General features: G+C 63.2%; 32 protein-coding genes and 3 tRNA genes. 18 read left to right on the top strand and 17 right to left on the bottom strand.

Annotation, left to right across the window (positions count from 1 at the left end):
• On the bottom strand, positions 1-3757 hold a 3757-nt coding region (locus ACHHTY_RS05425; RefSeq protein ID WP_395493086.1), incomplete at its 3' end, for a translocation/assembly module TamB domain-containing protein.
• Between the two features lie 221 nt (positions 3758-3978).
• Here ACHHTY_RS05425 and ACHHTY_RS05430 point away from each other — a divergent pair.
• The 3 genes from ACHHTY_RS05430 (at position 3979) to ACHHTY_RS05440 (ending at position 10122) form a co-directional block, all read left to right on the top strand.
• Positions 3979-6558, top strand: a complete 2580-nt coding sequence (locus tag ACHHTY_RS05430) for a heavy metal translocating P-type ATPase (protein ID WP_395493087.1) — start codon at positions 3979-3981, stop codon at positions 6556-6558.
• Between the two features lie 48 nt (positions 6559-6606).
• The gene (locus ACHHTY_RS05435) at positions 6607-9360 is read left to right on the top strand and encodes an AMP-binding protein (RefSeq protein WP_395493088.1); all 2754 of its coding nucleotides are present in this window, start codon (positions 6607-6609) and stop codon (positions 9358-9360) included.
• A 78-nt stretch (positions 9361-9438) separates the two neighbouring features.
• The gene (locus tag ACHHTY_RS05440; RefSeq protein ID WP_395493089.1) at positions 9439-10122 is read left to right on the top strand and encodes a TVP38/TMEM64 family protein; all 684 of its coding nucleotides are present in this window, start codon (positions 9439-9441) and stop codon (positions 10120-10122) included.
• A gap of 131 nt (positions 10123-10253) precedes the next feature.
• Here the strand turns inward: ACHHTY_RS05440 and ACHHTY_RS05445 are convergent, their stop codons facing one another.
• The 5 genes from ACHHTY_RS05445 to ACHHTY_RS05465 form a co-directional block, all read right to left on the bottom strand.
• Positions 10254-10763: a nucleoside deaminase gene (locus ACHHTY_RS05445; protein ID WP_395493090.1), complete on the bottom strand. Its 510-nt coding sequence runs from the start codon at positions 10761-10763 to the stop codon at positions 10254-10256.
• A gap of 165 nt (positions 10764-10928) precedes the next feature.
• Positions 10929-11465 (bottom strand): HPP family protein, encoded by a 537-nt coding sequence (locus tag ACHHTY_RS05450; protein WP_395493117.1) that lies wholly within the window; start codon positions 11463-11465, stop codon positions 10929-10931.
• Between the two features lie 135 nt (positions 11466-11600).
• The gene (locus tag ACHHTY_RS05455; RefSeq protein ID WP_395493091.1) at positions 11601-14681 is read right to left on the bottom strand and encodes an efflux RND transporter permease subunit; all 3081 of its coding nucleotides are present in this window, start codon (positions 14679-14681) and stop codon (positions 11601-11603) included.
• The gene (locus tag ACHHTY_RS05460; protein WP_395493092.1) at positions 14678-15904 is read right to left on the bottom strand and encodes an efflux RND transporter periplasmic adaptor subunit; all 1227 of its coding nucleotides are present in this window, start codon (positions 15902-15904) and stop codon (positions 14678-14680) included. The genes ACHHTY_RS05455 and ACHHTY_RS05460 overlap by 4 nt, the downstream gene beginning before the upstream one ends.
• On the bottom strand, positions 15901-16545 hold the full coding sequence (locus ACHHTY_RS05465; RefSeq protein ID WP_395493093.1) for a TetR/AcrR family transcriptional regulator: 645 nt from the start codon (positions 16543-16545) through the stop codon (positions 15901-15903). The genes ACHHTY_RS05460 and ACHHTY_RS05465 overlap by 4 nt, the downstream gene beginning before the upstream one ends.
• A gap of 279 nt (positions 16546-16824) precedes the next feature.
• On the opposite strand from ACHHTY_RS05465, the gene ACHHTY_RS05470 reads away from it, so the two are divergent.
• The 3 genes from ACHHTY_RS05470 (at position 16825) to ACHHTY_RS05480 (ending at position 23953) form a co-directional block, all read left to right on the top strand.
• Positions 16825-18006 carry an efflux RND transporter periplasmic adaptor subunit gene (locus tag ACHHTY_RS05470; protein ID WP_395493094.1) on the top strand — a complete coding sequence of 394 codons (1182 nt, stop codon included), beginning with the start codon at positions 16825-16827 and terminating at the stop codon, positions 18004-18006.
• A complete protein-coding gene (locus ACHHTY_RS05475) occupies positions 18003-22838 on the top strand; it encodes an efflux RND transporter permease subunit (RefSeq protein WP_395493095.1) in 4836 nt (1611 codons plus the stop codon). The genes ACHHTY_RS05470 and ACHHTY_RS05475 overlap by 4 nt, the downstream gene beginning before the upstream one ends.
• A gap of 455 nt (positions 22839-23293) precedes the next feature.
• On the top strand, positions 23294-23953 hold the full coding sequence (locus tag ACHHTY_RS05480; protein WP_395493096.1) for a 4Fe-4S binding protein: 660 nt from the start codon (positions 23294-23296) through the stop codon (positions 23951-23953).
• Between the two features lie 87 nt (positions 23954-24040).
• Here ACHHTY_RS05480 and ACHHTY_RS05485 read toward each other — a convergent pair.
• Positions 24041-24116, bottom strand: a tRNA-Asn gene (locus tag ACHHTY_RS05485).
• 276 nt (positions 24117-24392) lie between these two features.
• Between ACHHTY_RS05485 and ACHHTY_RS05490 the strand changes: the two genes are divergently transcribed.
• Positions 24393-24469, top strand: a tRNA-Pro gene (locus ACHHTY_RS05490).
• A 367-nt stretch (positions 24470-24836) separates the two neighbouring features.
• On the top strand, positions 24837-25451 hold the full coding sequence (locus ACHHTY_RS05495; RefSeq protein WP_395493097.1) for a LysE family translocator: 615 nt from the start codon (positions 24837-24839) through the stop codon (positions 25449-25451).
• A gap of 65 nt (positions 25452-25516) precedes the next feature.
• Here ACHHTY_RS05495 and ACHHTY_RS05500 read toward each other — a convergent pair whose 3' ends face one another.
• Both ACHHTY_RS05500 and mtnP read right to left on the bottom strand, forming a co-directional pair.
• Entirely contained in the window at positions 25517-27085 is a 1569-nt protein-coding gene (locus tag ACHHTY_RS05500; RefSeq protein WP_395493098.1) for a TIGR04283 family arsenosugar biosynthesis glycosyltransferase, read from the bottom strand.
• Between the two features lie 78 nt (positions 27086-27163).
• Positions 27164-27928 carry an S-methyl-5'-thioadenosine phosphorylase gene (mtnP, locus tag ACHHTY_RS05505; RefSeq protein WP_395493099.1) on the bottom strand — a complete coding sequence of 255 codons (765 nt, stop codon included), beginning with the start codon at positions 27926-27928 and terminating at the stop codon, positions 27164-27166.
• Between the two features lie 154 nt (positions 27929-28082).
• Between mtnP and ACHHTY_RS05510 the strand changes: the two genes are divergently transcribed.
• From ACHHTY_RS05510 to ACHHTY_RS05530, 5 genes are all read left to right on the top strand, one after another.
• On the top strand, positions 28083-28418 hold the full coding sequence (locus ACHHTY_RS05510; protein ID WP_395493100.1) for an arsenosugar biosynthesis-associated peroxidase-like protein: 336 nt from the start codon (positions 28083-28085) through the stop codon (positions 28416-28418).
• 4 nt (positions 28419-28422) lie between these two features.
• Positions 28423-29424, top strand: coding sequence for an arsenosugar biosynthesis radical SAM (seleno)protein ArsS (arsS, locus tag ACHHTY_RS05515; RefSeq protein ID WP_395493101.1), 1002 nt, complete (start codon positions 28423-28425; stop codon positions 29422-29424).
• 244 nt (positions 29425-29668) lie between these two features.
• Positions 29669-30382, top strand: a complete 714-nt coding sequence (locus ACHHTY_RS05520) for a TVP38/TMEM64 family protein (protein ID WP_395493102.1) — start codon at positions 29669-29671, stop codon at positions 30380-30382.
• Positions 30369-31841 carry a dihydrolipoyl dehydrogenase family protein gene (locus tag ACHHTY_RS05525; protein WP_395493103.1) on the top strand — a complete coding sequence of 491 codons (1473 nt, stop codon included), beginning with the start codon at positions 30369-30371 and terminating at the stop codon, positions 31839-31841. Before ACHHTY_RS05520 ends, ACHHTY_RS05525 begins: the two co-directional genes overlap by 14 nt.
• Before the next feature lie 38 nt (positions 31842-31879).
• Positions 31880-34561, top strand: a complete 2682-nt coding sequence (locus tag ACHHTY_RS05530; protein WP_395493104.1) for an MGH1-like glycoside hydrolase domain-containing protein — start codon at positions 31880-31882, stop codon at positions 34559-34561.
• On the opposite strand, the gene ACHHTY_RS05535 is transcribed toward ACHHTY_RS05530, so the two are convergent.
• On the bottom strand, positions 34548-35630 hold the full coding sequence (locus tag ACHHTY_RS05535; RefSeq protein ID WP_395493105.1) for an AI-2E family transporter: 1083 nt from the start codon (positions 35628-35630) through the stop codon (positions 34548-34550). The two genes, ACHHTY_RS05530 and ACHHTY_RS05535, sit on opposite strands and share 14 nt — an antisense overlap.
• 312 nt (positions 35631-35942) lie before the next feature.
• Here ACHHTY_RS05535 and ACHHTY_RS05540 point away from each other — a divergent pair, with 312 nt between their 5' ends.
• The 4 genes from ACHHTY_RS05540 to ACHHTY_RS05555 all read left to right on the top strand — a co-directional run bounded on the left by ACHHTY_RS05540 (position 35943) and on the right by ACHHTY_RS05555 (position 39855).
• Positions 35943-37010, top strand: a complete 1068-nt coding sequence (locus ACHHTY_RS05540; RefSeq protein WP_395493106.1) for a branched-chain amino acid aminotransferase — start codon at positions 35943-35945, stop codon at positions 37008-37010.
• A 384-nt stretch (positions 37011-37394) separates the two neighbouring features.
• Positions 37395-37685: a co-chaperone GroES gene (gene groES, locus ACHHTY_RS05545; protein WP_395493107.1), complete on the top strand. Its 291-nt coding sequence runs from the start codon at positions 37395-37397 to the stop codon at positions 37683-37685.
• A gap of 46 nt (positions 37686-37731) precedes the next feature.
• Positions 37732-39378 (top strand): chaperonin GroEL, encoded by a 1647-nt coding sequence (gene groL, locus ACHHTY_RS05550; protein WP_395493108.1) that lies wholly within the window; start codon positions 37732-37734, stop codon positions 39376-39378.
• 400 nt (positions 39379-39778) lie between these two features.
• Positions 39779-39855, top strand: a tRNA-Arg gene (locus tag ACHHTY_RS05555).
• A 1124-nt stretch (positions 39856-40979) separates the two neighbouring features.
• Here ACHHTY_RS05555 and ACHHTY_RS05560 read toward each other — a convergent pair.
• The 5 genes from ACHHTY_RS05560 to ACHHTY_RS05580 all read right to left on the bottom strand — a co-directional run bounded on the left by ACHHTY_RS05560 (position 40980) and on the right by ACHHTY_RS05580 (position 43178).
• On the bottom strand, positions 40980-41246 hold the full coding sequence (locus ACHHTY_RS05560; protein ID WP_395493109.1) for a hypothetical protein: 267 nt from the start codon (positions 41244-41246) through the stop codon (positions 40980-40982).
• Positions 41247-41372: 126 nt separating this feature from the next.
• A complete protein-coding gene (locus ACHHTY_RS05565) occupies positions 41373-41843 on the bottom strand; it encodes a hypothetical protein (protein WP_395493110.1) in 471 nt (156 codons plus the stop codon).
• 47 nt (positions 41844-41890) lie between these two features.
• Positions 41891-42193 carry a hypothetical protein gene (locus tag ACHHTY_RS05570; RefSeq protein WP_395493111.1) on the bottom strand — a complete coding sequence of 101 codons (303 nt, stop codon included), beginning with the start codon at positions 42191-42193 and terminating at the stop codon, positions 41891-41893.
• A 27-nt stretch (positions 42194-42220) separates the two neighbouring features.
• Positions 42221-42652, bottom strand: a complete 432-nt coding sequence (locus ACHHTY_RS05575) for a hypothetical protein (RefSeq protein WP_395493112.1) — start codon at positions 42650-42652, stop codon at positions 42221-42223.
• A 250-nt stretch (positions 42653-42902) separates the two neighbouring features.
• Positions 42903-43178, bottom strand: a complete 276-nt coding sequence (locus ACHHTY_RS05580) for a DUF5334 family protein (RefSeq protein WP_395493113.1) — start codon at positions 43176-43178, stop codon at positions 42903-42905.
• Positions 43179-43353: 175 nt separating this feature from the next.
• On the opposite strand from ACHHTY_RS05580, the gene ACHHTY_RS05585 reads away from it, so the two are divergent.
• Positions 43354-43968: a hypothetical protein gene (locus ACHHTY_RS05585; RefSeq protein WP_395493114.1), complete on the top strand. Its 615-nt coding sequence runs from the start codon at positions 43354-43356 to the stop codon at positions 43966-43968.
• A 254-nt stretch (positions 43969-44222) separates the two neighbouring features.
• Here the strand turns inward: ACHHTY_RS05585 and ACHHTY_RS05590 are convergent, their stop codons facing one another.
• Both ACHHTY_RS05590 and ACHHTY_RS05595 read right to left on the bottom strand, forming a co-directional pair.
• Complete coding sequence (locus ACHHTY_RS05590; RefSeq protein WP_395493115.1) at positions 44223-45068, bottom strand: hypothetical protein; 846 nt, start codon at positions 45066-45068, stop codon at positions 44223-44225.
• Between the two features lie 569 nt (positions 45069-45637).
• A partial coding sequence (locus ACHHTY_RS05595; RefSeq protein WP_395493116.1) for a DUF927 domain-containing protein occupies positions 45638-48234 on the bottom strand: 2597 nt, incomplete at its 5' end.

Genomic DNA, 48234 nt, shown 5'->3' on the forward strand with positions numbered 1-48234 from the left:
CGTCACCCAGGGGAGGGGTAGAGCTCAGGGTGATAATCGGTTCGTCGGCGGTCCCCTGGAGGACCAGACTGATATCATAGCCGGCCAGGCGGGCGGTGGCCAGCAGATCGAATTCGGGCCGGTCGGGATCATGGGCGGGAAACCGGATCAGGCCCGATTCGATGTTGAAGCGGCCCGAGGGCAGGGAAATCCGGGTCGGATCGAGATAGATTTCACCGGTGAGCACCGGCAGCTCGCCGCTGCCGCTTAACAGCAGTTCCGGCCGCAGGCTGCCCCGGGCCATGTTGTTGGTCACCAGAAAGGGCTGGAGAGCGGTGAGCCGGATATTGAAGGTGATATCCCGCCAAGGCGCCGAGGTCAGAGAAAAAAGGCCGAGCCCGCTTTGGGGCCGCGGTCCCCCGGGCGCCCGAAAGGCCTGGAGAAAGTCGACGTTGCGGGTGTAGCGGCCGTCGCTGATCGCGACCTCGCCTTCGACCCGCAGGCGCTCCAGCGGGCCGCTGATTTTAAGTTCGGTCCGGCCCCGGACCCGGATGCCTTCGGCCCGGTAAAAAAGAATATCCTCCCCGCGCAGCTCGAGGTTGATCATCAATTCCCGGCTCAAATCGGCGGGAAAGGCCGGGGGCAGGTCGATCCTGCCTTGCATATTGAAGGGGGCCCCGCCCCAGAGTCCTTGCAGGGCGATGAGTTCGAGGCCCCGCTGATCGAATTGAGCCTCGGCCCGGATAGCGCTCAGGGCCGGAGCGTCGCCGCTGAGGCGCAGCTCGCCCTGATCCAGGCGCAGGAAGCCGCTGAGTTCGGGGTCGGCGAGGCTGCCCCTTAACTGAAAATCGGCGGCCAGGCGGCCCTCCAGGCGGCGCAGCCCGGGGATGAAGGGGGCCAGCCATTCCAGGTTGTCGCTGTGCAGGCCGCCTTGCAGGGCCAGTTGACCGGCGGCGGCCGGGTCCTGGCCGCCCTGGAGGGAAATGGTAGTGTCATGGCCGGCCAACTCGAGATCGACCAGGTTGAGGCGGCCGGCGGTGATGAGCAGGCGAGCCGGTCGGGCCAGGGCGAGCTGGAAAGCCTCGTTGCTCCAGGTCAGCTCGGGGAGGCGCAGATCAAGGCCGGGGGCAAAGAGGTCGGCGATTTCAGCGGCCAGGCGCAGGTGGCCATAATCGGTTGCCAGTTCTCCCCGGCTTAGCTGGAGCCGCCCGCCGGCCAGGGCCAGTTGGCCGTTGAATTGAGAGATCAGCAAGTCTCCCCGGCGCAGGTTAATGCCGGCAAAATCAGCCTCTCCGGCGAGGGCGTCCGCCGCGCCCTGCGGCCAGCGCCAGTGCAGGCGGCCGTTGAGGGCGGCCAGGCTGATATCTCCCCAACGCCCCTGGTCAAGCTCGATGGCGGTCTGGAAATCATGTTCCGCCAGGGTGCCGCCGCCCTCCAGTTCCAGGACCAGCGCTCCGGCCAGGCGATCAGCCCCGTTCAGGGCGTCGGCAGCTTGGCTCATGTCCGTTCCGTTCTGGGCGTTCAGCCAGGCGGCCGGCAGCAGGTCGGCATAAGCGCCCAAATCAGCCAGAGCCAAGCGGGCTTGCAGGTTTTCCAGGGCCAGTTCAGCCGGATCGCTGAAGCCCGTGACGGCCGGCAGCAGGATAACAGCGGTTGCGTTGAAGCGGTCCTCGCGGTGGTGGACGGCCAGGTGATGGACGGCGAGTTCGCTGTCCCGCAGGATTAATTCAGCCGATATATCGAGGGGCTGGATCAGTTGCCAGGGTTGCTCGGGATTTTGCCAGCGCAGGTCCCGGAGCTGCAGGGTGGTCTGGACTTGGGGTAGCCGGGGAGTTCCCGCGCTGTTGATTTCCCCATCCAGGCGGCCGTGGAAGCGCCAGGCCAGGGGCAATAATTCGGCGTAGGCGGCGGCATCGGCCAACTGGAATTCGGCCCGGAAATTTTCCCAGCGCAGCCCTTCGAGCAGCAGGCGGACCGGAACCGGCAGCCCGGTCAGCAGGTCAACGGCCGGGGGGCCGACGGGTTGGGAGCCCTCCGAATCCCGCAGGACCTGGAGGGCGGGCAGTCCCCGGAGGTCGAACTCTCCGGTGGCCTTCAGCCGATCGGAGTTATGCTGTAAATCGAGATGATCGATCCGGATCCGCTCCCGGTCGCCGCTGAGCCGGGCCTCCAGACGGTCGAGCGCGAAATTTTGCCATTGGAGGCCGGCTGCTTCCAGCCGCAGGTCTCCGCCGGGAGCGGCGGGAGTCCCTTCCATTTCCAGCTCCGCCCCGATCCGGCCGGCCACCGGCGGCAAGCCCCAAAGGGAGTCGAAACCGGCCAGATTGTTGATCGCCAGTTTCAGCCGGACCTGCAGGGGCAGGTCTAAAAAACTCTCCGAGTCCGGCCAGGGCCCGATCAAGGCCCGGGGCAGCTCCAGCTCGCCCGCCCCGCTTGCCAGGCGGGTATCGGAGAGGGCGAGGACCCCGTCTTTAAGGGAGGCCTGCAGGCGGAGGAGGTGGTCGGGGATCAGGGCCTCCGTCTCCGGGGCCAGGGGCCGGCCGGCGGCGGCGAACAGGAGGGGAATATCGCCCAAATCACCGTGCAATGCCGCCATCTGGCTCTGGTTCAACAGTTGCCGCCAGTCGCCGCTCAACAGGGCAACCAGGGGCAGTTGCAACCGCTCCAGCTCCAGGTGATTTTCTCCCAGGCTGGCGGTCAGCCGGGCCAGGTTGAGTTGGCCCTGGTCGATAGCGGCCAGAAGATCAAGATCGTCAAGGTTCCGGCCGGCGACGGCGCCCCCGCGGATTTGCAGGGCCAGCTCGCCGCCCAGGTCGGTCCAGGGGGCGGCGGGATCAAGGCGGATTTCGGTTCGGCCGCTGATTGCTCCGCTTAAAGGCGGCGGGTTCGCCAGCAGGGCGTCGAGCCGGGCCAGCTCCAAGCTCGGGATAACCAGCTCCCCGTGCCATTCGGCCGGGGCCAGTTCCGCCGCCAGGCTCAGTTCCGCCGCCAGAAGCGGGGCGTCCAGCTCCAGGGCGATTTGCGAGCGGTTCAAATTCCAGGTCAGTTCGCCCGTCCGCAGGGTGAGCAAATCGCCCCATGCCACTCTGGCGCTGATACCATCCTGGTCGTGGAGGGCCAGGGTCGCTTGCAGAGGGTCTTGCAGAGGTAGCAGGCTGGGGTGATCAAGGCTGACCAGGGAACTTGCCAGTTCCAGCTGGCCGGCGGCCAGCAGCAGCTCCAGCGCGGCCGCGGTCAGACGGAAATCGCCCCTTTGCAGCTGAAAATCGAGTTCTTGGAGGGAGATGGGCGGCAGCAGGGCGATGATCCCGGCGGCATCTTCCAGGGCGGCATTGATGGCCGCGATGTCGAGGGTTCCCGGCCCGGGATCCGGCGACGGGGCTGCCAGGGCATCCAGGTCCAGATCGAGGCGGCCGCCGGCCAGGTTGACCTGGAGGGTGGCGAGAAAGGCCTCCAGGCCGTGGCGCAGGACGGGCAGGGAGTAGTCCAGGTCAAGCCGGCGGGCGTCGAGTTCCAGCCAGGGGTTGTTGGCGGCCGCCGCTGTTTCGGCGCCGGCATCCGGCGCCACCGCTATGACTTGCAGGTCGTGCAGCTGCAGTCGGTTAAAATAATTGCCGCCGATCCGGGCCACCCGGACTTCCAGGCCCAGGGCGGGCGGCAGCCGGGTATTGAGGGCCGCCACCAGCCGGGGCCCGATCAGGATTTCCCGGGCCCCGTAAAGCACGGCGGCCAGGGTCAGCAGCACCGCCAGGGTCAGGAGCAGGCGCTTGATCATCATAGGGTACGCGCGTATATGTTGGTGGAAGGTTTCAAAATAGGGCGGAATCCTGTATCGTGAGCGGTGGCGGCTCGCCGGCTGGTCGAGGTTGATCTTCCCGGTGTTCAGTCAGCTTATTGTAGAAGATTTCCGCCCTGATTGCCACAAATCAGCGTCATGGCGTCAGTCCTGGTGACCGGATTTCCCGCGGCCAAAAGCTTTGCAGAACAGGGAGCAGTTCCATGTCGTCTTCAGCCTCGAAAGCGCCCAACGCGGCCCCCGCCCGCCTGGACTTTAAAATTTCCGGGATGACTTGCGCTTCCTGCGTGGCGCGGATCGAGAAGGTCGTATCCCGCCTGGAGGGAGTCAGCGCGGCCCGGGTCAACCTGGCCGCCGAAAAAGGGGTGGTCGAGTATGATCCGGCCCTGGTTACGCCGGCGGAATTGATGGCGGCGGTGGATTCCCTGGGCTTCAAGGCCGCTTTGACCGACCAGGACCCGGCCCTGGTCGACCGGGAACGGCAGGATCGGGCCCGGGCCCTGCGCCACCTGCAGCTGGATTTCGCTCTGGCCGCGGTGCTCACTTCGGTGGTGCTCTTCGGCAGCCTGCCGGAAATGGTGCCCATGCGCTACCATGACTGGGCCCTGGCCGTGGTGCCCGCCTGGCTGAGCAACCCTTTTACCCTGCTGCTGCTGACCACCCCGGTCCAGTTCGTTTCCGGCTGGCGCTTCTACCGGGGAGCCTGGGGGGCTCTCAGCCACGGGACCAGCGACATGAACGTCCTGGTGGCGATGGGAACCACCTCGGCCTGGGCCTACAGCGCCGCCATGACCCTGGCGCCCGGTTTTCTCACCGGTCTCGGTTTCCCTTACCAGTTGTACTATGACGTGGCCACGGTGATTACCACCCTGATTCTGTTGGGCCGGCTGCTGGAAGCCCGGGCCCGGGGCAAGACCTCGGAGGCCATGCGCAAACTCATGGGCCTCAAGGCCAAGACCGCCCGGGTGGTGCGGAGCAACACGGCCATGGCCGGGGAGGGAGGTGCGAGCTGCGGCCCCGAGGCCGGCGCCGCCTGTACCCTGTCGCCGATCCCCTTTCCCGGGCCGCAGAAAGGGGCTGAATCCGGCCCAACTGCGCTGGCGGGTCCGGTTCCCGCTGCCGTCAATGGGCCGGACCTTGTCGGCGAACCCCCGGAAACCGGAGCCAACGGGGAAACCCTTCTCGATATCCCCATCGAGGAGGTGGGGGTCGGGGAAATAATCCTGGTCCGGCCGGGGGAAAAAATCCCGGTGGACGGGGAGGTGGTCGCCGGCCGCTCCAGTGTGGACGAGTCGATGCTCACCGGGGAAAGTTTGCCGGTGAGCAAGAAGGTGGGCGATCCGGTGATCGGGGCCACCATCAACAAGAGCGGCAGCTTCCGCATGCGGGCCACCAAGGTAGGCCGGGACACCATGCTGGCCCAGATCATCCGCCTGGTGGAGGAAGCCCAGGGCTCCAAGGCCCCGGTCCAGAAGCTGGTGGACCAGATCGCCGCCTGGTTCGTGCCGGCAGTGGTGATCACCGCCACGGTCAGCGCCGTCTTCTGGTGGGCCTTCGGCCCCGAGCCCTCGCTGATTTTTGCCCTGACCGTCTTTATCGCGGTACTGATCATCGCCTGTCCCTGCGCCCTGGGCCTGGCCACCCCCACCGCGATCATGGTCGGCACCGGCAAGGGGGCGGAAAACGGCATTCTCATCAAGGGGGCCGAGGCCCTGGAAATGGCCCACAAGCTCAACGCCGTGGTTCTGGACAAAACCGGGACCATCACCGTGGGGCAACCGGCGCTGACCGATATCCTGGTGGCCCCCGCTTTTGCCTTTCCCGGGGAAAGCAAGGGCGATCGCAGGGCTGGCCGCAAGGAAAACTCGGCGGAAAAATCCGCATCGGAGGATGAGTTGGCGGAAGAGCGGTTGCTGACCCTGGTGGCGGCGGTGGAGCGGGCCTCCGAGCATCCGCTGGGCGAGGCCATCGTCCGGGCCGCCACCGATCGGGGCCTGGAATCGCTCGAGGTCGCCGGTTTTGAGGCCATTCCCGGTTTTGGCCTGCGGGCCGAGGTGGGGGGCCGGCCATTGCTGATCGGCAACCGGGCCCTGCTGGAACGGGAAAAAATCGCGGTGGGGCAGGACTGGCAGGAGCAGGCCGCCCGCCTGGCCGACGAAGGCAAGACCCCGATTATGGTCGCGGTGGCCGGCCGGCTCGCCGGCCTGCTGGCGGTGGCCGACACCGTCAAGAGCTCTTCCGCCGCCGCCGTGCGCGAAATGCGCCAATTGGGTTTGGAAGTGGTGATGCTGACCGGCGATGATCGCCGCACCGCCGAGGCCATCGCCGCCAAGGTGGGGATCACCCGGGTGCTGGCCGAGGTGTTGCCCGAAGACAAGGCGGCGGCGGTCCAGGCCCTGCAGGCCGAGGGCAAGCGGGTGGCCATGGTGGGCGACGGCATCAATGACGCCCCGGCCCTGGCCCAGGCCGATGTCGGCATCGCCATCGGCACCGGCACCGATGTGGCCATGGAAGCCGCCGATATCACTCTGGTTTCCGGCGACCTCCACGGGGTGCCCACCGCCATCCGGCTTTCCCGGGCGACGATGAGCATGATCCGCCAGAATCTCTTCTGGGCCTTTTTTTACAATATCGTCCTGATTCCGGTGGCCGCCGGCGCCCTTTATCCCTTTTTCGGCCTGATCCTGAATCCGATGCTGGCCGCCGCGGCCATGGCCTTCAGCTCGATTACGGTGGTGATGAACACTTTGCGCCTGCGCTGGTTCAAACCTCTCCCGGGGTAAACACCGGGGGCGTGAAATGAAGAGTAAAAATTGTATTAAAGGGGACTTATGAGCGGGGAAATTGCCACTTTGCAGGACCTGCTGGCCGGGCTGGCGGAACATGGGGAACAGGAGGCCCTGCTGCTGGTGGAGGCCGAGCAAACGCGGCCGTGGTCCTACCGCCGGCTGGCCACCGAAGTGGAAAGGGTGGCCGCGGCTCTAATCGAGATGGGAGTCCGGCCGGGGGATTATGTCGGGCTGCTGGGGGAAAACCGGCCGGAATGGATAATCGCCGCCCTGGCCGGCTGGCGGGCGGGGGCGGTGATCATGCCCCTGGATGCCCAGATCAGCGAGGCCGGCCTGGGCCATGTCCTGGCCGACAGCGGCGCCCGCTTTTTCTTCGTCGGCCACGGCCAGGAAGAACGCCTGGCCCGCCTCGATTCCGCCGCCGATTTGCGCCTGATTCCCCTGGCCGAACTGCCGGGGGAAGCCGCCAATCCCGACCTGGCCGTCGGAACCCGGCGCCCCGAAGATCCGGCCGCCCTCTTCTACACCTCCGGGACCACCGGGCCGGCCAAGGGCGTACCCCTGAGTCATGCCAACCTGGTCTTTCAGGTCAACGCCATCGGCGCCACCGGCTTGGTGACCGGCGCCGACCGCGTGTTGTTGCCCCTGCCCTTTCACCATGTCTATCCCCTGGTAATCGGCCTGCTGGTTCCCCTGGGGCTGGGTCTGCCGCTGATTCTGCCCGATGCTCTGACCGGTTCCCGGATTCTCCGGGCCATCAAGGAAGGCCGGGCCACCACCATGATCGGGGTTCCCCGGCTCTACCAGGCGATGTATGAGGGAATCGTGGCCAAGGCGACGGCCGGGGGTCTGCCGGCCCGGCTCTACTTTCAGGCCGCCGCCGGCCTGGCGGCTTTCTGCCGGCGCCGCTTCGGCCTGGGGATCGGCCGCCGCCTGCTGGCTCCCCTGCATCGCAAGCTGGGACCTTCGTTGCGGCTGCTGGCCTCCGGCGGTTCGGCCCTGGACCCCGAACTGGCCCTGAAGCTGGAGGCCCTGGGCTGGCAGGTGGCCATCGGCTACGGCCTGACCGAAACCGCCCCCCTGCTCACCATCAATCCCCCTGAGGGCGGCCGGGCCGGCAGTGTCGGCCGGGCCGTGCCGGGAGTGGAACTGCGGATAGAGCCGGTCAAGGAGGATAAGGCCGGCCCGGCGGGAGAGGAGCCGGACGCTGACCGGGCAACTGGAGCCCGGCCGCAAATTATCGGAGAAGTTTTGGCCCGGGGCCCCAGCGTTTTTGCCGGTTACCTGAACCTGCCCGAGAAGAGCGCCGAGGCCTTTGCCGAGGGCTGGTTCAGGACCGGCGATCTGGGCTATTTGGATCCCGACGGCTTTCTGTTCCTGGCCGGCCGGGCCTCCACCCTGATCGTCACCGCCGGGGGCAAGAATATCCAGCCCGAAGCCCTGGAGGATGCCATTGCCGGTCATCCTTTGATCCGGGAGGCCGGGGTTCTGTTCTACCGGGACAAACTGGCGGCCCTGCTGGTTCCCGACCTGGCCGCCCTGCGCCGGGCCGGCGAACATGAGGTGGAGGAAGCCCTGCGCCGGGCCCTGCTGGAGCTTTCCCGCGACCTGCCCTCCTACCAGCGGCCGGATGAATACGCTGTCGATCGCGAGGCCTTGCCCCGGACCCGCCTGGGCAAAATCCGCCGCCATCTCCTGGTCCGGCGCTATGAACAGGCCCGGGCCGAACGGCAGCCGGAGGCCGCCGCCGAACCGATTCCCCTGCACGATATGTCCGACCACGACCGGGCCCTGCTCGATGTGCCGGCGGCCCGGGCGGTCTGGGAATGGCTGGCCCGCCGCTATCCCCAGGTCCGCCTCAGTCCCGATTCCAGTCCCCACCTGGATCTGGGCATTGATTCGCTGGGCTGGCTCAACCTGGCCATGGAGCTCGGCCGCCATGCCGATGTGGAGTTGCATGAGGAAGCCATCGGCCGGATTGAGACGGTGCGGGATCTGCTCGAAGAGGTGGTCCGGCTGAGCGAAGAAGGGCGGGGCTTCAATGTTGCCGATCCCCTGGCCGATCCCGCCGCGGTGCTGGACGCTGAAAGGCGGCGCTGGCTGGCCCCCCTCAACCGCTTCCAGGTCGGCCTGGCCTGGTGCCTCTACCAGCTCAACCGGTTGCTGATCCGGGGAATTTTTCGCCTCCGTTTTGCCGGCCGGGAAAATCTGCCCGCCGGCCCCTTTGTCCTGGCCCCCAACCACGTCAGTTTCCTCGACCCCTTCGCCCTGGCCGCGGCCCTGCCTTTTGCCGTTGTGCGCCGAACTTACTTTGCCGGGCTCAGCGAGATTGCCTTCAGAAATATCTTTTTCCGCCTGGTCTGCCGCCTGGGTCAGGTGGTGCCCATCGATCCGCGCCGGGCCACGGCTTCCAGCCTGGCTTTCGGAGCCCTGATTCTGGACCGGGGTTATAACCTGGTCTGGTTTCCGGAAGGGGAACGTTCCCTGAGCGGCCGCCTGCTGGATTTTCGGCCCGGACTCGGGATGCTCCTTGACCGCTACCGGGTTTTTGTGGTACCCGCATACATTCGTGGGGCCTATGAGGCCTGGCCCCGGGGCCGGAGCTGGCCCCGGCCGCATCCGATCAGGATCCAGTTCGGTCCCGCCGTGCATGCCGATCAACTGGCCGCGGCCGGGACCACCACCCCGGCTGAACCATCGTCACAGGGCGCGGCAGAATCGCGGGAGGCGGCGGCCACCCGAATCACCAAGGAATTACAACAAAAAGTAGCCGCCCTGGCTGACGAGCAAGATTAATCCCGGTTGCCCCCTCGCGCAAAGAGTAATGCCGACGGGCGGCCGGAGAAGCAGGGAAGCAGGCTGTTGTCCGATTTTATGGAAAAAAAGAAAACCCCAAAACGCCGGCCGCCGCTCAAATTGCTGCTCCTGCTGGCCTTGCTGCTCTTGGGAGTTCTGGCCCAGCGGCTGGAACTGGTGGACTGGTTCGAAGTGCTGGAATTGAGCCGGCAATACGCCCATCGCTGGTGGTTTGCCCCCCTTATGGTCAGCCTGATGGCGATTTTTTACGCCCTGGCCCTGCCCGGCTCCTTTTTCATGTGGCTTTGCGGGGCACTTTTTGTCCCGCTGGCGGCGACGGTGATCATCATCATCGGCGGGGTTGGCGGGGCTCTGCTGGCCTATTTTTTTTCCGGCCGGCTGTCCCGGGGAGAGAGTGAGCGAATCCGCCACTCTCCCCTGTTCGGCTTTATTCGCCGCCATGGGGATTTCATCGCCCTGACCGCGGTTCGTCTTTTCCCCAGCTTTCCCCATTCGGTGATCAATTACGGGGCGGGGATTCTCGCCCTGCCCCTGCGCTATTTCGTGCCCTCCACTATCATCGGCTTCAGCGTCAAAGGCTATCTCTATTCCAGCGCCATTTACCAGTTGACCAGCCTGGAAGAAGGGGGGGATTTCTTCTCCTGGCAGTTGATCGCCCCACTCCTGATCCTCTCAGCCCTCTTTGTGGCCGCCAAGCTTTTTTTGAGTCGCCATAAAGGTCTGGCCGGCAATTCCAGCTAGGGCCCGGGGCCGGGCGAGGGGATTCCCGGACTCTGGCGGGCCGCCGGGCACCACCTGCGCCGGGGCCGGCTGGATTACGGCCGGGAGAGCAGCGCAGCCGAACGGGCCAGGATGGACTGGTTGGTGAGGGTTTACTGCTTGAGGGTATATTCGGCCAGCAGGCTGCCTTGCCAGTAGAGATTGTCGGGCTGGCGGAAAAAATGGCGGAAAAGTTCCAGACTTTCCCGGCGGCGAACATGGGGGGTGACCAGCACTTTCAGGGCCATTTGCCGGTAGAGCGGGGCCAGCTGGATCAGGGGCAGGGAAGTGGCGCCGCCCATGGCGTCTTCGTACGCGTAAACAATCCGGCGCACGCCGTTGAGCAGCAGGGCGGCGTAACACATCAGGCAGGGCTCCATGGTGGCGTAAACCGTCAGTTCGCCCCGCTCGATTTCCGGTCGGCGGCCCAACAGCCGGCGGATGGCGACGATTTCGGCATGGTCCAGTTCGGTGGGATTGGCCCCGCCGCTGTTCTGCCGGCGGCCCTCGGCCACCACCGCGCCCTCGGCCACGATTACCACCCCCACCGGAAACTCCCCGGCCGCCAGGGCTGCCTTGGCCTGCTCCAGGGCCAGGCCCATGAAATGCTCGTCTGGGTTCATCAAGCACCGCTCCTCTTTAAGCATGCTGGAGGATCTTAATCCCTCCCGCAGGATGCCAGCTTTGCCCCCGCCCGTCAACGATGACAACCTTGTTCCAACCCCCTGCCGTGTTGGTCGGTCCAGGCGGAGCAACCATAAATAAGCAAGTCCTGTCGTCGGCGCGGCTCAGAACCAGAATTCGGGGTACTGCCGGTTGGCGGGAATGTTGTTGATCAGCAGGGCCACCACCAGCATGATCACCGCCCCGGTGGCCACCGGCAACAGAACATACCAGAAGCCCAGGTCGTGGATTTCCGGCCCGCCGATAACCGCGATCAGGGCGGTGGCCCCGCCGGGGGGGTGCAGGGTCCGGGTGAAGTGCATCAGGGCGATGGCCGTGGCCACCGCCAGGGCCGCCGCCAGCCAGAGATGGGGTTCCAGCAGCTGGTAGCAGGCCACCCCGACCAGGGCGGAAAGGACATGGCCGCCGAGCAGATTGCGGGGCTGGGCCAGGGGGCTGCTGATGGCGCCGTAGATCAGCACCGCCGAGGCCCCGAAGGAGCCGACGATCAGCAGCAGGCCGGTGCCCTCCAGGAAAGGGTAGTGGAGCAGGGCCACCGCCGCCACCCCCAGGAAGGCCCCCAGCCAGGACCAGAAAATCTCGCTGCCGCTGACCCGGGGCGGGCACTGGCCGGAACCCTTCATCTTGCAGAAATATCTCATCTTTCCCCCCTGGTTGCTTATCTTATCGGTGATGATTTTCGATTCCATACTCAAGCGTGCCGGTTAACTCCGCTTCCCCAAACCCCTGGGATCAGGGGACCGGCCTGGTGGTTAAGTTTATCCCCCGACGGTTGATTATGCCTGGTTCGGCCAAGATCTGGCCAGGGTAATCCGCAGTAAAACCGGGATAACCACCAAAGTCAAAAGGGTCGAGGCCAGAATACCGCCGCTGATCACGGTGGCGATGGGGGAAAAGCGTTCCGAACCTACCGCCAGTTCCAGGGCCAGGGGCAGCATGCCGGCCACCGTGGACAGAGCGGTCATCATCACCGGGCGGAACCGGGTGGCCACCGCCGCGATGATCGCCTCCTCCAGGGGCAGGCCTTGCCGGCGTCCGGCCAGGACGAAGTCCACCAGGATGATGCTGTTGTTGACCACGATGCCCACCAGCAGGACAATACCAAGCAGGGCGGGCATGGAGAGATATTTGCCGGCCACCGCCAGGGCCGCCGCCACCCCGATAAATTGCAGGGGGATGGCTGTCATGATCACCAGCGGCTGGGCCAGGGAGCGAAACTGGACCAGCAGCAGCAGGTAAACGGCCAGGGCGCTGACCGCCAGCGCCCGCAGGAGGCGGCCGCGGGCCTCCGCCAGGTCCTGCTGTTCCCCGGTGATGGCCAGGTTATAGCCGGGCGGAGGGGCCAGGGCGGGCAGGGCCCGTTGGATTTCGTCCACCACGTGGGAGAGGGGGCGTTCGCCGCTGACCCAGGCCCGGACCTCCAGGGTGCGGCGGAAATTCTGGCGGGAGACCAGGCGGGGCCCGTAGGCGGTGGTGAAGGCGGCGACTTCGGCCAGGCGTACACCCTGCCCGCTGCTGCCCAGCAGCAGGACTTCTTCCAGTCCTTCCCGCTGGTGGCGATCCCTCGGCTCATAACGAATCACCACCTCCAGGTCCCGGCGGTCGCGCTGGCGGTAGGCGGTAACGGTTTCCCCGTCCAGGGCGCGCCGGACGGTGGCGGCGATTTCCCGACCGTTAAGGCCCAGCTCGGCGGCCCGTTCGCGATCGATGACCACCCGGGTTTCGGGGCGGTCCAGGTCCCAGTTTTTGTAGGGATCACGAATCCCCGGAACTCCGTGCAGCAGAGCCAGGGTCCCTTCGGCCAGGGCGGCGAGCCGGGCCGGATCCGGTCCGCTGATTTCGACCACCACCGGGGCGCTGGTGGTGGGCCGGGCGGTGCCGCCCTGTTCCTGGAAAACCCCCAGGGTCACGCCCGGCAGAGTTTGCACCGCCCGGCGCAGGCGCTCCATGATCGACCACTGGCTTTCATCACGCCGGTTGCGGGGCGTCAGATCAACACTGATTTCGGCCTGGTGCGGGTCCATGGCTCCCCGGCCGCCCAGGTAGCGGGCGCCGGGTTCGTAGCCGATCCGGGTGCTGACCCCGGTCACCGCGACCTCGGCCAGCAGGACTTTTTCCACTTCGGCCACGGTGGCCAGGGTGACCGGCAGGGGGGTGCCGGGGACCATGTCCAGCAAGACCCGGAAGCTGCCCGAGTCGAAGCGGGGCATCATTTCGCTGCCGCCGATCCGGATCAGCGCCAGGCTGGCCAGCAGCAGGACGATGGTCAGACCGAAGGTGACGGCCGGTCGGCGCAGGCCCCCGGTCAGCAAGCCAAGATAGATATCCCGCAGCCCGCCGCTGAGCCGGTCAAACCGTCCGGCCCGCCGGGAAGCGACAGGTCCGCGGCCCAGGAGAGCGGCCGCCAGCAGCGGCACCAGGGTCAGGGCCACCACCAGGGAAGAGGAAAGGGCGAAGGCCAGGGTCAGGGCCAGGGGGCGGAAGAGTTCGCCGACGAAGCCGCCGAGAAAAGTGAGGGGGACCAGCACGGCCAAAGTGGTGACAGTGCCGCCGATCTTGGCCGCCATAATTTCGCCGGTGCCGGTGCTGGCGGCCGTCTCCGGGGATTGGCCCTCTTCCAGGCGCCGGTGGATGTTTTCCAGGATGACGATGCTGTCGTCCACCAGCAGGCCGATGGCCAGAATAATCGCCGACATGGTCACCATGTCCAGTTGCAGGCCTCCCAGGCGCATCAGGCCGAAGGTGGCCAGAAAGGCGACGGGAATGGTGGTGGCGACAATCAGGGCCTGGCGCAAATTGCCGAGAAAGAGCAGCACCACCAGCATGGTCAGGCCGATGGCGCTCAAGATCGTCAAGGTCATGCTGCTGATCACCACCCGGGTGAAGGCGGAATCATCCTCGGCCACCGCGAAGGTGATGGCCGGTTCCTCCCGGTCCAACTCTTCCAGGAGAGCGAAGATGCGATCCGCCACCTCCACCGTATTGGCCTCGCTGCGCTTGAGAACCTGGACCGCTATGGCCGGGCGACCGTCGTGGCGATAGGCGGAGCGGGGCTCGCCGGGGACAAGATGAACCTCGGCTACGTCGGCCAGCCGCAAAAGATGGTCGCCGCGGCGCTGGAGCACCAGGTCGGCGGCGTCGGCGGCATCCCGCAGGGGGGTGTCGAAACGGACCACCGTCTCCAGGCGGCCTCGCTGGCCGCGGCCCCCGGCCTCGCTGAGATTCCAGTCCCGCAGGGCGGCCATTACCTGCTCCGGGGTGACGCCGTGGCTGGCGAGGCGGTCGCGCTGCAGGCGCACTTCCAGCTGCAGGCGGTTGGCCCCCAGCACATCTACGGCCGCCACCCCCTCTACCAGGTTGAGCCGGTCGCGGACCCGGTTTTCGGCCACTTCCCTTACCTTGGCCAGGGTCAGTTCATCGCTGCTCAGGGCCAGGGTGATGATGGGGCGCTGGGCCGAGGAAAACTCCTGGATCTGGGGGTCGCCCATGGCGGCGGGGAGATTGCGGCGGATCCGGTTGATGGCGTTCTGGACTTCCACGGCCCCGACGGCGCTGGAGAAATGGTAGTGAAACTCCACCTCCACCACCGCCAGTCCCTCCCGGCTGGTGGAGCGCAGGGCCCGGACGCCGTCGATGCCGGCAAACTCCTCCTCCATCAGCTTGCTGATCTGTTCGGCCACGTCCTCGGCAGCCATTCCCGGAAAGGGGGTGATCACCGTGACCATCGGGGGGTCGGTGTCGGGGAAAAGCTGCACCGGCAGCTGAAAGCGAGCGTCCAGGCCCAAGATCAGCACCGCCGCCAGGGCGGCCAGAACCGCGTGGCGATGGGCCAGAACCCAGCGGGGCAGAGCGGTCATTCAAGTTCCTTTTTCCGGGCCGGTTCGGGCCTGACGGCGGAATCACCGTCGGCGGGCGGCGGGCTGACCAATTGCAGCGCGCGGCCGTCGACCAGGTCGGGATAGGGGGTGGTGATGATTTTTTCCCCGGCCTCAAGGCCCGCCAGCACGACGACCAGGCCGCCGGCTTCCGGTCCGGTTACCACCTCCCGCCGCCGGGCCCGCTCTTCTTCGACAACAAAAACGTGGGGTTGCAAAGCCCGGTAATGCAGGGCTTCGGCGGGGATGACCAGCGCCTTTTCCGCCCGTTCGGCCAGCACCTCAACCACCGCGGTCATGCCGGGCCGCAGTCCTTCCACCCCCCGGGGCAACAGGGCTTCCGCTCTGGCTCCCCGCCCCGGGGCCTCCAGGCTGGGATGGAGCCGGTCGAGGGAACCGGCCCAGCTTCGCTCCGCGGGCAGAGCTTCGCGGATCGGTCCTCCGGTCTCTTGCAGGCTGAAATCGGCGGCGGTTATCCGGACCGGAGCCCCGGGCCGGATTTCGGCCAAGTCCCCCTGGGGGATGACGAAAACCGCTTTCAGTTCGTCGTCGGCCACCAGTTCCAGCAGGGGTTGGCCCGGTGAAGCCAGGTCCCCGGGCAGGGCATAAATTTGGCCGATCATCCCGGCAAAGGGGGCCCGGACCCGGGCGTAGTCAAGCCGGGTGGCGGCGATGGCCTGCATTTCGTGATTGGCGGCCAGGGAGGCGGCCAGGAACTCCACCCGGTTTCGGGCCTCTTCCGCCGCTTCCGCCGGGGTGGCGGCATCGGCATAGAGCCGTTCCTGCCGGGCGAGCTTGCGGCGGGCCAGGTCCAGGTCGGCGGCGATGGCCTGGGTCTGCAGATCCAGGCGGACCAGTTCCTGGCGCAATTCCCGGTCGTCAAGCAAAACCAGCAGGGCATTCTCTTGGACCCGGGTCCCGGAGCGAAACGGCATTTCCTCGATGCGCCCGGTGGTCCGGCTGCTGAGGTTGATTTGTCTCTCGGCGGCAATGGAGCCGGGATAGCGCCGCCAACGTTCGAGGTCTTGCGGGGTCAGCACCATGGTTTCCACCACCAGGGGACGGACCGCTTCCGGCGGCGGGGGGTTGAAGGTGACCACCAGGCGCTCGGCTACGCCGAAGCCGACCCAGGTGCCGAGTGCCGCGACCAACAGAAGCACGACCAGTCCCTGGCGTCGGTTCAAGTGTTTTTTTTGTTCAGTCATGGTTTCTTGCGTTCGCGGTTGGGGTTGCTGCCGGTTTGCTGCTTGACGATGCCTCGCTTAAAGATAGCGAAAACCCCGGGGGCGCCCTCTTGCATCTGCTCGGGGCGGCCCGCCAGCAGGGATTGGACGACCAGGCCCTGGATCATGCCGATGAACAGCGCCGCGGCCGCGGCGCCATCAACTTCCGGGGCCAGTTGGCCGGAGTTTTTGCCGGCTTCGATCAATTCGGCCAGCCGCCGCCGGTAACGATCGACCAGGGTACGGGCCACATCTTTGGCCGCGGAAGCCTGCGGGCGCTGCAATTCCCCGAAAAGCATCCGGGGGATGCCGGGATGGGCGACGACAAAAGCGATGTGGGCCATGAACATCGCCTCCAAGGCGGCCAAAGGGGAGGGCGCGGCACCGGCGGCCTTTTCCACCCGCTTGAGCAGTTGCTCGGCCACCCAGGCCATAACCGCCTGCCAGATCGCGTCCTTGCTGGGAAAATGGCGGAACAGGGCGCCCTGGGTCAGATTCATCCGGCTGGCGATGGCGGCGGTGGTGATTTCGCCGGGGTTTCGTTCGCCGGCCAGTTCAAGTACTGCCGCTACGGTGGCGGCTCGGCGCTGGGCGGCGGGAAGATGTTTGCTGGCGGGGGGCATGGCGGCTCCGTTAAGTGAGTAATCGATTACTATCTTAACGGAGCCCCCTTTGTCAAGGGGGAAGCTCCGAATTGTTGGCGGGGCCTCCGGGTGGCCGGCCGTTTGCCTTGGCGCTTCCGGTGCCGGCAGGCTGCAGGTTGATTGTATGCCAGGCCAAGTTTGCCATGATTATCGGGAACTTCATGGTCCCGGGATTGTCTGGCCGTTATTATTATAATTTTTACAAGAACGCCGGAATTTATTATTATCGTAATTATGTGGAAACCAGACCAAAAAACCATGTTGGGCGCCGGGCTGGCGCTTTTTTTGCTGGTGCTGGCCTACTGGTATCTGGGCCGGGAAGATGATGCCGGCAACGCGGTTCCGGCTCCCGGCCGCCCCGGCTCGGCGGCGGTGGCGGTGGAGGTGACCCCGTTGGAACGGGGAACCATCGTGGAGCGGCGCAGTTTCACCGGCACCTTGCAGCCGGCTTCCCGCTTCGATCTGGCGGCCCGGGTCGGCGGCCGCCTGCTGGAGCTGCACGCGGACCTCGGTGACGTCGTGCGCCGGGGCCAGGTGGTGGCTCGCCTGGACCAGGAAGAATACCGCCTGGATGTGGCCAAGGCCCAGGCCGAGCTGGAGGTGGCCGCGGCCGGCCTGATCGAGGCGGAAAGCTCCCTGGCCACCAGCCAACGGGATTATGAGCGGGTGCAGCGGCTGCGCCAGCAGGGAGTTGCCTCCGAGGCTGAACTGGATACGGCCCTGGCCAACTACCAGGCCCAGCAGGCCCGGGTAGCGGTGGCCGCCGCCCAGGTTTCCCTGCGGCGCTCCGCTTTGGCGGCGGCCAACCTGCGGCTGTCTTATACCGAAATCCGGGCCGACTGGCAGGGAGAGGAGCAGGAGCGGGTAATCGCCGAGCGTTTCGTTGATGAAGGCTCGCTGCTGGCCGCCAATACCCCGGTTTTTGCCTTGGTGGGCATCGACCGCCTGGTGGCGGTGGCCTACGCCCCGGAGCGGGATTATCCCCGTCTGGCCACCGGCCAGGCGGTGACGGTGCGGGCCGACGCCCTCGGGGAACGCTCCTTTCCCGGGGTGCTGGCCCGCCTGGCCCCGGTGGTCCGGGAAGCTTCCCGCCAGGCCCGGTTGGAGGTGGCGGTGGCCAATCCCGAGCAGGTTTTGAAGCCGGGGATGTTCGTCCGCCTGGAAATTGAGCTGGCCCGCAAGGATGATGCTTTGCTGGTCCCCCGGGCGGCCCTGGTCGAGCGGACCGGCGCATACGGTCTTTTCCTGGCCGATCCGGAAACCTCTACCGCCCGTTATGTCCCGGTGCGCCTGGGGCTGCAGGAGCGGGAACGGGTGGAAATTGTCGAGCCGGCGCTATCCGGCCTGGCGATCAGCCTGGGTCAGCACCTGCTCAGCGACGGGGCCCGGATCATCATTCCCGCCGGTGAAGCCGGAGCGGCCGGGGAAGAGGGGCGATGAACCCGGCCCGTTTTACCGTCAGTCGGCCGGTCTTCACCACCATGGTCACCCTGATCGCGGTGATTATCGGGGCGGTGTCGCTGGCCCGGCTGCCCATCGACCTGATGCCCGAGGTCACCTATCCCACCCTGACCATTTCCGCCACTTACGAAAACGCCAGCCCCGAAGAGGTGGAGGAGCTGATCACCCGGCCCATCGAGCAGGCAGTGGCCGCCGTGGCCGGGGTGGAAAGCATCAACTCCAATTCCTCGGAGGGGGTCAGCAATGTCCGGGTCTCCTTTTCCTGGGGAAGCGACATCGATGTGGCGGCCAACGACCTCCGTGATCGCCTGGACCGCATCATCCATCTCCTGCCCGACGAGATCGCCCGGCCCCAGGTGCGCAAATTCGATATCTCCGCCACCCCGGTGCTGATCCTGGGGGTCGCCAGCCCCATGGATCCCCTGGAGTTGCGGCGCCTGATCGACGAGCAGATGAGCTTCCGGATCGAACGGGTGCCGGGGGTGGCCTCAATGGACGTCTGGGGCGGCCTGGAGCGGGAAATCCAGATCAATCTCCTGGCCGACAAGATCGCGGCCCTGGATCTGAGCCTGGACGGGATTCGCCAGGCCATTCGCGATGCCAATATCACCGTGCCCGCCGGCGAAATCGAGCGGGGCCGGCTCGAGGTAACCCTGCGGACCCCCGGCCAGTTTACCAGTATTGAGGAACTGGCCGCCACCGTCGTGGCGGTGCGGGCCGGAGCGCCGATCACCCTGAACCAGGTGGCGGAAATTCTCGATACCCACCGCAAGGTGACCCGAATCGTCCGGATCAACGATGAGCCGGGGGTGCGCCTGGCCATCCGCAAGCAGCCCGATACCAACACCGTGCAGGTGGCCCGGGACGTGCTGCGGGAGGTGGAGCGGCTTAACCGCGACTTCCCCCAGGCCGAGATTATTCCGATTATCGATTTTTCCGAATATATCCAGCGCTCCATCGACAACGTCGGCCGCTCCCTCATGTATGGCGGGGCTTTGGCGGTCCTGGTCCTGCTCTTTTTCCTCCGCAGCATTCGTTCGACCCTGGTGGCGGCGGCGGCCATTCCGGTGGCGGTGATCGCCACCTTCGCCCTGATTTATTTCGGGGGCTTTACCCTTAACCTCATGACCCTGGGCGGCCTGGCCCTGGGGGTGGGAATGATGGTGGACAGCGCCATCGTGGTGCTGGAAAACATCGCCCGCTTGCGGGACAAGCAGCGCCTGGCTCCCCATGAGGCGGCAGTGCGGGGCACCGGCGAGGTGGCGGCCGCCATTGTCGCCGGCACCTTGACCACCCTGGTTATCTTCATCCCCATCCTCTTCGCCGAGGAGCTGGCCGGCATTCTCTTCCGCCAGTTGGCCCTGGTGGTGGGATTCGCCCTGCTGGCCGCCCTGGTCACCGCCCTGACCCTGACCCCGATGCTGGCCGCCCGCCTGGTCCGGCCGGCGGCGGTGGCGGCAACAACCGACCATAGCCTGCGGGGGGGCTTTATCCGGCTGATGGCCGCCCTGTTCAGCGGCCTGGAAAGGGGCTACCAGCGTACCCTGGAAGGGGCCTTCAACAACCGGGGCCTGGTGGTAATCGGTTTTGCCTCGCTCTTTGCTCTGGCCCTGATGCTGCTGTCCCACTTGGGCACCGAATTCATGCCCCAGGCCGACGAGGGCCAGGTGCGGGTCGGGGTCGAGATGGAAACCGGCACTCAATTGGCCCTGCTGGATCAGAAGGTCCGCGAGGTGGAAAAGATCGTCCTGCCGGCGGTGCCGGAAACCCGGGCTTCGGTGGTCCAGGTCGGCGGCACCACCTGGCGCACCGGGGCGCCGGCCAATGCCGATATCCGCCTGGCCCTGGTCCCGGCCCGGGAACGGAGCCGAACCAGCGAACAAATCGCCGCCGACCTGCGCCCCCTGTTGCGCGACATCCCGGGAGCCCAGACCCGCACCCGGAGCGGCGGCCTTTTCATCCTGCGCCTGGCCGCCGGGGCCGAGGATGAAAGGCTGGTCATCGAGATCCGGGGCTTTGAGCTGGCCCAGCTTGATCGCATCGCCCGCGAGGTGCGCGACGCGGTGGCCGACATCGAGGGGGTTGCCGATCTCCGCCTGAGCCGGGAGGGCGGGGTGCCGCTGGAACTGCTGCGGATCGACCGGCAGCGGGCCGCCGATCTCGGCCTTTCGGTGGCCCTGATCGCCCGCACCATCGAGATCGCCATGGCCGGGGCCGGAGCCGGCCAGTATCGCGACGGCGGTTACGAGTATCGAATCTTCATGCGGCTCAAGGATGCCGAGCAGCTGGATTTCGACGATATTCTCAATATAACGGTCCGCAACGAGCAGGGTAATTTCGTCGCCCTGCGCAACGTGGTCACGGTGGAACGATCCGAAGGACCCTTGACCATCGAACGCCAGGATCAGCAACGGGTCAGCCTGGTCCAGGCCAACCTGGCCGGCCGCGATATGGGTTCGGTGGTGGCCGATATCCGCAAGCGGCTGGAAACCATCCCCGTGCCCCGGGGGATTGACATTACCTTCGGCGGCGATTACGAACAGCAGGAGAAGGCCTTCAACGAAATGGCCCTGGGGCTGGTATTGGCGGTGCTGCTGGTTTACATGGTGATGGCCTGCCTTTATGAGTCTTTGCGCGATCCCCTGATCGTCATGTTTGCCGTACCCATGGCCTTGATCGGGGTGGTGTTGATGCTGCTTTTGACCGGCACCACCCTCAACGCCCAGTCTTATATCGGAGGAATCATGCTGGTGGGAATCGTGGTCAACAACGCCATCCTCCTGGTCGATCAAGCCACCCGGTTGCGCCGGGACGAGGGCTGGACGGCCCTGGCGGCGGCCCGGGAGGCGGGCCAGCGCCGCCTGCGCCCGATCCTGATGACCAGCCTGACCACCACCTTTGCCATGATGCCCCTGGCCCTGGGCCTGGGCGAGGGCAGCGAGCAGCAGGCCCCCATGGCCCGGGCGGTGATCGGCGGCCTGATCAGTTCGACTTTTATCAGCCTGCTGTTGATCCCCGTACTCTACTCTCTCTTTTATGCCCGGAGCGACGCCCGGATTGCCGGCTCCCGGCCCGGCACCGCCGGCCAGGCCGCGACCGCGGTTTTGCCTCTGGTCCTGGCCCTGGGTTTGGGTCTCGGCGTTGTCCTGGCGGGCGGGGTTGCGAGCCCGGGTCGGGCCCTGGCGGCGGAAGGACCCGTGCCGGCTCCGGTTGCCGAGGGAGAGGCCTATCGCGCTGAAGCAAGCGAGGCGTCCCAGGAGGCGGAAGCGGCCGCCCGCCGGCTTGAAATCAGCCGTTATCTGCCCCGGGCCGGGACCAACGCCCTGCCCCGGCCCGATCGAGCCGGCCGTCTGGAGTTGACGGTGGAAGAGGCGGTAGTTATGGCGCTGGGCAACAATCGGGCCCTGGGGGTGCAGCTTTATCGGCCCCTGATCGCCGGCACTTTTGCCGAGCAGGAAAAGGCGGTTTTCGATCCCGCCCTTTTCGCCGAAGCGGAAGTGATCCGGGAAAAAACCCGGCGGGGAGAAGATTATCCCCGGACCGAGCGTGAAAATTATCGCTTGGGATTGGAGCAGGAACTGCCCACCGGCACCGCTCTCGAATTGGCCTTGGAGCAGCGGCGGGCCGAGGCCCCGCTGGCGACCACCGCCCAGCAGCGGGCCGGTCTGAGCCTCAGCCTGACCCAGGCCCTGCTCCGCGGCGGCAGCCGCGAGGCCAACCTGGCCGGGGTGCGCCGGGCCGAACTGGATGTGCTGGTCTCGCTTTACGAGCTGCGCGGCTTTACTCAGAGTCTGGTGGCGGAAGTGGAGAAAGCTTACTGGGACTTGGTGCTGGCCGAAAGCCGGATCGCCATTTTCGAGGAATCCCTGAGCGTGGCCGAGGCCCAGGTGCGGGACGTAAGCCGGCGGATCGAAGTCGGAACGGTGGCGGAAGTTGAACGGGCGGCGGTGGCCGCCGAGCTGGCCTTCCGGCGCCAGGGGCTGATCGACGGCCAGAGCCGCCGCGACCAGGCCCGGCTGGAGCTGCTCAACCTGCTCAATCCCGGCCGTCGACTGCAACTGGCTGACCCCTGGTCCGAGGACGACAACTTGAGCAGCCCGGCCGGGGAGTCTCGATTGGTCAGCCAGGGCGACATCTTCAGTCTGCAGCCGGTTCCCCGGGATACCCCCCAGGTGCTGGAAATCGAGCCTGATCCGGTGGTTGAGCATGTGGCCTTGAGCTTGCAGCTGCGCCCCGATCTGGATGAGGCTCGCTTGCGCCTGCAACAGGGTGAGTTGGAGGTCATCCAGACCCGTAACGGGCTCCTGCCCCGGCTCGATCTCTTCATCACCCTGGGCAAAACCGGCTACGCCGAAAGCTTCGGCCGATCCTTTGCCGAGATCACCGACGATTCCACCTATGCCGGCTCCCTGGGCCTGCGCTTCTCTCTGCCTTTGGGCGGCAATCGGGCCGCCGGAGCCGCCGAGGCCCGGGCCCGGGCCGGACGCGGCCAGGCCCAGGCCAGCTTGGACAACCTGGCCCAACTGGTCGAGCTTGATGTCCGGACCGCCCACCTCGAAGCCACCCGGGCCCGGGCCCAGATCGCCGCCTCCGCCGAGCGCCGCCGCCTGCAGGAAGAGGTTTTGCGGGTCGAGCAGGTCAAGTTTGAAGTGGGACGCGGCACCGCCCTGGCCGTGGCCCAGGCCCAGCGCGACCTGTTGGAAAGCCAACTGGCCGAAGTGGACGCCATGGTCGCCTACCGGCTGGCCCTGACCGATCTTTATCGGCTTGACGGGTCGCTCCTGGCCCGCCGCAACATCTCCACCCGGTAAACGGCCAGCAGCACCGCATCTTGCGGCGATCAGTCCGGCTTGCGTACTGAGGTACGCGGCGCCGGCCTGCTTGCCGCAACCTGCGGCACTGCTGGCCGTTTACCTCTTGCCTCCAGCTTTTTTTCTGTTTCCAACTACCCCCCCCTTTTTTTCCGCTGTATTTTTGGTGTCCGCCTGGCGATATATCAAAGTAAGTAGCTGTTTTTAGCTAAAAACATCCTCGGCCGGCTGTTTCGGAGTAATGGCGGTTTTTAACTGCCGGGGCTTGACAGGGGGCGGCCGTTGTGTTACTTAATCGTTTAATTAATTTGTTTATTGCTTTGCTCTTGGCGGGCTTTGCCAGGAGCTCATTATTTTAGCGGCTGAACCAGCCCTGCCAGCGTCCCGAGCGGATCGACCGGGGCGGCGGTGCGGGGAGCGAAGCCGCCAATCTTGCTTGAATCAGGGGAAGAGCGATGAAAGAGATTCGGGAAAAAAAAGGGCGCAAACTGCTGCAGTATCTGATGGCCCCCTTGGTGCCGCTGGTGATTGTCGGCGGGATATATTGGCCCTATTTGGGTTATCTGGCCCTGGCGCTGATGATCACCATGATCGTCATGACCTTCTTCTGGGGGCGCCTCTATTGCGGCTGGTTGTGTGCCATGGGAGCCTTTCATGAACGGGTGCTGGCCCGGTTCAGCCTGCAGCGGGAGATGCCGGCGCTGTTTAAAAAAACCTGGTTCCGCTGGCTCTTTTTCGTGCTGCTGATGGGCTTGATGACCAGCCGGCTGATTATGTCGGGGGGGGATCCGGCCAAGATCGGGGCGGTCTTCGTCATGATGTGGACCGTGGCCACCAGCATCGCCGTGGCCTTTGGCCTTTACTATAAGCCCCGCTCCTGGTGCAACTTCTGCCCCATGGCCTCGATGCAGGGGGTGCTTGCCCCCAATACCCATCTTCTCCAGGTCGGAGCCGATTGCAAGCAATGCGGTCTGTGCCAAAAGACCTGCCCGATTCAGACCTATCCCGGCGCCTACAAGGAGCAGGGCTTCGTGCCCAGCCTGGAATGCATGCGCTGCGAGAACTGCGTGGTCAACTGTCCCAAAAAGGTGCTGTCGGTGGGCAAGGGCCGCTAAATAACCGGGCGGCGCCTCCGGTGCGGAGTTTGCTGCGGGCAACAAAAAAAGGGTTTACGGCTTGCACCGTAAACCCTTGATTTTTGCTGGCTCCCGGGGAGGGACTCGAACCCCCGACAGGGTGGTTAACAGCCACCTGCTCTACCAGCTGAGCTACCCGGGAACGAAAGAAGGCGCAAATATAGCAAGCCGATCTCCCCCCGTCAACAATTTTGCGGCCCGCTCCCTCAAGCGCCTCTTTCCCCTGCTGGGATGGGGAACTCGGCCCTCCCCAAGGGTTGTTTGGGCCCGAGGGCCCGGCGGGCATCGCTTGGCAAGAGTTTGCGGCTCTCGCCTCATTCGGCCTTGTCGCGGTTATCCGAGCTTGTCTCCGTTGCTTTTCCCTTGACCTGAAACGGACCGGATGCTAATAGAACTCTTTCCTCCAACCCAGTAATGTCGGGGCGTGGCGCAGCCTGGTAGCGCGCCTGCCTTGGGAGCAGGAGGCCGGAGGTTCGAATCCTCTCGCCCCGACCACCCCTTTATCCGCAGTTTTCAACCCGGTTTCGCCCTCGGCTCTTGGCCTGATACATGGCTTGGTCGGCTTTGCAAAGTTAAGCTGCCGCCGGTAACGGTCAGGACCTGGCTAGCCAGTTGCACCAAGCCCTGCATGGGCCGGGAATCTGCCTTACAGGCCGGGAGCCATTCTCGGACAAAGGTGTCGAGGCCATCAGGTCCGAGATGAAGACCGGTCCCTGCAGGAGGGCGTTTCTCCGTGGTTATCGGCAGTACTTAAACATTAATCCAGGATGACCAATAGCATTTTGGGCGCGGCCCGGGGCCGGCAACCCGTTGTTTCAAATCAACGGTCGCCGGAGCAAGGCAAAAACAACAGGAATTTTCCATGACCCTGGCAACCTGGCTGGCGGTGGTTGGCATTTGCATTCTGGGGGCCATGTCTCCCGGCCCGTCGTTGGCCGTGGTGCTGCGGCAAACCCTCAGCGGGGGGCGCAAGAACGGCAGCGTGGCCGCGCTCTGTCATGGTCTGGGGGTGGGCCTTTATGCCCTGTTGAGCATCATCGGCCTGGCGGCGGTGATCACCACTTCGCCCAAGGCCTTCAACTTTTTGCAGTGGGGGGGCGCCCTCTATCTGGCCGGGCTCGGGGTCCAGGGCCTGCTGGCCCGGCGGCGGGCCGCTAACGGTCTGGCCGCAGTGCCCACTACCGCCAGCGCGGCCCGCGACGGCTTCCTGGTGGTTTTCCTCAACCCGAAAATCGCCCTCTTCTTTTTGGCCCTGTTCAGCCAGGTCGTGGGCCTGGAAACCTCCTTTGCCGCCAAGCTGGGTTACGCCCTGACCGCCATGGTTATCGACGGGAGCTGGTATCTGCTGGTCGCCCGGCTGTTTTCCCACCCAAGGTGGCTGGCTTGCCTCCAGCGCCAGGCCGTCTGGCTCGAGCGCCTGTTTGGCGTCATTCTGCTCGGCTTGGCGGGGCGGCTGGTCCTGGCCATGCTGGTCTGAGGCGGCTGGCCCGGTGCGGTGGCGGGCGGTTTTCCTGGCGCAACAGGAGAAGTTCGGTCTGGATTTCAGGCTGACCCTCGGCCGCGCCGATAGAAGCGGGCCAGGCGCTCGGGGGCGATCCCGAGCAGGAAACCCAGCACCATCAGTTGGTTGACGAGAAAGGTTCGCAGGACCCCCTGTTGCTGCCAGCGCCGGGCGGAAGTGATCACCGGTTCGGGCAGAATCGCGATCCGGCCCCGTTTGCCCAAGCGCCGAACCAGTTCGAAATCCTCCATGATGGGCAGGGCGGCAAAACCGCCCAGTTCGTTAAACACCCTTTTTTCCAGGAATAACCCCTGATCGCCGTAGGGGAGGCGGCCGAGGCGTGAGCGCAGGCCGGCGCCCCAGGTGATCAGGCGCAGGGCCAAACTCTCCCGGTCGGGGCGGAAGCTGAAGGCCCCGGCCACCGTGGCGGGATCGGTCAGGGTCCGGCGAATCAGCTCCGGGTAAGCGGGGGGTGGCAGGGAATCGCCGTGGAGAAAAAAAAGCATGGTTCCCCGGGCCTTGGCCGCCCCGGCATTGAGCCGGGCCGCCCGGTTGCCGCTGAGATTGAGGACCACCGCCCCGGCCCGGGCGGCGATTTGCCGGGTTTGGTCCCGGCTGCCGCCATCGGCAACGATAATTTCAAGGGCCGCGGCCGGGGGGGCAGTTGGCGGACCGGGCTCCGTGCGGTCCATGGCACCGGGGGCTCCAGGCCCGGGCTGCGGGCCGGGAGCCTGGGGCTGGCTGCAGCCGCGGTACTTGCAGGTGGTCGGCGCTGGCGCCGGGGCCGGTTGCCCCCGGCTGAGGATTTGGGCCAGGGTTTGTTCCAGGTGAGCAGCTTCGTTCAAGGTGGGGATAATCACCGAAAGCAAGGGCGGTCGGTCGAAAATTTCCCCGAAATCGGGATTCTGCGCCAACCCGGCCAGGTCCTCGGGCCGGTCGATATCGGCCAGGGCCGGCAGCAGGCCGCAACTCAGGCCCAGGCGGGCGGCGGCGGCCAGGGTCTGTTCTCGGACCCGGGCGCTGCCCCAGTCGATTGCCCGGAAAAGTCCGGGCTGTGGTTTTTTCAGCCCCAGCAGGTAATAGCCGCCATCCAGGGCCGGCCCGAGGACCAGGTCGTGGGCTCGCAGTTGCGCAACCGCCTGGTGGAGCAGGGCCGGGGTCAGATCCCGCAGATCGGTGCCCAGCACCAGGGCCATTTCGGTTTCTTCGCCGGTCTTGCGATCCTTGAGGGGAATGCCGCACTCCTGGCCGTCACAGCTCTGGTGGGCCAGGCGGTGCTGAAAGGCCAATTCCAGGGCCTGGGTCAAACGACGGCCGAGATCGCCCTCGGCCTGGCGCTGGTATTCCAGGTCATTGCCCAGCCAGGCGCGGAAACTGCGGCTGTCGGACCCGGTAAAACAGACCCGGATGGTGGTAGCGATTCCGCCGCCGGCGTCGTTCTCGGCCTGGAATTGGCGGGCGGCGCCCAGCACCCTTTCGCTCAGCCGCCGGTATAAAAGGGCGGCCTGGTCCGGCCGCAGGGCCGGAATCAGCCGGGTCTTGGCCTGGCCCGGATTGGGATAGCGGGCGAAAATCAACAGTTTAATGATGGTTTTGGGGACACTCGTCACCGGTATGGCCTCTATGTTGCCCACGGCGGCATTTTGGCCCGGCCGCCCGAAAATATTTGTCTTAGCCCGGCTCGGGCGCTATTCGACCGCGGCGATTTGGGGCAGGACCGCGAGCATCAGACCGGTGAGCCTGGCGATATTGCCCCGGAAAACCGCCACCAGTTCCGGTACCCGCAGGGGCGGTTCATCCTCCTTCCAGGAATCGTAGTCGGTGACCATGCCGATCACCGCGTAGGGCAGGCCCAGCTCTCCGGCCAGGATCGCCTCCGGGCTGATGGTCATGTTGACCAGATCGGCTCCCCAGAGACGGAACATCCGCGATTCGGCCCGGGTGGAAAACCGGGGCCCTTCGATGGTCAGGATGGTGCCCTGCTCGTGCAGGGGCAGTTGCTGGCGGCGGCCGGCGGCGATCAATAATTGCCGCAACTCGGCGTTAAAGGGATCGGCCAGGGCGGCATGGCGGGCGTTTTCGATCCCGGGCGCGAATTCCTCGTAAAAGGTGAGAGCCCGCTGCCGGGTGAAATCGATGAACTGATCGGGGATTACCAGCTCACCGGGGCCGATTTCCGGGCGCAGGGAGCCGCAGGCGGCGCTGGCCAGGATATGGGTGCAGCCCTGTTCCTGCAAAGCCAGCAGGTTGGCCCGGTTATTGACCCGGGAGGGCGGGATCGTGTGTTGCCGGCCGTGGCGGGCCAGCAGGACCACTTCCCGGCCGGCCAGGCGGCCCCGCAGCAGGGGCGAGGAGGGGAGGCCGTAGCGGGTTTCGACCACCACTTCCCGCGCTTGGGTAAAGATTTGCGGGTCTTCCAGGCCGGAACCCCCGATTATGCCGATAACACTCATAGCTTGACCTGCAAGGGTTTCTAACGTAAAAAGTTCGGTGGGGGCGGGGGCAACCATCTGATATGGAAAAAACTGCTCCGCCCCTCTCGCGAGGGCGGAGCATAGTTATTGTTACCAGCGCCGGCCCGAGAAGACAAGGAGAAAGGAGCGGTTTATGGCTGACGACTATTACGAGAAAAAGGATTTGCAGGATTTTCCCAGGATTGCCGAACAGGCCCCGGAGCAGGGGCGGGCTTTTTTCGACTACTATGCCAAGGCCACCGCCCCCGGCGCCCTGAGCGCCCGGGAAAAGGCCCTGATCGCCCTGGCGGTGGCGACGGTGCGCCACTGCCCTTACTGCATCGACGCCTACACCAACAAGTGCCTTTCCCTGGGGCTGACCGGCGATGAAATGCTGGAGGCCATCCATGTCGGGGCGGCCATGGTGGCCGGCGACACCCTGGCTCACGCCACCCAGGTTCGCAAGATCCTCCGGCAAAAGGAGATGTAGCCCGATGTCGGTACCCGGTCCCTCCTTCAGGGAATGTCTGCGCCGCACCGGTTTTTTCCCCTTCCGGGCCGCCGCGGTCAAGATTCTCCAGCTTAACATCACCCGGCGCTGCAACCTCCGTTGCCGGCACTGCCACGTCGAGGCCGGTCCCGAACAGGGCCGCCAGATGAATGACGCCGTGCTGGAAAAATGCCTCGAGGTGGCGGCGCTGCCCGCCATCACCACCCTGGATGTCACCGGCGGCGCCCCCGAACTCCATCCCCGGTTCCGCGAACTGGTGGCCCGCCTGGCCGCCCTGGGCAAGCGGCTGTTGGTCCGGACCAACCTGGTGGTCCTCCAGGAACCGGAATTTGCCGATCTGGTTGAGTTTTACGCGCGCCACCGGGTGGAACTGGTGGCTTCGCTGCCCGATGCCCGGGGTGAGCGAACCGACCGGCTCCGCGGGCCGGGGGTTTTCGCCGCGATCATCGCGGTGATGCGCCGGCTCAACGCCCAGGGCTACGGCCGTCCCGGCAGCGGCCTGGTTTTGGACCTGGTCCACAACCCGGTGGGCGCCTATCTCCCCGGCGAACAGGGAGCCCTGGAAGCCGACTATCGCCGGGTTCTGGCCGAAGAGCACGGGGTGGAGTTCAATCAGCTTTTCTGCCTGACCAACTGCCCGGTGGGCCGCTATCTCGAATACCTGCAAAGCTCGGGCAACCTGGGCGACTACATGCTGGCCCTGCAGGCGGCCTACAATCCCGCCGCCGCCGGCCGGGCAATGTGCCGCGAGACCATCTCCGTCAGCCCCGACGGCACCCTTTACGATTGCGATTTCAACCAGATGCTGGACCTGCCGGTGGCCGGCACCGCCCCGGCTGATATTTTTTCCTTCGACCACCGGACCCTGGCAGGGCGGGAAATCGTCATCGCCAACCACTGCTTTGCCTGCACCGCCGGGGCGGGTTCGTCCTGCCAGGGGGCCACCTTGCCAACGGCCGACCAGCCAAGGGCGGCGGCAAAATAACAGGTTGAGGGCGTTAAAAAACGCCGGCCCCACTGGGACGGTATTTTCCGCTTTCAAGCAGCAAAAGGGCTATTACGGAGCCTTTGCCGGTAGAGGACATGGTTGTGGGTTTCGGCCGCCATTATGGTTTCCTGGGAAGATGCTACAATCCAGGCAATACATTTTGGGCCGGAGCATTCTCTTTATTGCCGCGCTGTATTCCGCGGGTGGCGCAAGTCAACATTGACTGGAGCGAGACGGCCTGATGAAAAGTCGCTTATTGCTTTTGGCCGGCCTGGTCGCGGCCGGTCTCCTGGCTTTTGTTTTGTTGCCGGTACGGGAACTGGCCCTGGACCTGCTGCAATGGGTGGAGGGCCTGGGTTTTGCCGGCTACGCGGTTTTTTCCCTGCTGTACGCCTTTTTCACCGTCCTCTTTTTGCCCGGCTTCATTCTCACCGTCGGGGCGGGGGCGATTTTCGGCCTGGTCGGGGGCTTTGTCGCCGTTTCGGTGGGCAGTACCGCCGGAGCCGCCCTGGCCTTTCTGCTGGGCCGCTTTCTGGCCCGGGAAGCCATTGAAAAAAAAGTGGCCGCCAACGCCAAATTCACCGCCATCGATGTCGCGGTAGCCGAGCGGGGCTGGAAAATCGTCTTTTTGACCCGGCTGAGCCCGGTTTTTCCTTTCAACCTGATCAACTACGCCTACGGTCTGACCAAAATTCCTTTTTCTCACTACGTCCTGGCCTCCTGGATCGGGATGATGCCCGGCACCCTGCTCTACGTTTACGCCGGAGCCCTGGCCGGCAACCTGGCCCGGGCGGCTTTGGTCGAAAGCCCGCCGGCCGGGCCCTGGGAGCTGGTCTTTCAGGGGCTGGGGCTGCTGGCCACCCTGGCCGTCACCATTTATATTACCCAGATCGCCCGTAAGGCTTTGCGAGAGGCCGTACCCACCCCGGAGGGAAAAAAAGATGAGCAAATATGACTATGACCTCGGCATTATCGGCGGCGGGGCGGCTGGTCTGACCGTGGCTTCGGGGGCGGCCCAACTGGGAGCCAGAACCCTGCTGGTCGAAAAGGAAGAGGCCCTGGGCGGCGACTGTCTTCATTATGGATGCGTGCCCAGCAAAACCCTGATCAAGACGGCCCATGTCTATCACCTGATGAAAAGCGGGCCCCGCTTCGGCTTGCCGGCGCTTGCGCCCCCGCCCGTTGATTTCCGGGAAATTTCCGCCCGGATTCGTTCGGTAATCGGAGTGATCCAGCAGCACGACTCGGTGGAGCGCTTTTGCCGGCTCGGGGCCAAGGTGGAGTTCGGGGATCCGCGCTTTAGCGATGAACATACTATTTCCCTGGCCGGCCGGTCGATTTCCGCCCGGAGCTGGGTGGTTGCCACCGGTTCTTCCCCGGCGGTGCCGGCGATTGAAGGCCTGGAACGGACCCCCTATCTGACCAATCGCGAAATCTTCTATCTGGACCGGTTGCCCGCCTCGCTGATCGTGCTCGGTGCCGGACCCATCGCCATTGAAATGGCCCAGGCCTTCAGCCGACTGGGCAGCAGGGTGACGGTGATCCAGCGCAGCGGCCAGATCCTCAGCAAGGAAGATCCCGATCTGGCGAGCCTGGTCCAGCAGGAACTGGAGCGGGAAGGGGTGGTTTTCGAGCTTGACGCCGCGGTGGTCCGGGTCGGCGATCTGGGCCGGGAGCGTGAAGTGGTGGTCAGAAACCAGGCCGGCGAGAACCGGACCCTTAAGGCCGAGGCCCTGCTGGTGGCCTTGGGCCGTTCGGCCAATGTGGCGGGCCTGGGGCTCGATAAGCTGGATATTGCCGCCGATCAGCGGGGGATCAAGGTCGATAGTCGGCTCAGGACCAGCCACAAGCATATTTACGCCGCCGGTGATGTCATCGGCGGCCATCAGTTCACCCATGTCGCCGGTTACGAAGGGGGCGTGGTGCTGCGCAACGCCGTTTTCCATCTGCCCCAGAAGGTCGATTACAGCCGGGTTCCCTGGTGCACCTATACCCAGCCGGAACTGGCCAGCATCGGCCTCAACGAGAAAAGGGCCCGGGCGGCCGGGATCGATTACACGGTCTGGAGCGAAGAGTTCGCCGCCAACGACCGGGCCCTGGCCGCCGGGGAGAGCGGCGGCCGGATCAAGCTGCTGCTGGATCGGCGGGAAAAACCGCTGGGGGTGCAGATCCTGGGGCCTCGGGCCGGCGAGTTGCTGAGCGAATGGGTGGCGGTCTTCAACGGCGGGGTGGGTTTAGCCAAAATCGCCGCCGCCATTCACCCCTACCCCACCCTGGGGGAGATCAACAAAAAGGTGGCCGGGGCGATCTTCGCCCCCAAGATTTTTTCCCCCTTGGTCCGCAAGGGGCTCAAGTTCTTTTTCAGCTTCAAGGGCCGGGCCTGCGGCGAAAACCAGGACCAGGCCGGGCAATAAAGGCCTTCCGGGCCAAACCTCAACGGGAGGCAACCTTTATGGCCAGCGGCAAGCTCAGCGCGGAACAGCAACGCCTCGCGGCCCGGCAGCAGGGCCGGCAGGACTGGCGCCTCTGGGGGCCCTATTTAAGCGAACGGGCCTGGGGCACGGTGCGGGAGGACTACAGTTCCGATGGGGAGGCCTGGGATTATTTCAGCCACGAGCAGGCGGTCAGCCGGGCCTACCGCTGGCATGAAGACGGCCTGGGAGGCATCTGCGACGCCGGCCAGCGGCTCTGCCTGGCCGTGGCCCTCTGGAACGGGCGCGATCCCATCCTCAAGGAACGGATGTTCGGCCTCACGGGCAAGCAGGGCAGTCATGGCGAGGACGTCAAGGAGTATTATTTTTATCTCGACGCCACCCCCAGCCACAGTTATCTCCGCTACCTCTACAAATACCCCCAGGCCGAATTTCCCTATGCCGAGCTGGTGGCGGAAAACCGGCGGCGTTCCCGCCAAGACCCCCCTTTTGGTCTGCTGGACACCGGCGCTTTGGCGGAAAACCGCTACTGGGATGTGGAAATCAGCTATGCCAAGAAATCCCCCACCACCATCGGCGTCCTGATCAAGGTCGGCAACCGGGGGCCGGCCGCCGCGACCCTCCACCTGCTGCCCAGCCTCTGGTTCCGCAATACCTGGTCCTGGGAGGATGGCGGCGCGGCAGAAAAGCCGGTTATAAGCCTGATTGAGTCCGACCGGGCCGCCTGGACCGTGGAGGCCCGCCACGCCGGCCTGGGCCGCTATTTTCTCGCCGGCCGCCAGGTCGCCCGCTGCCTGTTCAGCGAAAACGAGAGCAACCTGGAGCGCCTTTTCGGTGCCCCCAACCCCTCGTCCTATGTCAAGGACGCCTTTCATCGCCGGGTGGTGGAGGGTGACAAGGGGGCGGTTAATCCGGCCGCCACCGGGACCAAGTTCGCCGCCTGGCATGAGATCACCTGCGAGCCCGGAGAAGAGCGCCAGGTGGAATTGCTGTTGACCGCCCAGCCCCTCCGGCCGGAACCCTTTGCCGGCTTGAGCGCCCTGTTTGCCCGGCGCCGGCGGGAAACCGACGCCTTTTACGCCCAACTGCTGCCGGGAGCCAGCGGCGAAGACGCCCTGATTTTTCGCCAGGCCATGGCCGGGATGATCTGGAACAAGCAGTTCTACCACTTCGATGTGGCCCGCTGGCTCGATGGCGACCGGCCGCCGCCGCCGGCGCGAACCATGGGGCGCAACCGGAACTGGCGCCACCTTCAGGCCGCCGATATTATTTCGATGCCCGACAGCTGGGAATATCCCTGGTTTGCCGCCTGGGATCTGGCCTATCAGGCCATGGTCTTCGCCCACCTCGATGTCGATTTCGCCAAGGAACAGCTCGAACTGCTCCTGCGCCACCGCTATCTCCATCCCAACGGCCAGATTCCCGCCTATGAATGGGATTTTGGCGACATCAATCCGCCGATTCACGCGGTGGCGGCCCTGAAGGTCTTCCGAGCCGAGCGCCGGCAGCGAGGCCGCGGCGATCTCCACTTTCTCCGCCGGGTTTTCAACAAGCTGATCATGAACTATACCTGGTGGCTCAATCGCCATGACCGCGACGGCCTCAATGTCTTCGAGGGCGGCTTCATGGGATTGGACAACATCTCCATTTATAACCGCTCCCAGCCGCTGCCCCCCGGCTTCAGCCTGAAGCAGGCCGATGCCACCGGCTGGATGGCCATGTGCGCCCTCAACCTAACCGGAATGGCCCTCGAGCTGGCCCGGGAAGAGCAGGAATATGAGGATATGGCCATTCAGTGCTATCAGCAGTTCCTGGCCATCGCCAACGCCATTGCCGGGCACAGCGCTCAACGACCGTCGCTCTGGGACCGGCAGGCCGGCTTTTTCAAGGATTTTGTCGCCACTCCCGACGGTGAATTCCATCATATCGATGTTTATTCCTATGTCGGCCTGATCCCCCTCTTGGCGACGGAAATCGTAACCCCGGACATCATTGAGAAAGTGCCCCGCTTCAAAGCCCTGCTCGAAGAACACGGGGGCGGGATGTTCGACGGGCATACCATCTGCGCCTGTCCCAACAAGACCAACGAGCACGGGGAACGGCTGCTGGCCCTGGTGGACCACACCATGATTCCCCGGATCCTCAAGCGGCTCCTCAACGCCGAGGAATTTTTTTCCCCCCACGGGATTCGCGGAGTCAGCCGGATTCACCGGGAACACCGGCAACTGGGGAACCTGCCGGGAGTGGGCCAGGCCCTGATCGAATATGAACCGGGGGAAGCGCAATCAGGTCTTTTCGGGGGCAATTCCAACTGGCGGGGACCGGTCTGGATGCCGATCAACTATTCCATCATCCAGGCCCTGACTAAATTCCATCGCTACCTTGGTCCCGAGTTCAAAGTGCAGGTACCGGGGCGGGGGGATGGCGAACTGGACTTGCGGCAAGTGGCCGATCTGCTCGCGGAAAGTTTAATCAGTATTTTTCGCCGCAACGACCAGGGCCGCATCCCGGGCCTGGCGGCGGACAGTCCCTTTCAGCACGATCCGGCCTGGCGCGACCTGCGCTTGTTCCACGAGTACTTTCACGGCGATACCGGCCTGGGTCTCGGGGCTTGCCACCAGACCGGCTGGACCGGCCTGGTGGCCAACCTGATCAAGCGCCGCTATACCCTGCTGCAGGCCGGGACGATCACTCCGGCTTGACCTGTTTTACATAGCGGTCGTAGCTGCTCAGGTAGATTTCCGCCAGGGTTAGAAAGGCGGTGATGATCAGGGGGCCGTAGATGATGCCGAGAAACCCGAAGGCGTTCAAACCCCCGATTATGCTGAGAAAAACCAGCAGGGTGTGCATTTTGACCCGGCTGCCCACCAGCTTTGGCTTGAGAAAGTATTCGATGGTCACGGTGATGACCCCGTAAAGCATAAATAAAATCACCGCCCCGAGCAGATTCCCTTTGAATCCCAGCACAATAGCGGCCGGCACCAGGACCAGGCCGATGCCGAAGATCGGCAGGAAGGCCAGCACCGCCATAACTGCTCCCCAGAGGACCGGCGGCCCCAGGGAAAATACCAGGAAAATCAGGCCGCCCAGCACCCCCTGGATCAGCGCGCAGATGCCGTTGCCGATCAGAACCGCCCCGGTGATTTCGTCGAACTTGGCGAACAGCCGTCGTTCCTGATCGTCGGGCAGGGGCGAGAGCCGGAAAATGTAGTTGAGCAAGCGGTCCTGTTCGATGAGCAGGAAAAAAATGGTGATAAACATCAGGAAAAAGCTGAAGACGAACATCATGATATTGGCGGCCCAGCCGCTGGCCTGGTTGTAAAGAAAAAGGCCCGCCACCCGGGCCAGATCGGCCAGGGTGCGGCTGATGTCTTCCGGCTCCAGGGAGAAGCCCAGCAACGCGGCGGTTTCCTGCAGGCGGACATAAAGAGGGCTTTCCTGGAAGGTGCGCAGCATCTGGGCCAGGCCGGCTCCCGCCCCCCGGCTCCATTCATAAAGCCCCTGGGCCTCCTGGGCCAGGGCGGTAATGAAGAAGACCAGGGGAATGAACACCAGCAGCACCACCAGGGTGCAGGTCAGCAAAGAGGCGATAAAGTCCGGCAGTTTGCGGTTGAGCCCACAGTAGATGGGGCGGAAGATGCTGGTCAGCAGGAAGGAGAGGACCAGAATGGAAATAAAGGGCCAGAGCAGTCTGCCGGCCAGCACAATGGAGATCAGGAACAGGATGAGAAAATAGCGCAAAACCATCGGGGATGGCGGAGTTTCTTGCATTTGCCCGTCCTGGGGTCGATTTGGTGGTCTGGAAGTCATCCCGGCATAAGGGCGGCGCCGGCCGAACCCTGTTTTTTCAATCTACCTTGAATTACCGGCATAGGCCAGCGATTAGACAGCCTCGCTGTTGAGGGCCTTACCTGGGCAATGATAGCAGCAAACCCACAAGTTGCCAAGAGCGCCAAGGGACGGAGTCGCTTTTCGCGGAGCCGAAAAAAATAATCTGTTCCCATTGAACTGGAACTTCGTTATATTGCGTACCATTTTTCGGGCTGCGGGCCCGAGTCATTTCTGCAGGGAACGGATTGTCTGATGAACATAAAAACGGAAAAGCGGGCGCCGGCTGAACTCAAGGCCCGGCCCAACGAAAACGAGCTGGGCTTCGGCAAGATTTTTACCGATCATATGCTGGTCATGGCCTATGATGCGGCCCGGGGCTGGCATGAGCCCGAGGTACGGCCCTACGCCCCCTTTTCCCTGGATCCGGCGGCCATGGTGCTGCACTACGGCCAGGCGATCTTCGAGGGCTTGAAGGCCTATCGGGGCCAGGATGACGGAATTTATCTTTTTCGGCCCCTGGCCAACCTGGAGCGGATGAATCGTTCCGCCGCCCGGATGTGCATGCCGCAGTTGTCGGTGGAAACCGCTTTCGCCGGGCTTCAGGCGCTGCTGCGGGTCGACGCCGACTGGGTGCCCCGGGCCGACGGGGCTTCTCTTTATATCCGGCCGACCATGGTGGCGACCGAGGCCGGCCTGGGGGTGCGGCCGGCCAAGGAATACCTATTTTTCATCATCATGAGCCCGGTGGGCGCCTATTATCCCGAAGGTTTCAACCCGGTGAAGATTTTCGTCACCGACACCTATGTTCGGGCGGTGGCCGGCGGGGTCGGCGAGGCCAAGACCGCCGGCAATTACGCCGCCAGCATCATGGCGGCGGTGGAAGCCCAGAAGCAGGGCTTTACCCAGGTACTGTGGCTCGATGCCCGGGAGCGCCGCTATGTTGAAGAAGTCGGTACCATGAACATCTTCTTCGTCTTCCGGGACCGCATCATCACCCCACCGCTTTCCGGCAGCATTCTGCCGGGCATCACCCGGGATTCGGTGCTGCATCTCCTGGCCGACTGGGGGTTGCCCGTGGAGGAGCGCCAGATCGCCATCGACGAGGTGCTGGCCGCCAGCGAGAACGGGGAATTGCTCGAGGTTTTCGGCACCGGCACGGCGGCGGTGATTTCCCCGGTGGGATCCCTGCATTACCGGGGCCAGGACTGCCTGATCAACCAGGGCAAGACCGGAGAGCTGGCCCAGCGGCTCTTTGCCGAACTTACCGCCATCCAGCACGGCCGGGCGGCCGATCCTTACGGCTGGGTTATCCGGCTCTAAGCCCTTAAGCCCCGCCTAAACCGTCATCAACCGGGCAAGCGCCGGGGCGGCTCAGCGCCGTTGACCCGCGCGCCATTTATTGGTTTTGGCGGGTTTTGTCCCGGCGAGAATTTTTTTTCGCCAGGCTCTTGATTTTTCCCCTGTCCGTACATATGGTTTGCGCCATCCATGCGGCCATGGTTGGGTTTGACTGGTTTTCCGGACGGCCTCCGGTTTGGCGGTCCGGTTTGTTTTCGCTGCAACCCCATTAATGGTCGGCTTCGCAAAAGCCGCCGGGTCGTCCGGCCGGGTCGGCAACTTGTTGTTGGGGATACGCCCCTGGGCCAAAGCGCTTTTTGCGAGCTTGATCCTAATTGTCAGATTAACGTTAGACGGAGGTAGTCCATGAAAATTCGGCCATTAAATGATCGTATTCTGGTCAAGCGACTGGAGGAAGAGGAAAAAACCAAGGGTGGGATCATCATTCCCGACACCGCCAAGGAAAAACCGGCGGAGGGCACCGTGGTTGCGGTAGGCAAAGGGCGCCATAACGACAAGGGCGAGCGGGTACCGGTGGAGCTCAAGGCCGGCGACCGGGTTCTTTTCTCCAAGTATGGCGGCACCGAGGTCAAGATCGATGGCGAGGAATTTCTGATCATGCGTGAGGATGACGTTCTCGGCGTGGTGGAAAAGTAAAAACCCTTACCAATAATTCCAAGCGAAGTTTGAAGGAGAAAATATTATGGCAGCAAAAGACCTGAAATACGGAACCAAGGCCCGCGAGTCGATCCTCCGGGGCGTCAACACCCTGGCCGACGCGGTCAAAGTAACCCTCGGCCCCAAGGGCCGCAACGTGCTGATCGAGAAGTCCTTCGGCGCCCCCATCATCACCAAGGACGGGGTCACCGTGGCCAAGGAAATCGAAATCAAGGACCGGTTCGAAAACATGGGCGCCCAGATGGTCAAGGAAGTAGCTTCCAAGACCAGCGACGTGGCCGGTGACGGCACCACCACCGCCACCATTCTCGCCCAGGCCATCTACACCGAAGGCTCCAAGCTGGTGGCCGCCGGCAACAACCCCATGGACATCAAGCGCGGCATCGAAAAATCGGTGGCCGCGGTGGTGGCCGAACTGAAGAATATCGCCAAGCCCACCAAGGCCCAGAAGGAAATCGCCCAGGTCGGCACCATCTCCGCCAACAACGATCCCACCATCGGCAAGATCATCGCCGAGGCCATGGACAAGGTCGGCAAGGAAGGGGTCATCACGGTGGAAGAAGCCAAGAGCATGGAGACCTCGCTGGACGTGGTCGAAGGCATGCAGTTCGACCGGGGTTACCTCTCTCCCTATTTCGTCACCGATCCCGAGAAGATGGAAGTCAACCTCGAGGAGCCCTTCATCCTGATCAACGAGAAAAAAATCAGCAACATGAAGGACATGTTGCCCATTCTCGAGCAGATCGCCAAGATGGGCAAGCCCCTGGTCATTATCGCCGAGGACGTGGATGGCGAGGCCCTGGCCACCCTGGTGGTCAACAAGCTGCGCGGCACCCTCAATGTGGCCGCGGTCAAGGCTCCCGGCTTCGGCGACCGCCGCAAGGCGATGCTGGAGGATATCGCCATCCTGACCGGCGGCCAGGTGGTATCCGAGGACATCGGCATCAAGCTGGAAAATATCACCATCAACGACCTGGGCCAGGCCAAGCGGGTGGTTTGCGACAAGGACACCACCACCATCATTGACGGCGCCGGCGACAAGGACAAGCTGGAAGGGCGGGTCAAGCAGATCCGGGCTCAGATCGAGGAAACCACCTCCGACTATGACCGCGAGAAGCTCCAGGAGCGCCTGGCCAAGCTGATCGGCGGGGTGGCCGTGATCAATGTCGGGGCTGCCACCGAGGTCGAGATGAAGGAAAAGAAGGCCCGGGTGGAAGACGCCCTCAACGCGACCCGCGCCGCGGTGGAGGAAGGGATCGTCCCCGGCGGCGGGGTGGCTTACCTGCGCTGCCTCAAGGCCCTCAAAGAGCTGAAGCTGAGCCACGAAGAAGACCTGGGCAAGAAGATCGTGGCCCGGGCCCTGGAAGAGCCGGTCCGCCAGATCGCCAACAATGCCGGCCTCGAAGGCTCGGTGATCGTCGAGCAGGTCAAGGGCATGAAGGACGCCAAGGGCTTCAACGCCGACAACGAGAAATTCGAAGACCTGCTGGAAGCCGGGGTCATCGATCCGGCCAAGGTAACCCGCTTCGCGCTGCAGAACGCGGCCAGCGTCGCCGGCCTGTTGCTCACCACCGAATGCATGATCGCCGAACACCCGGAAGAGGATAAGGGCGGCGGCGGCATGCCGCCGGGCGGCATGGGCGGCATGGGCGGCATGGGCGGCATGATGTAGAAAACGGGCGCGGACACCACATCTTCAAGCCAGCTCCCCGGCTTGCGTACTGAGGTACGCGGCGCCGGCGCGCTGGCTCGAATCTGCGGCACCCGCGCCCGTTTTCTTCTCCTGGACCAATCGGCCGGGAGGTATGAGCTACAGAAAGCTGTTGGAACAGTTTACCCCAACGCCCTCGGATCTCCCGGGGGCGTTTTTTTTTGCTGCGCCGGCCCGGTAAACCCGGTATTCTTGCCTCCCGGAGCGCGAAGAGGATCTCCGCCGACTTACCTGGCGAAACCTTCCCCTCTGGGCTTGGCGTAATTTTCCCCCCAACAGTTCCGCTGGCGAAGCCGAGGGGAAAAACAAGTTGCATCCAGGGATCGGCGACGTCGTTGCGTATCTAAGATTTTTTTATCAGGCGCCCGTAGCTCAGCCGGATAGAGCACCGGCCTTCTAAGCCGTAGGTCGCAGGTTCGAATCCTGCCGGGCGCACCAGAGAAATCAAGGACTTACGGTGAAAATGCCGTAAGTCCTTTTTTTATTTCCCACCTTATTTCCCACCCAGGGGGCAAATTTTACTCAAAGATGAGGTGCCCCCTCCTGCCCGCTTAGGTAGGCTCAGGGCGTCGGTTACCACCGGCGTCGGTTACCAAACTCGGTTACCACGCTTTTACACGATCACGTCCGCCCGAAGAGGTAGACCCAGGGCGCTGGTGTCCAGCAAGGTATCCAAGTAATCACGTCCGTGAACAGAGACATACCGCTCACCGCTGCTTGTCGTGATTACCCCCGCGTAGGGGTGTTGCGTTGCTTGTTTCCTTTGGTGTTTCCTCGGGGCCCTGTTGCCCTTCTTCTCGCCCGCGCGCGATGGCATGGAAAACTTCGCTGTCCGCTGCCATCCAATCACGCACAGAAGAGCGGAGAGCGCCCCTTGTGGCCACCGGAAACTGTCACCTTTACATGGGCGCTTTTGGTGTCCCTGGCAGCAACTTCACAACCCTTTCTGCAATCTCGCACGTTTCCCCTGTCAGTGTCAGTGCCGTCTCTGCTCGCGTGTGACTCCCATAAAATCGGCCCGGCTGACGAGTACGCGTACGCGCGCGTGTAGTGATGTAGGATAAATCAGGCCAGGCATGGAGGCAATCACCGCTAAACCCCTATGCAGCAAGCAAAAGAAGGGAACGGCCACATCCTAACAACAAAAGATCGTGGAAACCAATTTCGCTACTTGCTGAAACCTGAAAGGGCTTTGCAAAACAACGACACCTTTCCAGAATCGACAACATGGGCTGCACGCCGGTCAACACATGGGCTTTCCAGTTACACCCATCGGCGGCGCTGGTGAAGTCTATCGCGCGCGCACCTGGTGGCGAATCCCTGCGTACCCCCTGCGTACCGCTGCGTACCGCTTCCTTGCGTACCTTGTCGGCTGCCTTGGCCTTGATCTGTTTCCGGCGAAGGGTTCAATGAAGGTTACACCGAGGGTTACACCCTGCAGGGATGCAACGAACCATTACCCCGCGGTCGCTCTCACCAGGCCTGGAAAAAGAAAGGCCGGCCAACCATGACGGTGAACCGGCCCTGCTTTAGATGATCGGTGGAAAGCGTATTGCAGAAGGCTAAGGCTTCGCGAAGCGAATATTTGGGTACTTCTCCCGCGTACTCTGATAGGCCGATTCTGCGGCTTGCTTCAACGAATCGATTTCGGATGGAGTTAAGCGACTTGGATCGGCGGACTGCTTCTTCTCTGGCTTGTGGTTCCGGGACACGCGGAGCCGCTGCTTCTTCTCCACAGCGTCCAGCGTCTTCGTCAGCAGGTCCGCGACGGCCGGAATCCTTGTCACTTGGTCGATCTTTTCCAAGCCCGGGTAAACTCGCTTGCTCATGTGATCCTCACTTTTTCACGTTGCATGGAAAAAGCCCTTAGAGATTCTTTGAGTCTTCGGCTATAAGCCTTCCTTTGCCAAGTTTACATGGGCGTTTCTTGATGGGTGCTTTCTTTGCCGGGAAGCTCAATCCAATTCAATAAAAAACGGCTTAATATTTGCCCCAGTGTAGCTGTACGTCATTTGTAGAATGAATAAGGGCCATTCAGCCAGTTCACGCAGGTTCGGTGGCAGATTTAAAAACACAGCCTCCCGCAGTTCTTGCCTCCCTGCTTCTGAGTTCAAGTGCCTTATGATCTCATGCTTACTTGGGGTGCTGCCTGTTCTTGATTGAACAGAGTACTGGATCTCTTTTATTAAAGCGTCTTCATCCACCGAATAACCGAAACTTACAACACAGTGCCCACGTAAATACACAGCGTTCATGGCAACCATTCTTGTCATGTAATCCACTTGGAGAGGCAATTGGTTGCTTACTTCTCTCGCTACTTGAATCAGTTCTTCGCAATCTTCTTTCGCTTCGGCCTTCGCTGGTTCCGTAGCAATAAGCATGAAAACAAGCAAGATACTCATGGCGCAGAGCATTTTGTATCTCATGAGGGTAAACTCCTTTCCAGGGGTAACTTGCTAATTATCCATACCGCTTAATCTTCAACCAGATACCAACCTTCGCCCCGCAGGCAGTTGGTCATAATGCGGTCCCGGGCCTCCGCCGCCTGGTAGCCGGAGCCGGTATTCCAGCCCTGGGCAAAGGACGCGCCGGGGTTGTTGCCGGTGGGGTAGAAGATTTGCGCCGAACCGGCCGAGCCCGCCATGGCTTCGCAACGGGCCAAGTCCTGGTGCCATTCCTGTGAAGATTTCTTGGTGTCGTGGTCCCACCAGGTTGTGCCGGTTGTGGCGCAACCGGCCAGCAATACTACCCCGGCTAATAGGATCAATTGTTTCACGGTCGTCTCCTTGTAGGCTTACTACCATTATTCGGCGTCCAATAAATACCAGACAAACCTGTTGGCCACGTCCAAAATAGTAGCGGTTGGGTTTTCGCTGCAATAATCTTTTAAGAAAAACATGGCTTCTATGGTCCCTCCTCTAGATCCCTTTGCCTCAATTGCTGCCATGGTTGCTGTAGCGTATCCTTGGATCCAGGATAATGACATATATCTGAGTTGGTGCACTGCATTCATGTCCTCATGCGATTCTTCGCTTAAAGCCTCGCATGCCAAAAGCCCTGCTCCGTAAACACTTCCATAAGCAATGGATCCTTGTCCAAAACCGCTTCCCAGCAATAACAAAGCTGTCATTGTGGCACCAAAGAACATAATTTTCATGCAAGCCCCCTCTTGCCTATCTTCTTCTTGTGCCTTGCCCCCAAGGCTGATTGTAACCTGGCGGATTACTGAACTCATGACGCTGCTCGCCCTTCTGACCTGTGTAAGGATTACTGTTGCCTTGGCTCGAGTAATTGTCAAACTTGTACTGGTTTGGAGATGATCGGTAATGGGGCTGGACATAAGTCCCGTCGGATCGGAAATACCCTTGAACATAAGTATCTGCCCAAGAAACCGTCACCAGTGCCATCACCATTATCATGGCCAAGATCAGCTTTGTCATAACTCCCCCCCCTTTTAGGGCTGTTTGTGCAGCACACCCATCTTTTTATCTGCCATCCATCTCGAACAAGCGATATTCTCCTGTATCTCGGTCATAAACCTCGACTTCTACCGATGAGCCAAAACGTCGAATTGACTCTACATCACCATAGCGATATTCCCCGGAGTCATAGTCGTAGAACTCGATCTCCCGGCCTGGTCGCACCAGATTTCCCCTCTCAATTTCAACATAGCTACCTCTATCGTAATCGTAGCCACTCCATGCATGTGAAGTGGCTGCAAAAGCCAACACAGCGAACAGGACAATAACTAAGCGCCTCATTGTGACCTCCTCTGCTAAGATTTAATGATGGAAATTGCTTGATATAGTTGGTGATGACGGCTTTAATTAGCCCTGTAAATCCCAGTTTATCAGGATATTTCCCATAACCCTATCAGTCGGGGGAACCCCACTGCAAGACAAAGAATAGGGGAATTTTGCAGATAGAGGGATAAATGTGTGGTTTTTTGGCATAAAAAAGAAAGCGAGGCGCTCGACTGACAGTGATAGTACCCCTGGTCTTGAGCAGATCATCACCCGCGACGGCATAGACAAGCTGCATGAAAATACCGGCCAACTCAGGGTTTGGCTACCGACGAGATGCAAACAGGCGCTGGATGATGTTGTAGAACTTCACGGCCTGACCGGGGCCTGCTATCTGCGAGAGTTTCTTACCGTTTATCTCTATGGGGAACATGAGTTGCTACGCATGCGCCGAGAAAAAACCGGCCTTTATTATCAGCCCCAATCAGAAGGAAGCCGGCCTGTAATGTATTCAAGATCCCCCGCCACCGATGTAGTACCTGGTATGGGAAAGAATATTGTCCCAATAAAGCTATTTCTCCCCGAGAAGATCAAAAACGACCTCAAGGAATTAGCTGGAAAGACGGACATTGCACTTTCCACCTTTGTCCGGGAGCTGCTTATCTCTCACCTGCTGGGGCATACGCTTTGGCCCGAGCGATTGCGCAATTGGGCGCCGGAGGAAGAGGAAAGGGGGATAAATTGGGAGTCCTGCAAGCTGGACGCAAAAGAAGTGAGAATCGTTGATGGTAAGCGGGTTGACGGGTGAACTCATCGGCGATCGGTTGCAGAACAGCAAACGCCTGGTCGCTGACATACAGGGAAGCCCGCCCGGTTTTGACCAAGCGGTAAATATCCTCAGGCAGCCATTCTTCCCCGAAACGCTCCTTGAACTTTTCTAAGCCGGGCCGGACCATCGGCCAGTCCCGCTTGAGGTTGCCATGACGAATGGCCCGCGAAGTTTCTGCCGGCTGATCTTTCGTTTTTTCTTCCATCTTTATTTCTCCCTCTGTTGGTTGGATGTTATTCCACCGTAGCCGGCGGCTTCAACTCAAACACAAACGGACCACGACGAGTCCGACACTCCAGGTCGTAGTTTGCTAAGGCATGCATCAGGTCGTTGACTTGGTGCATTGCTCCAGCCAGGTTTGCGGCGTATCTCAAACTCCGATCTTCCTCTGTTGATTCCGGGGCTTGGCCCGATGAAATGTGCCGGTGGGCCAGTTTTTCAAAAGCCGGCCAGTGTTTCCATTGCTCCGCCAGGGCGGCAAAACGGCTGGTTTCGCCGCGGGCGGCCGCTTCCTTTTCCCGGATCAAGGCAATCGCATGCGGCAGGTTGGCAAGCAGAAACTTGTTTTCGCCCGATTCCATCCGCAGCGTATTCAGGTCTTTCCGCTCAGTATTGCCGAGCAGGACCTGGGCCAGCATGTCTGGAATCTGCTGCGCCAGTTCCACCTGCCGGCCTTTGATTTGGTCCAGGCGCTGTTCCATGCCGGCAATCATCTCCTGGAAATGGTGGAGCTGTGCCCGGTGGCGTTCCGCTGCGGCCTCCGCCTTAGCCTGTTCGGTCCGGGCTACTTCCACCGAACCTTTGTCTGCATCTTTGGCCGGCCGGTCTTCCGAGCCTTGCTCCGGCTCGTCGGCCTTGGCCTCGCGTTGGACTTCAGAAAAATCGGGCAATCCCCCCCTGGCCTCACGCGCGCGCGTACTCGTGACATTCCCCTCCTCCCGCTTCCATCCCGCCGCTTTGGCTCTCAACCTCACCGCCGTGTGGCTCGTGCCATGGCGCCGGCCGATCTCCCGCAGAGGCAGAGCTCCGGCCCGGTAATCCTTCTCAACCGCTTTCCAGTCTGTTTGTCTCGTTTTCATTCTGTACTCCTCAACTGGTTTCGGTCCTCCTGGACCAAATTATGATGTTCCCCCTGCTTGATGGCTCACGGCCTGTATCAATGGCCTTTTCCTGCTCAAAAACCGGGGGCTACCTCACATTTTTTTGGATTCTGGGTGTTCCACATGCTTTCGGACGCTTCCCCATCCGATACGGCCAAATGGGGCAGCTTGCTACAGGGCAGAGCCGCGCTTCGAGGGGTTGCCCGCCGGAGCAGTCCAGGCACTTCCGCCGGATTGCCTTAATCGGTGTTAATTTCATGGCCTATCCTCTTTAGTGTATTTGCACCCGGGGTCCTCTACTGCCGCCGATAATCGCAAACACTTTGCCGCAGCCGGAACACTTCCAGCCTTTCGGGGTGTCGTGGTAAAGGTTTGCGCCGCATCGTCCGCAGCCGTAGCCGCTGGCCGTCCGTCCGGTTGTTGTCTTTTGAACCGGGGACACCGGGGACACCGGGGACACCTTAGAACCATGCGGCTTTTCCCCGTCCCCGGTTGGTTTTGCGCTACCGGGGACACCGGGGACGGCCGCCAAGATTTCGCCGAAGTAATCAGCTTTCATCAGTAAGCCCTCCTATGATGTAAACCCGGCCGTTGCGGGTCTTCATGGTCAGCCGGTCGGGGGCCTCGGTTCTTAGGTGGCCGCGCTCTCTCAAAATCCTAGCAACCGCGCGGTGATCCATCCCGGCGCACAACTCGCGCTTGAACACTTCCGGCAAAACGTGAAACTCTGTCCCGCTTTCCGTGGTTCGGCGATAACCGGCCCGCTGGTGGATGGTTCGGCCGTCGTGGCCGTCCAGGTCTTTGAATCGGCTTTCGCCGTGGGATTCGATGAAGTGGCGCACCTGAGAAAGGGCCGCCGCCTCTTCCTGGCTCCCGGCTCCGCCTCGTCGGTTCAGCCACGCAGCGAAACACGCCGCCGCGCCTTTGATTGCTTCGCCCTTGGGCCATCCGGTTGTTGGTTGCGCCAGCTCACCACCGGCCGCAATAAGGGCCAGCCGGGCTGCCACCCGCCGGGCCTGGCCGTCTGCATCGGCCGGGACGTTCTCGCTGATAAAATCGGCCCGCAGGTGGTCGAAAGCTGCCTTGATTTGTGCGGGGTCTATTTTTGTCAGGCGGGCCAGGTGGTCAATGATCGCGGTCCCGTGGTGTTTCCCGGCCTGCTCTGCCAGGTGATCCGCAAAAGCTCCGGCGGAAGTGAACCCGTGCAATTCCTCGAAAAGCCCAAAACCCGCGCCAGCATCCGCCGGAATATCGGCAAGCCTCACCTCCTGGCCTGCCTTGACACGCCGCCCGGCCTCCATCATGTGATCCGCCAAGCCAACCTCACCGGCCGACAAAAACAGCAGGCGCCACGTTGCCGCCGTCCGGGCCATTCCGTCCCGCCGCGCCCGGTGTTTGCCCGTGCCGTTTGCCAGCATATAGGCAACTTCACCGGCCCGCCGGGGGTCGATCTGTGCCAGTTCGTCCAGAATCAAAAGGCCGTCATTGTGAACAGCCGCCACCGCTTCAAGCCCGTTGTCAGTTGCTCGCCAGCGGTTCACATAATCCGGGCCGCCCCATACGGTAGCCGCCACTCTCAGGGCCGTGGTTTTTCCGGTGCTGCTGCTGCCAACCAGATTCAGGCCGCCGGATTCGTCGCCGGTCAGGTTCAGCAGCGGGGCCGCAAAGGACGCCGAAACGGCCACCACCAGCCGGGTGTTGCCGACGCAGTACCTCGCCAGGTTTTCCCGCCACCCTTCCACCGTGCCAGCTTGCCGCAGCCGGGGCGGTTCGCCGGTGGTTTGCAACAGGACGCGCTCCCCTGGTTGCTCTCCGATGGTTTGCCCCGGTAGGACATAAGCGGCGCCGTGCCACCCTGGCCGGTCGGTACACAAACAGCGGGCATCCGTCGGGGCGATTTGTACGTAGTGGGCCAGCAGTTGCCGGGCCTTGCTGCCGGGGGCCACGCGCAACCCTTGGGCCATCAAAACCTTTCGAAACTCTAGCCCATCACCGGCCAGCAGTTCCAGGGGACAAGCCCAGTCATGCCGCCGCCCGTCCGGGTCTGTAAACTCCAGCAGTCGGCCCCATGATTCGCCATGCTCGTTCCGGGTCATTGCTCGAACGTGGAGCGGGGCGCTGATCCAAAGCGGGGCCGCGTCTGGTTCGTCTGACTTGTGGTAAACGCCGGAGCTGCTAACCGTGAACCGGGCATCCGTCCCCGGTGTTCCCGGTTGTTTTTTCCGTACCGGGGACGCTTTAACCCCTTGCCGCTCTAGGCTGTCCCCGGTGTTCCCGGTGTTCCCGGTTTGTTTTGCCTCTCGCGGTTGCGCCGCTTTTTGGGCGCTTGCCAGGGTGGCCGCAATCTCGTTACCGGATAGCCCGGCCGCCGATCCTGCCACCTCAAGCTGCCGGGTGATTTCCTGCTCATTCAATCGGCCAGCCAGGGCCAACCCGTATAAGCCGTGGGCCTGCCGGTTCAATTCAGCATTCCGTGTCCCCTCCGGGGCAGTCATCACCGCGCCCAGGGCATCACGAAAAGCCTTTTCCGCGTAGGGGTCAAGCCCTGTCCCGGTGGCCGTCCCGGTGGCTTTATCCGGCTTTTTTGATACTGCTTCAACCAGCCAGGCCGGGGCATCTGCCATCTGTTCCTTGTTCTTCCATTCGTAGCGCCCGCCGCTCTTGTGCGGGGAAGGGGGCAGAATCGAATATCCACCATTCGCGCGAATATCCAAGCCGGGGCCGATCTTGCTTGTTGAATTGCGAATGTCGGCACCGGGGGGCATCTTGAAAAAGAGCTGCCGCCCACCGCCACCGGTTTTCTGTTCCAGGGTGACAGGTAGCGGCCCATGCTCCGCTTCCAATGCTTCCAGGGCTGCCGGGCCGTGGGGCAAGTCAATGTCCAGAACAAAATGGTTCCCGCCGGTGGGTGATCCAATCAAGGCGTTGGGGTGATCCGTCCACCATTTTTCAATCGTGGCCGGGTCGGTGGTTGCGGCCTTGAATCCGCCGTCAACGAGGGGGCGCTTCTCGATGTTGCAGGGGAAAACAGGACGCCGCCGGGCAATGGCAAGCGCCGCTTGCAGAAGCGGCCCGCCCGTGGTATTATTTTCTCGTGGTTCGTGTGCGGCCCCGCTCCCTGTGCTGGCTTGGCTTCGGGGGGCGT

Source organism: Desulfurivibrio nitratireducens, from assembly GCF_044068515.1.
GTDB lineage: Bacteria > Desulfobacterota > Desulfobulbia > Desulfobulbales > Desulfurivibrionaceae > Desulfurivibrio.

Coding starts and splice junctions, on each gene's coding strand:
- ACHHTY_RS05430 (WP_395493087.1), top strand. CDS start 3,979: ATGTCGTCTTCAGCCTCGAAAGCGCCCAACGCGGCCCCCGCCCGCCTG.
- ACHHTY_RS05435 (WP_395493088.1), top strand. CDS start 6,607: ATGAGCGGGGAAATTGCCACTTTGCAGGACCTGCTGGCCGGGCTGGCG.
- ACHHTY_RS05440 (WP_395493089.1), top strand. CDS start 9,439: ATGGAAAAAAAGAAAACCCCAAAACGCCGGCCGCCGCTCAAATTGCTG.
- ACHHTY_RS05445 (WP_395493090.1), bottom strand. CDS start 10,763: ATGAACCCAGACGAGCATTTCATGGGCCTGGCCCTGGAGCAGGCCAAG.
- ACHHTY_RS05450 (WP_395493117.1), bottom strand. CDS start 11,465: ATGAGATATTTCTGCAAGATGAAGGGTTCCGGCCAGTGCCCGCCCCGG.
- ACHHTY_RS05455 (WP_395493091.1), bottom strand. CDS start 14,681: ATGACCGCTCTGCCCCGCTGGGTTCTGGCCCATCGCCACGCGGTTCTG.
- ACHHTY_RS05460 (WP_395493092.1), bottom strand. CDS start 15,904: ATGACTGAACAAAAAAAACACTTGAACCGACGCCAGGGACTGGTCGTG.
- ACHHTY_RS05465 (WP_395493093.1), bottom strand. CDS start 16,545: ATGCCCCCCGCCAGCAAACATCTTCCCGCCGCCCAGCGCCGAGCCGCC.
- ACHHTY_RS05470 (WP_395493094.1), top strand. CDS start 16,825: ATGTTGGGCGCCGGGCTGGCGCTTTTTTTGCTGGTGCTGGCCTACTGG.
- ACHHTY_RS05475 (WP_395493095.1), top strand. CDS start 18,003: ATGAACCCGGCCCGTTTTACCGTCAGTCGGCCGGTCTTCACCACCATG.
- ACHHTY_RS05480 (WP_395493096.1), top strand. CDS start 23,294: ATGAAAGAGATTCGGGAAAAAAAAGGGCGCAAACTGCTGCAGTATCTG.
- ACHHTY_RS05495 (WP_395493097.1), top strand. CDS start 24,837: ATGACCCTGGCAACCTGGCTGGCGGTGGTTGGCATTTGCATTCTGGGG.
- mtnP (WP_395493099.1), bottom strand. CDS start 27,928: ATGAGTGTTATCGGCATAATCGGGGGTTCCGGCCTGGAAGACCCGCAA.
- ACHHTY_RS05510 (WP_395493100.1), top strand. CDS start 28,083: ATGGCTGACGACTATTACGAGAAAAAGGATTTGCAGGATTTTCCCAGG.
- arsS (WP_395493101.1), top strand. CDS start 28,423: ATGTCGGTACCCGGTCCCTCCTTCAGGGAATGTCTGCGCCGCACCGGT.
- ACHHTY_RS05520 (WP_395493102.1), top strand. CDS start 29,669: ATGAAAAGTCGCTTATTGCTTTTGGCCGGCCTGGTCGCGGCCGGTCTC.
- ACHHTY_RS05525 (WP_395493103.1), top strand. CDS start 30,369: ATGAGCAAATATGACTATGACCTCGGCATTATCGGCGGCGGGGCGGCT.
- ACHHTY_RS05530 (WP_395493104.1), top strand. CDS start 31,880: ATGGCCAGCGGCAAGCTCAGCGCGGAACAGCAACGCCTCGCGGCCCGG.
- ACHHTY_RS05535 (WP_395493105.1), bottom strand. CDS start 35,630: ATGCAAGAAACTCCGCCATCCCCGATGGTTTTGCGCTATTTTCTCATC.
- ACHHTY_RS05540 (WP_395493106.1), top strand. CDS start 35,943: ATGAACATAAAAACGGAAAAGCGGGCGCCGGCTGAACTCAAGGCCCGG.
- groES (WP_395493107.1), top strand. CDS start 37,395: ATGAAAATTCGGCCATTAAATGATCGTATTCTGGTCAAGCGACTGGAG.
- groL (WP_395493108.1), top strand. CDS start 37,732: ATGGCAGCAAAAGACCTGAAATACGGAACCAAGGCCCGCGAGTCGATC.
- ACHHTY_RS05560 (WP_395493109.1), bottom strand. CDS start 41,246: ATGAGCAAGCGAGTTTACCCGGGCTTGGAAAAGATCGACCAAGTGACA.
- ACHHTY_RS05565 (WP_395493110.1), bottom strand. CDS start 41,843: ATGAGATACAAAATGCTCTGCGCCATGAGTATCTTGCTTGTTTTCATG.
- ACHHTY_RS05575 (WP_395493112.1), bottom strand. CDS start 42,652: ATGAGTTCAGTAATCCGCCAGGTTACAATCAGCCTTGGGGGCAAGGCA.
- ACHHTY_RS05580 (WP_395493113.1), bottom strand. CDS start 43,178: ATGAGGCGCTTAGTTATTGTCCTGTTCGCTGTGTTGGCTTTTGCAGCC.
- ACHHTY_RS05590 (WP_395493115.1), bottom strand. CDS start 45,068: ATGAAAACGAGACAAACAGACTGGAAAGCGGTTGAGAAGGATTACCGG.